The following is a 46,302-nucleotide window of genomic DNA, read 5'->3' as shown; positions in this document are numbered from 1 at the left end:
GCATTGCCGTCCTCGTCACAGTCAAAACGCTTGCAGTGTCCGACCATGTGGAATTCGATATAGGCCGCGGCCGGCTGCTTACACCGAAACCCGTTGTCCAAGAAAGCGATCTGACATTGGGGGCAGAAATCGAGATGCTCGATGCCGCGTCCAACGGCAACCGGGTTATGCACCAGCCGGCCGCGGCCTATATCGAATTCCACATGGTCGGACACTGCAAGCGTTTTGACTGTGACGAGGACGGCAATGCGTGCGGCTTCGTGTGCGCCGGCCATCTCGACGCGTTGGAGCACACCGCCGAGTGCACCGTGCGAGAGCTAAGGCCGGCGCCGCCGGTGCGCTGGCTGTCGCGCCGTATCGGTCGATGCACGACCTGCGACCGGTCGATCCTGTTCGTCTCTGACGTTTTGCAAGTTGTGGTGATGCTCTAGAAGTGCCGACACTCGAGCTGAACCCGAAAAGCTAAGGCCATCAAAACTATTCATGGTGTACTCAAGAATCATACGAAGGAGAATTTTCATGAGGGCGATACGTCTGCACACGGACGGGCTACGACTTGAAGAGATTGCCCAGCCCGAGCCCGGGCCGGATGAGGTGCTTGTGCGAGTCTTTGCCGCTGCGATCACGCGGGATGAGCTGACCTGGTCGACCGATCGGCTGCCGGCGATTCCCTCGTATGAACTGTGCGGTGTCGTCGAATCGACCGGTGAGGAGGTGATCGCGCTGACGCCGTTCGACCACGACGGCGTCGCTGCCGAGTGGGCCGCTGTGCCGAAATCCCTGCTCGCGCCGAAGCCTTCGGCACTGAGCCGCGAGCAAGCGGCGGCGCTTCCGATGCCCGGACTGACCGCGTGGCAGGCGCTGGTCGTCCACGGCAAGGTCACGGCCGGCCAGCGGGTGCTGATCACGGGCGTGCATGGCGGAGTTGGACACATCGCCGCTCAACTCGCGCGGCACCTCGGAGCGGTTCTGGTCGACGAAGGAGAGGACTGCGACCTCCTCTTCGACACCACCGGCGGTGAGCCACTCGCTCGTAGCGCAGAGGGCGCGGGGCGCATCGTGACGATCGCGGCGGAGACGCCGGGCGCGCAGTACTTCGTGGTCGAGCCGAACGGAGCGCAGCTCGCGGCACTTCCGGACCTGCACCCGCAGGTCGACACGGTCTTCCCGCTCGACCAGTTCAAAGAGGCTTTTGCCCGCACCGCACAGCGCGGGAAGAAGGGAAAGGTTGTGCTGCGCGTCGCTGAGTCATAGGCCACCCGGCCGGACGGGCGATTCCCCTCGCCTGCCAGCCGGACGGCTGGCAGGCGAGCGGCCGTCGACGTTCGACGGTTACGACCAGACGCCGCGGTTCGTGTGCGTCGATGTGCCGAGGGCACCGCGAACGGCGCTGGGTTGGGGCAGCTTCCAGTCTCTCCGCACGTAATGGCAGGTGTAGCCGGACGGGTACCGCTGCAGATAGTCCTGATGCTCGGGCTCGGCCTCCCAGAACTCAGCCGCTGGACTCACCTCGGTGACCACCTTGCCCGGCCACAACCCCGATTTCTCGACGTCAGCGATCGTGTCGAGCGCGATCCGCTTCTGCTCGTCGTCCAGATAGAAGATCGCTGAGCGGTAGCTGGTACCGATGTCGTTGCCCTGGCGGTTCAACGTGGTCGGGTCGTGGATCTGGAAGAAAAACTCCAGAAGTGTCCGATAATCGGTCTTGTCGGGGTCATAGGTGATCTCGATCGCCTCCGCGTGACCAGGATGGCTGCGGTAGGTGGGGTGTGTGTTCTGGCCCCCGGTGTAGCCGACCCGAGTGGACACCACCCCGGGCTGCTTGCGGATCAGATCCTGCATGCCCCAAAAGCATCCGCCCGCCAAGACCGCCACCTTCTCGTGGTGCGTCATGAGCCGTACTCGGTCACGGTTCTCCCATCGCGCACCGCCGGATCCGCGCTCATAAACAGACTCAAGTATTTCCCGTAACCCTCGGCTTCGAGGTTGTCGCGGTGAATGAAGCGCAGCGACGCGGAGTTGATGCAGTAGCGCAGGCCGCCAGCCTCGCGTGGGCCGTCGGCGAACACGTGGCCAAGGTGGCTGTCGCCGTGCGCGGACCGTACTTCGACGCGCTCCATGAAGTGGCTCCGGTCCCGCTTTTCGATGACGTTATCGCTGTCGAGGGGTTGGGTGAAACTGGGCCAGCCGGTGCCGCTGTCGAACTTGTCGACTGACGCGAATAGTGGCTCACCGGATACGACGTCGACGTATATGCCCGGTTCCTTGTTCGCCCAGTACTCGCCGGAGAATGGGGACTCGGTTCCGTCCTCCTGGGTGACGTGGTACTGCTCGGGACTCAACGCGTCGACCGCGGCCGGGTTCTTGCTGTATTGGTGTGACATGATCGCTCCTTCTCGAGTGCGCGGCCGATTGTCGCGCGCGCCATAGTGTTTCGGCCGACGTCCTGCCGGGCGGCCCCTCCAGCTAGTTGCGGCCGGCCATGACGCCGCCGTCGACGTTGAGGATCGCGCCGGTGACCCAACTTGCTTGGTCTGAAAGCAGATAAACGATGGCGTTGGCCACGTCGGCAGGGGTGCCGACGCGTCCCAGGGGATGCAGCGGCGCGAATGTCTCCAGGGTGGCGTCGATCTGGTCCTTCGGGATGAACCCTTCATACAGCGGGGTCTTGACGACGGCAGGTGCGACGGCGTTGACGCGGATCTTGTGCTCGGCAAGCTCTATCGCGAGATTGTGGGTGAGCGCATGCAGCCCGGCTTTTTGCATCGAATACACGGACGATGGGGTCAGGCCAATGGCCTGATGTGCCCACATGCTGCCGATGTTGACAATGGCGCCGCCCTCACCGTTGGCGATCATGCCCGCAACAACGGTCTGGGTCAAAAAGAACAGGGCGTAGTTGAGCTCCAAATATGAGTCATAGGTCTGCGCGTCATACTCCAGAAACGGCTTGGGGATGAAGAATCCGGCCGCGTTGACCAAAAGTGTCGCGTCGCTGTGCTGGCCGGAAAGCTCGCGCCTTACCTCGGCGACCGCGGCGCGGTCGGTCAGCTCGGCGGCGATGCCCCAGGCCCGGCCGCCTCGGCTCTTCAGCTCGGCGACGGTGTCATCGACACGGTCTTTCGACAGTCCGACGATCACCGCACTGCCGCCGTGGTCGACGACGTCGAGCGCGACCTGCCGGCCCATGCCGGCGCTGCCGCCAACAACAATGACCTTCTTGTCCTCAAAATGCATGTTCGGGGTTCCTTCCTGGCTCTCCTTGACGGCTCCGGCTGGGCCGCCGGTCTTTTGCATCCGGTACCAGACACGCGATGCTGCGAACCGTGACGCCGCACCAGCGGACGCAATCCCGCTCCGATTTCTCGTATCGAGGCTCCGGCCAGGGCGGGTGAGCTGTCATCACCCCGACGCTGCATTCACCCGGGTGGACGGGCCGCCCTGGCGCCCCTAGAGATTGATGGCCGTCCCGGTCAAGGCATGAAAGCACTCCTGTAGCCCTTCGCCAATTGTGGGATGTGTGTGGACGTTTCGTGCCAGCTCGGTGGCGGTGAGGTCCCACAGCTGCGCCAGCGTCAACTCCGGGAGGAGTTCGCTGACTTCACTGCCCACCAGATGCGCTCCCAGGAGCTCGCCGTGCGCATCGTCGGCAATGATCTTGATGAAGCCGCCGCGTTCGCCCAGCCCGTGGGCTTTGGCGCTGGCCTGCATGGGAAACGTAGCGACCCGAACGCGGTGACCAGCGGCGCGGGCTTGCTGTTCGGTGCATCCGAAGCTGGCGACTTGCGGCTGGCAGAACGTCACTCGCGGCATCATCCGGTAGTCCAGCGGCATGGTCTCGACGCCGGCGATGGTCTCGGCGGCGATCACGCCTTGCGCGGAAGCAACGTGGGCCAGTTGCACTTTCGCGGTGACATCACCGACGGCATAGATATGCGGCGCCGATGTTCGCATGTAGTCGTCGATATCGATAGCACCACCGGCAGTAAGACGCACGCCGGCGGCGTCGAGACCGATTCCCTCGACGTTGGGACGGAATCCAACGCAGATGAAGGCCCGCGTAGCCTGCACGCGGGCGGATTCTCCGTCATCGCCGGTGTAGCTGACGACAACGTGTTCACCGTGGTCGATGACTTTGTCCACCCGGGTGGAGGTGTGAATCGCGATCCCGCGGCGGAGGTAGTGGCGCTGAAGTTCTCGTGAAACATCGGCATCTTCGTTGGGAAGGACACGGTCGGCGAATTCCAAGATCTCGACGCGTACGCCGTAACTGTGCAGGATATAGGCGAATTCCATCCCGATGCCACCGCCGCCGATGATCACGATCGACTCGGGCAGATCGTCGCTGAGAATCTGCTGTTCGTAGGTGACGACGTTGTCGCTCAAGGCAACCCCGGGCAGCATGCGCACGCGCGCTCCGGTGGCGATGACGGCGTGATCGAAGGTCACCGATCTGGTGCCGCCCTCACTTAGGTCTATGTGAAGGCCGTGGCGACCGATGAAACGGCCACGTCCGTCGATCTCGGCGATGTTGTTCTTGCGCATCAGGAAGTGCACACCGCGCACCCGGGCCCCGGCGACTTCCCGGCTGCGTGACACGGCACGGGCGTAGTCGAGACTAACGTCGCCGGAGATGCCGAATGTGGCGGACTGGTGGGTGACGATGGAAGCGATTTCCGCATTGCGCAGCAGCGCCTTCGAGGGAACACAGCCAGTGTTGAGGCACACCCCGCCCCAATAGCGTTCTTCAACTATCCCGACCGTCATGCCCGCCTGGGCGGCGCGGATAGCCGCCACGTATCCGCCGGAACCGGCGCCCAAGACGAGAAGGTCGTAGTGGTCGCCGGCCCGCGGGATCATCTGGGCTCCTGTTCTGCCGCGCGGCCTGATGCTCCGGCGATCAGGGGGCGGCCGTTGACAACGGCAGTCGTCGCGCTGGGCGTTAGCGTAATTTGGGGCCGCCTGCCTGTTCGCGGGTCGCGTCGATGGCGTCGACGAGCAGCCACAGCGCTAAGCCGATGAGCGCGATGTCCTTCATCAAGAATTCCCCGTCGGCTGACAGGACGGGAAAGCCACCAGCAGACGCCTCACCGACACCGGGCGTGGTGACCATGAAGCTCAGCGTGATCACGAAGAACAGCGAGGCGAATATCCCGCCCACCACGGAAGCTTTCGGGGACCAGGGTTTGACGGCCAGCAATGCTGCAGTAATCAGTTCTACCGATCCGTTCAATCGACCAAAGGCGTCGATGGACATGAGTTCGTAGACCCAACTCAGGAAAGGGCTATGGGCCACCCAATGCGAAATACCCTGGGATTCATAGTGAGTGAATTTCATAGCGCCGAACCAGGCAAGGACGACGACCAGACCATAGCGCGCGACGAGTGGCGCGATGACGGTCGTCCGGGACTTTTGCCGCCAAGCACTCACCACGGCAGTGGCCTCATTCTGTGACATGTGATCTCCGTTCGGTGTGTCACGCTTACCGCGTCGTAGCCGCCAGGCACCTATCGCGTTCGTCGGCGACGAAGTTGGCTACTTAATGCTTGGGGCGGCTCGGTTCAGCGACCACTATCTCTGCGCAGGGGGTGAGTTGTCCTCATCCCCGCGGTCAATCCACCCGGGTGAGAGGAGGATAAGCCGATACGCGGACTAAGGTGCTGCTCCCGCAGCCTGCACCCCAATTCGCTTGGCTGAGTGTGTCTCAATGCGGTAATTGCCAGCCGACACGACGGACGCGGACCGCAAGCTGCAACTGGCAAACCGCCGACGCTCGCCACCACGGCCTGATCCATCCATGCTTTGGTTCGCGGTAGCGCATTACTCACCCGGGTGAATACCGGGTTGGGGTGGTGACGGCTCAACCTGGTTGGCTGCAGTATCGGTACGACCAGAACCGGGCGCGATTGTCGGCCCGTTCCGGGGCGCCGCGGGGTCAGGGCGTTACGCACCGCTCGGTGAGAAAGACTACGGTGCGGCTGGAGCCGTCGGGAGAACTAGGAAGGGACCCGCGGATGCATTTTGTGCATAAGAAGGTCGTTGTTCTCAGCGGTAGTGCCGGCATCGGTCGGCGGTCGCGAAGGGCGCCGTGGATCACGGTGATATGTCCGCAGTATGCGTTAATCACGATCCCAGGAGATGACATTGGTCGATCACCGTCACGTCGAATGGGACCCTGACACCCGACGCATCCTAACGGCCCGCCTCCAGCTGCGCCCATGGCAACTCGACGACGATTTTGCCGCCTACCGCATATACGGAGCGCCGGAGGTTTCGCGTTGGCTGTGTCCGGCGCTGCCGTTGATCACCGACCGCGCACACATGCGCCAGCTGTTGCGCGAATGGATCCGGCAGAGCGATAAATCAGGCCTGCCCATGGGCCGGTGGGCGATCACCGATAGAGACTCCGGCGATCTGATCGGGGGAGTGGCACTGCTTCCGCTTCCACCCGGCCGCACCGATCTCGAGATCGGATGGCAGGTTGCACCGAGCCTGTGGGGTCACGGCTACGGTGCGGAAGCCGGTCATGCGGTGGCCCATCAAGCATTCACAAATATCGGTGTCAACGAGGTTTTCGCAGTCGTGCGGCCAGGCAATCATCGCGGAGTGGCTACGGCTCGTCGAGTGGGCATGGAATGGGTCGGTGAGACAGACAAGTACTACAGCCTGACCCTTGAGATCTACCGCCTTAACAAAGCAGACCTCGATCTGCCAGAGCCGGCCTGTGCACCGGCTCCGGAATCGGCCTAGCCCCTAGCATGACAGAGTTGTACCAGCCTGCTAACCGAAACGCTCATGAGGCAGCATCATCGGCGCGTGAGCGTTGTTGCCAGCTCGAGTGCCTCAAGATCGGCCTCGCTTTCCGGCAGCAGCTCGGGACCTGCCGTTCAAGTTTGGCGGCTTAGCCGCTCAGTACCCGGTAGAAGGTGGTCTGGCCCTGGCCGTCCTCGGCGAACTGGGCCAACGCTTCAACGCTGAGCGCGAAATGATCGGTTTGGACGTGAAGGTCGACACCATGTTGGTTGCGGAACCGCTGGTAAAGCGTGAAATGCCCAGGCCGATCGCGGTCTTCGTGGAGCCGAAAAGTGCTAACGGCTCCTTCGGACAGCGACTGAGGGATCAAGTCGACAAATGCGCGCCTCAGGTCATCTCTTCTGCCTGGCAAAGCCGTGGCCTCGGTGATCAGCACTACCTCTTCATCTGGGCCGTACATCGTTGACGCTCCTTCACCGTCTGCTCCAAGGCTTTGTGCATCCACGCTATCGACGTGACTAGCTGGCTTGCACCGTCATTCGTGCACCACGACGGCGCAAGATGGCCGGCGGCCGATGAATGACGTTCGCGGCGAGTTTCCGCACGTCCATTCTGGATATCAGAACTCGCGTCGACAAGCACTTGGCCTGCCGCCGACGCGGCAGCGGAAACCCTTAAACGGGCATTGCACTTTCGCTTTAGTCGTCATCGGCCGATAGCCGCCCGAGCCAGCGCTCATCGGCCGCCGGATGACCGCCTCGGCGCTCAGATTCGGCCGCTTCGCTTGGGGTTTTGTCAATTGTCCTGGCCGCGCCGCTGAGCGGCGAGTCGGACAGCAAGTCGCGCAGCTGTTTTCGTCCGCGTTTGAGCCTCGAACCCACGGTTCCTTGCCGGGTGTCCGTCATGGCGGCGATCTCCTTATAGGAGTAACCGGCAATGTCGGCGAAATACACTGCGACGCGAAACTGCTCAGGCAAGACCATCATTGCCGCCTTGAGACACGGGTCTGCAAGCATCTCGAGCGCCTGGTCTTCGGCCGACCGTAGGTCCGCAGGCGTACGTGGGGCACTGGCCGCCAGCTGTCGGTCGGTGATCTCAGCGGTCAGATGTTGCGCGGGACGGCGCTTCTGCCTCCGATAACTGCTGATATAGGTGTTGATCATGATGCGCCGCAGCCATGCATTGAGATTCGTTCCTGGCTCGAACGCCCGGCGACCGGCATAAGCATTGAGCACAGTTTCCTGCACCAAGTCCTCGGCGTCCGTTCGATTGGAAGTAATCCTGAGCGCTTGCCGATAGAGAGGCTCAAGGAGCCGGATGACAGCGGTTCCAAACTGAGCGCTCAACGGGCCGTCCGGCAACTCTGCACACTCCGTGCGCACGCGATACACGCTACGTCCCGGCCGTAGCGAAAAGCATTGTTGCGCGACGAGGCTGGGTACGGCTTGGCGGAGCTAAGGCGGCCGAATGCGAGAAAGGGCCTCGGCCGTCCACGACCGGCCAGTCTCTCGAGAACCAGAAGGACCAAGGGAGTGAGCGTCTGGATGCAGTGGGGCTCGTCATCGCATCCTCTTTCCGCCGCTGTACGTGTGCGGCCAATTGCGTACTGACGAATCCTGCTCTCGATTCACGGGCCCCGTTCAAGCGCGGTCCTTCAAGGGCCGATCCCGGCGTGATGCAGCCATGACCGCGAGTACGGTACATCGGTCGCCTCCACAGCGCCTCCGCGTGCTAATTCGATGCCAGCATCCACCGCTGCGGGGTGGGTGGTCATCACCCGCTGAGGCATTTCATCCGGATGAGCGCGCGCGCCTCCTGATACCTCAAGTTGGCCGTCAATGCTGTGGCTCGCTGCGGTAGTAGTGCACCTCTTCCACGGCTTCGCTGCGCGAGCTGACTTTGGAAATACCGGAATGGAGACCGGAACGCATCACACGAGTGTTATCACCCGGGTGAATCGTGCTGCGGGGTGGTGACAGATGGATCAGGGTCGGGCGATGCTCGTGCGGAAGATCTCTCACAGCTGGCTACAAGGCCGCGGTCAATGGCGTCGTGGTCGTGAAGGAGCATTACGGCGTCGTGCGATCGATCCCCGACCCTCATGTGGATGAGTACCAAAAGCAGGAGAAAGAGATATGAATGCGGTCCCGCTTTGCCGTCAAGCGGAGAAGGCGGAACCGAACACCTCGGTCGTGATCGTCGGCAGTGGGTTCGCCGCCTTCGAGTGCGCACGCGGACTGGTCCGACGGCTAGCCAGGGCCCGCGCCTCGGAGGTGAGGGTGACCATTGTTTCGCCGGTCGATTACCTGCTGTACTCACCGTTGCTGGCTGATGTGGCCGGTGGGTTGGTCGACCCTCGGTTTGTCTGTATTCCGTTGGCGGGAACACTCAAAGGTGTTCGTGTGGTGCGCGGCCGGGTCGACAGCGTCGATGTCGATCGGCATCTGCTCTCCTTCACCGATCTGGAGGGCCAAGCACGGACCCTGTCGTGGGATCGACTGGTCTTAACACCAGGCTCGGTGACCCGACAGTTCGGTACACCCGGTGTGGCCACTCACGGGCACGGGCTGAAGTCGACAGCCGACGCGCTGTATCTGCGTGATCGTGTGCTCGAACAATTGGAATTGGCTCTCGTCGACGAAGACGTGGCGCGCGCGGCCGCCCGGCGCACCATTGTCGTTGTCGGTGCGTCGTATTCCGGTTCCGAATTGGCAGCTCAGCTGCGCGCCCTCGCCGACGCAGCGGCGAAGCAGATGGGCTTCGATCGGGCGTCGGTCCAGGTTGTGCTGCTGGACTTGGCGGACCGTGTCATGCCCGAGCTTGGCCAGAAGCTCAGTGGCGCGGCGATGCGGGTGCTGCGCTCTCGCGGAATCGATGTGCGGCTGGGGACGACCACCAAGGAGGTTTACGCTGATCACGTTGTGCTCAGCGATGATTCGCGTATTGGCACCTACACGGTAGCGTGGGTGGCAGGCGTGAGTCCGTCGCCGCTGATCGCCACGCTGGGCTTAGCAACCGACCGGGGCCGGCTGAAGGTGCAGACCGACTTGCAGGTACCGGGTCACCCCGACGTGTTTGCGGCGGGCGACGCCGCCGCCGTGCCGGATCTGACCCAGCCGGGCAAGATCGCCGCGGCGAGCGCCCAGCACGCGACCCGACAAGGCAAGACGTTGGCCCGCAACGTCGCCGCGAGTCTAGGGTACGGCCGCCGCAAGGAATACCGCCATAACGACAAGGGTTTGGTCGTTGACTTGGGTCCGCGCTATGCCGTCGCCAATCCGCTAGGTGTGCACCTGTCGGGCTATCCGGCAAAGGTTGTCGCCCGCGCCTACCATCTCTACGCGATTCCCCGGCTCGTTAACCGCTGGGCGGTCGCACTCGCCTATCTTACGGACGTCTTCTTCCCCCGCACGGTGTTGTCAATGGGACTGGTTGGTGGTGCCGAGGACCGATTCGCGGCCAGCGAAGTAATCCAGCTACCAAAAGCCGCAGGCACAGAATGAGATTCGAGGACCGCTCAGGACGCATCAGCCTCGACGTTGCATCGCCTCACTGCAGGCGCAATGAGGACCGTGTCCTGTGTTCGTTGATGGTTGAGCCGCCACGGCGGGGAGGCTGCGGGCAGATCCGCCTCTGCGGCCTGGTTCGGGATGATCGCCACCACGAAACGGAGCACCAATGAGTGTCGTCAACAAAGGCTTTCACGGGCGCCGCGCTGAGCCGGCCCGTGAGCTGCCGCCCGGGCAACATCTGACCGCGGACTTCCCCGTCCTGCAAGCAGGGCCGACTCCGCGGATCGATCTCGATGACTGGCGATTCACGATTCGCAACGAGCTCGGTGCCGAATACTCGTGGACGTGGGCTCAGCTCAAGGTTTTCCCCAGCGAGCGGCTCAGGGTGGACATCCACTGCGTGACCACGTGGTCCAAGCTGGATACCGAGTGGGAAGGCGTCTCTGTGGACACGCTCTTCGAATCAGTCGACACCACTGCCGGATTCGCGCTGGTCGGTTCCTACGGCGGCTACACCACTAATCTCCCATTGGGCGATCTTCTCGGGGGGAAGGCTTGGATTGTCTACGCGTATCAGGGTGCACCGCTGAGCGCGGTGCACGGCGGCCCGGCCCGGCTACTGGTGCCTCACCTGTATTTCTGGAAGTCGGCGAAGTGGGTGAAATCCATTGAACTGCGCGACAGTGACACACCGGGGTTCTGGGAGCGGTTCGGCTACCATAACTACGGGGACCCGTGGCGAGAGCAACGCTACGCCGGGGATTAACGACGTCTGTGGACGTCCACCTGGAATCGAAGTTGCGCTGGCGGGTCGCGCGTGTGGTGCACTCCCAACCCGAGACCGAGTCGGCGCAAACGATCGCGTTGACCGTGCCGGGTTGGGGCGGGCACTTGGCCGGCCAGCACATTGATCTCAAGCTGACCGCTGAAGATGGGTACAGCGCCCAACGCAGCTATTCGCTGAGCAGACCACCCGACGGTGAGCGCATCGAGCTCACTGTGCAGCAGATCCCGGACGGGGAAGTCTCGCCCTACCTCGCCGGACTTCCCGTCGGTGAAGAGGTCGAAATTCGAGGACCCATCGGCGGCTGGTTCGTCTGGAGGCCTGGCGACGAGGCTCGGCTTCTGCTCGTGGGCGGCGGATCGGGAATCGTGCCGTTGATGGCCATGCTGCGACAGCGGGTAGCGGCGGGTGGCGCCGCGTTTCGGCTGGTCTATTCGGTGCGTAGTCCCAACGATGTGTACTACGCCCAGGAGTTGGCCCAGCTCGGGCGCGAATGCGACTGGCTGCAGATTGCGCTCGTCTACACCCGTGTGGCCCCGCCGCAGACGGCCCGGCCGCTTGGCCGGGTCCGTGGCGCTGACCTCGCGCTGATGGCGTGGGCGCCCGCCGACGGTGCACACATCTATGTTTGCGGTCCAACGGGATTCGTGGAATCAGTGACCGCGACGCTGATCGAGCAGGGGCATCAGCCGTCTGCCATTCGGACCGAGCGGTTCGGGCCGAGCCGTCAATCAAGGAACGAGAAGTGATGACCGAACCAACGCACGCCGACGGTAACGCGGTCGCCGGCGCCTTCGCGGAAGTGCTGGGCTTCGATGTGACTACCACGGCGTTGACTTGCGGAAAGTGCGGTTGTGCCAACGCGTTCGCCGAGTGTCACGTCTATCACCGCGCTCCGGGTATCGTGGTGCGCTGCCCGCTCTGCGGAAACGCCCTGGCCCGGCTGGTGCGAACGCCCACCGATGTGTGGCTCGACTTCCGCGGTGCCCAGTCCTGGCGTGTCCCGATCCCGGCGGGTTGATGGAGTCCCTCGACGCACTCGCCGGTCGCATGCGCACCGCCGACATCAATGGCTGCACCGATGCGTCATTGGACGGTGGGACAAAGTCGGCGGGGTGACGTCCCCGAACTCGAACACTACGAGCGCTCATGACGAATCGGCATCGCAGATCGATCTTCTCGACGATTTCCGCCCGGGTGAATTGCCCAGCGGGTTGATGACATCTCACCCCCTGCGCGCCGATAGTGGTCGTTGATCTGAGCTGCGGGCCCCTGGACCGGCCGTGCTGATCGGATAAGCAGATCAATCGCAACAACCCGTTGCCGCAACGATCAATGACGAGAGGAAGCCGTGGCATGGCCAAACCCGAGTTCTTCGACACCCCCGGATACGGCGAGATCGCCCGTACCCGCAACCATTACCGCCAGGCTCTACGCATCGGCGATCGCATCGAGATCTCCGGCCAGGGGGGCTGGGACGCGGATTTCACGTTGTCGGCCACATCGTTGGAGGAGGAGATCGTCACTGCATGCGACAACGTCGAAAACACCCTCGCGCAGGCCGGCGCCAGCTGGCGCGACGTCGTGAACATTCACTCCTACCACGTCCCAACGGCCGATGAATCCATTGGTGATGAACATATGTCGGTGATGGTGGATCAGCTCCGCAAGCGGTTCGGCGAACGTCTGCCGTTGTGGACGGCGGTGGGCGTTGAGGCGCTCGCGCTGCCCAACCAGCGCATCGAGATCGAGGTCGTCGCCATCGCCGGCTCCGGCGGCAAGTAGGCACCATATCGCTAAGCGTCGCTCCCAGGCACCGAAGCCACTGGACGCCGTGAAACGATTCACCTTTGAACGGAGGCGGGCGTGGACCGACTGTTTCATGCCCTGATCGGTGACCCGCTCGGCTCCCTGGATGCCGCAATCAAAGCCTCGGCGTTATTCCTCACGGCCGCGATCCTGTTTCGGTTCATGGAGCGCCGCACCCTCGCCGAATTTGCGCCATTCGATTGGATTGCAGCGGTGGCGGCCGGAGCCATCGTCGGTCGGGGTGCTACCGCCAGCGATAGCTCGTGGCTGACCGCAACCTCGGCGCTTATCAGCCTTCTTGTCGCCCACGCAGTACTCGCGAGATTGCGCTTCATCCCGGTGATTCGGCGGTTAATCGATCCGCCGCTCAAAGTGCTGATCCGCGACGGCCACGTCGACCGACGAAACTTGCGCCGATGCGGACTAACCACTGCCGATCTCCAGGCTGTACTACGACAGCACGGACACGAAAGCTCCGAACGTATCCACCTAGCGATCTTCGAAGCCAAAGGCGCAATCTCGATTTTGTTGACGGACGGGAAGGGGCCGTCGGCTGCGTGCGCACGTTGCGGGCCAGCTCGGCGGCGGCCAGGCCCCAGAGTTGGGCCGCGGTGAGCTTGCCTGGGCCTGCCGCATCGGGTGGGCGGCGCACGCGTTCGTTGTGCAGATGGCCGAGCCGGTCGTCACTGTTGGTGCGCCGCCGGGCGGGGCGCCCCACCACATACCGCCAGCAGTGCGTTCTCGACTAGCTCAGATAGAGCCGGGTGGATCCAATATTGACTACGGGCCACATCTTGGGCGGTTAAGCCGAAGCGCATCGCTTGGATTAGGGGTTGGATTAGTAGTGACGCCTGCTGGCCCATGATATGGGCACCGAGGATCAGCCCGGTGTCACCATCGACGATGATTTTGGCGAAGCCCGTGGTGTCTTCCATCGCCCATCCGTAGGCGACGTCTGCGTAATCGTAAACCGTCGACTTGACGTTGTAACCTTCTGCGTAGGCCTGGATTTCGGTGAGGCCGACCATCGCGATCTGCGGGTCGGTGAACACCGCCGACGGCACATATCGATGGTCGGCGCGCATCAGCGCATCGGTGTCATCCCAATCCGCGAGCAGGTTGTTTTTGACCACGCGGGCCTCGTGGTTGGCGACGTGCTTGAGCTGGTAGGGCGAACTCACATCGCCCAATGCATATATGCCACGCGCGGTTGTCCGTTGATATTCGTCCACCGTCACCCGTCCGTCGATCACCTCGACCCCAGCTAATTCTGCATTGAGCAGGTCCCCATTGGGAATGCGGCCGGTCGATACCAGCAGAGTGTCCGCGCAAAGCCGTGAACCGTCGTCAAGATATAGGGTGATCCCGGCGTCGTCTTGGATGCCGCCGACTACGGTGCGGTGGCTGCGGATGTTCCATTTCTTGCCGGCGAGATCGGTAAAGCGTTCGCACAAGGTGTCATCGCATTGGCTGAGTAGCGTCCCGCCACGGATGACCAGCGTGACTTCAGAGCCCAATCCCGAGAAGATATGGGCAAATTCCGTTGCGGTGAAACCGCCACCCACAATCACTAGATGTTCGGGCAGCTCCGCGCTGCGCATGATGGTGTTGCTGGTGTGATATCGCACCCCGCACCTTGCGATCGCGTCTGGCACGGTGGCACGTGCGCCCGCAGCGATGACCACCTGGTCGGCGGTGAATTCGTCTCCGTCATCGGTGCGCAAGTGATAGCGCCCGGTTTTGGTGGGTGGAGCGAACCTGGTATGGCTCGTGAACATTTTTATGTTGGGCGCGGAACGCCGATATTGCTCGCCGCTGATCGCCAGTGGGTCGATGCGGCTGAATATTCGCGAGACGACGTCGTTCCAGCGGACGGCATCGACATGCGCGTCGACACCGAATCGTGGTGATTCTCTGGCGAATGCGCTATGTCGGCGGCATAGGCGAACATCTTTGTCGGGATGCAGCCGACGTTGATGCAGGTGCCACCGAACGCGCCCCGCTCGCAGATCGCGATGCGCTTGCCAGCGTAGCGCTCATCGAGGATGGTGTTGCCAGATCCGGTGCCGATGATGGCGACGTCGAAATGATCCATAGTCAAAGCCTCGGTAACATCGTTGGGGTGTCGTTTCGATGCGCCGCGTCGTGATCGGCGCGAGGGCAAAATCAGCTATTCTTAGTCTGCCGCAACGTTTTCCAAGACCACCGCTACCGCCTGCCCCGAGCCGATACAAACCCCAATCACACCGTAACGCGCAGCTTTCTCGCTCAATTCGACCGCCAGCGTCAACAAATAGCGAGTACCGGTAGCCCCGAAGGGGTGTCCGATCGCGACCGCGCCGCCATTGGGTGTCAGCTTGTTATCGGGAACCACGAAACCGCCTAGCTGGTTCGGCAACTCGCGCAGCACGCCGAGCGCCTGGGCGCTGAACGCCTCGTGGACCTCCCACACGTCGATCTGCTCAGGAACGAGCCCGGCCCGGCGGATCGCGGCCGGGATCGCCCATGCGGGAGCCACGCCCATAATGAGCGGGTCGATGCCATAGACCGCACTCGATACCACTCGGGCTAACGGTGGGACACCGAGTTCGCTGGCTCGCTTCCCGGAAGCGATGACCACGGCACTGGCACCATCACTTAACGGCGAGGAGTTGCCTGCAGTCATTTGCGTGGTGCCGGGCTGGGCCGGTAACGCCGCGAGCGCCTCAGCGGTGCTGTCATCGCGGATGAACTCATCATGCTCCGCCAGTCGGGCGGGTGTCGTTTTTGTCGCCGGGATCGGCACCGGCATAATCTCTTTGGCCAGCCGGCCTCGATCACGGGCGGCCTTGGCATGTCGCTGGGAGCGCAGTGCGAAGGCGTCGATCTCCTCGCGGTTCAGCGCGTAGCGGTCGGCGACATTTTGCGCGGTCTCGATCATGCTGATGTAGGCGTTGCGGGCCAGCAATACCGCGTTGGGCGGTCCTCCCGCACCGCTCCACATGGTGTCGAGCATGACGACCGGACCTCGGGGACTAAACGCGGCCTCGCCCTTCATCAACGCCCACCCCGATCGAGACATCGACTCGACTCCACAGGCGATACCCAGGCCGAGGTCGCCGGCCTTGATCGCGTGGGTGATGGTCACCGCCGCGCTAAGTGATGACCCGCAAAATCGGTTCACGGTGGACCCGGCGGCGGTGTCAGGAAATCCCGCAGCCAACGCCGCCCACCGGGCGACGTCGCCCATCCCCTCGTGAGCGGGGTTCACACAACCCGCCACAATGTCCTCCACGGCATCGAGCGGCACCCCCAGCCGCTCACAGGCGCCCTTCATCGTCCTTCCCAACAGGTCATCGGCACGAATCCCCGACAGCGTGCCACCATAGCGGGTGAACGGTGTTCGCACGCCCCCCAAAACATAAGCCTCAGTCATCGCCGTCCTTGTTGACTGCATCGGGTCGGAAGGGTCTCGTGTGGCTGAAGTGGGCGATCGCGCCTCCTCACCTGGCCGCACTTTCCCGGAGAGGTTTCGAGGCGATTCTGGCGCGAACCCACCTAAACCGCCTTGAACTGCTGTAGCCGAATGACGTCAAGCATGATGCGGAGTTGCGGCTCCTCTGGGTTGCCTGCGTAGCCATTCAGCCAGCCCGCCAGCTGTGAGAGGATCGATACCGGCAACGCGATCGGGTTTGACAGCAGCGCGGTGAGGATGCGCTTGATCACGAGATAGCCTTCTCCGCACCCCAATTCGACGAAGATAACCGTTCGCTCATAGCCGGTCAGACTCGAGTTCACCGCATCGACCAGTAGCCAGGCCATGTCTTCATCGGACATCATCGACGAGGAAATCGTCGGACGCGATTGCGCGACCGGAACGCAACTCGCCGGGCTAAAAGTCGTCGACGACGCGCACCGCGCCAGGGCGCGTCTCATAGCAGAAACCACCCAGCGCCATGACCTTTGGCCTCCAAGCGTGTATGCATGTCGTGGTTTCCTTCCCGGGCTCCCTGGCGGCGGCTGGGCCACTCGTCTTGGTTTTGCGTTCCGTCTAGTCGGCACGTAGCGCGGGGCTAGGCTGCACCCTGCTTTCTCATGAACCCGGCGACATCTGCTCTTCGATGAGGGTGCCCGCGCGCGGGGTGAATCGTCATCACCCCAACCGTCTGCTCGCCCGGGTGATTAGCGCGCGGCGTTCCGAGATGGTCCTCACGCTGCCCCGATGCCGGTGCGGCAAGCGCCTCGCCACGGACGTAAGGTGGCCACGACGCCACGACCGACGCCCAGGAAAACATGACTTCTGCGGGCGGGAGCTGCCAAGGTCCAGTGGTGTAGCCGGATCTACTCGCCCCGGCGCATCTCAACCTCGATGACACGACGCGCGGCACCTGCAAGGTGCGAGCTGTGGCGGTCGTGTATGGCGGCGATCACGGTGGCGTGGGGCAGCTCCTGTCGTATCAGCCCAAGCATCCGTTGAGCGGTGCATGCGTCGAGACCCTCGGTCGGTTCGTCGAGCAGTAGCAGGCGGGGTCGCGCAACCACGGCGCGTAGGATCGCGAGGCGGCGCGCCTCGCCGCCGGACACGGCACGACCACCCTCGCCTAGCGCGGTGTCGGGCGTAAGCGCGCCGAGACCCGCGTCGTCGAGCAGTCGGCGGATCGCGGCGTCGTCCAGGTCGCTGTCGCCGAGTCTGAGGTTTTCTGCGACGGTTCCGCAGAACAGCGGCTCGTCGGCTGCGACCAGGACGACCGCGCGAACAGGCAGCTCGCATGCTGGCCGACCGTCGAGCAAGACGTCGCCAGTACGGTCCGAGATACGCCGAAGCAGAGTGCTTTTCCCTGAACCGGAACGACCTTGCAAGATAATGGTCTCGCCCGGTTGCGCCGATATGCCGGTGGCCGACATCTCGACGCGCACCCCCGCCGTCACGGCATCAGAAGGTGACGGCCGGTGGTCAACCTTCGCTGGTGCAGCCCGGGCGAGTCTGGTTGCCGCACTGGCCGATCCGGTCAGCTGCCGCAACTGGCGGTGCGTGTCTGCGAACAGATCCACCGTGGCGATGGACATCAACAAAATTAGCGTGGCTCTCGGCAGCGAAATTCCTGGCGTTGTCAGCACAGAAGCCGCGATGCCGAGTGTCGTCACCGCTTGGGCAATCGAGATGGCTGCCGCCGCCCAGCGGTCGAATCGATCAGCCATACAGCGCTTTACGGCCGCAGACGCGATCGAGACTGCGATGGTGCTGCGCACTTCGGCAATGGCGCCGAGGGCGACCAGTTCGTTGGCCGCTGCCGATGCCGCGATCAGCTGCGCTCGGGCCGCGCCGCGACTGCGGACAACCTCGGCGGCGAGGCGGCGTTGCCGCCGACCTGCGTGTGTTTCCGTGGCGACGATCGCCGCGGTTCCCGCCGCGAGGAGGGTACCAGCGAATGGACTGATCGCCGACAGGACGGTCGTGCTGACCGCTACCGTCACCACGTTCGCCGAAAGCGGCAGCACGGCTGCGGGCAATGCGTCGACCACCGCGTCACCGTCGGCCATTACCCGGTCGAGGATCTCACCGGATGCGAACCGCCGCTGCGCGGCGACCGGGAGCGCCGCGAGGTCGACGAAGACTTTGCGGCGCAACCGAATCAGCCACTCCAGACTGATCGAGTGAGCGCTGAGCCGCTCGCCGTAGCGGGCCAGGATCCGGGCAAGCGCGAATGTACGCACACCGCCGCTGGGCGCATAGACCGAGAACGCAGTTGTCGAACCGGCGATTGCACAGCTCGCAATCAATCCTCCCGACAACCCGAGCAAGCCGATTGTCGCGCCGGCGGCGATCAGCGACATTGTCGTCGTGGCTGCGATGCGGGCGAGGGTTTTACCGCCGAGCAGGCCCAGGTAGCCCCACAGCGCCGTCACGGCAGTACCGATTGCCATGCGTGGGTCAGCAGCAGTTGCCCATCGACGATCTCCCATTGCTGGTCGGCGATGGCAGCGAGTGCGGGTGAATGAGTGGCGATCAACACGGTGCGGCCGCGGGCCGCCTCGGCCAGCGTGTCGACCAGTGTGGCTTCACTTTCGGCGTCCAGGTGTGCGGTCGGCTCATCGAGTAACCACAAGCCTGCGTCGCGCAGCAAGGCGCGTGCTATGGCCACCCGCTGCGCCTCGCCGGCCGACACCCCCCAACCGCGTTCACCGATCGGGGCGTCCAACCCGGTAGGTAGCCGCGCGAGTAACGTGCCCAGCCCGGCCCGGGCGGCGGCGTCCCACAACGCTGCCGGGGCGGCATCGGCGTTGCCGAGCCGCAGATTGTCTGCCAGTGTCCCGGGCAGGATCACGGTTTGCTGCCCGATCCAGCTCGCCGTTCCCGGCTGGGGACGCCGGCCGTCGATTCGGACCACTCCGGATGCGGGTTGGATCAGCCCGGCTACCACTGCGAGCAGTGTCGATTTACCCGCACCGGAGCGGCCCCGCACCACCACGATGGTCCCGGCCGGGATGACCGCGTCCACGGAATCCAACACCTGTGCAGTCCCATAGCGCACACAGATGTCGGCCAATGTCACTCTTGGCGCCTGAGAAATCACGTTTGCTCTCGAGGGCAGCTGGGGCGGACTCAATTCGCCTAGTGCTTCGACTGCGGCGACCGCTTGTTCCCGAGCATGGTAGGCGGAACCGAGGTCCCGTAGTGGGGCGAAATAGGCCGGCGCCAGCATCAGCACGAACAGGGCCCGTCCGAAAGTCAAAGTGCCCGAACCGGGAATGTGGACGTATCCGAGCAGGGTGAAGCCGCAATAGATCGCGGTGATGGCGACGCCGAGGGTGATCACCAGGTCGAGCACCGCGCCGGCGACCAGTGCGCGGCGCAGCACCGTCATGGTCGCCTTGTTGAGGTGGCGTCCCGCTTCGGTGATCGACTGTTGCTGCGCGGGTATGGCGCCCAGGGTGCTCAGCGTAGGCAGACCACGAAAACGATCCAATAGTCGCGCGGACAGGACACGGATCGCGGCCAATTGGCGTGCCGCCGCGTCGTGGGTCGCCAGCGCGACCATCCGCACGTTGACGGGAATGATCGGCGTTGCGGCGGCCAGCAGCGCCGCCACCGGCCAATGCGCGACCGCAGTGGCGATCAGGATGACCGCGCAGCACCACGGCGCGGCGCGACGGGCCGGGGCGAAATGGGCGTGGTGCTCACCGATCTGCCGAGCTAGCTCGAGCGCGCGGTGGGCCGGCGCCGCCGGGTCCGAGATGCCGGCGCCGAGATCGCGGTCGAGGACCGCGTTGGCGATCACGGAAGCGACGGCCGCGCCACCGGCCTCGGCGTGACGGCGCGCCCACGTGTCGCATGCGACGCGGGCGATCGCGACGCCGAGAAAAAGCGCCGCTCCGGCCCATAACCCACCTCGCCCGTCGCCACGGTATACCGCAGCGACGACGACGCCAACAAAAGTTGCCCACTGCGACACCAAGAGTGCCGACGTCACGGTTTTGGCGAGGCTGGCCCGGTGAAAGTCGGCGTGGCCCGGCGCACCGAGTTGGTGCAGCCGAATGTGTTGGGCCTGCCGGGTTGCGGCCCCGGAGCCGCTACTCGGCATCGGTGTGCCGCAACTCGTCGCGCAACCACACCACGGCTCCGGCACTGACAATCAACACCAGCGCGACGAGGGTTATGGCTTCGCCGGCTGGGCTTTTGGCGAACACCCCGACGCTGACTGCGGCGATCAGCGTCCCGGCAACGATCCACATTAGGTTCGCGGCCCAGCGCAGCGTCGTCGGCCGCTGCTTGGGGTGCCGTCTGGGCCGAGCGGGGCTGTGGGCCGCGGTCGAGGCGACGCGGCGCGATCCGGCCAGGGCCGCCGTGGCCGACGGTTCGCGGTACTTGCCTCGGAAGACCCGATGCGTATACCAGTTGAAATACAGCAGCACCGGAAGACTGAGGATCGACGCGATCATCAGGAAATTCAGTGTGCCCGCCGGCGCCTTGGCTTGATCCACCGTGAGGCCGGGCGGCAGGGCAGTCGGGTAGTACAGCAATGCCAGTGCCACCAAGCCGAACCCTTCGGCCGCTACGATCCCGATGAGCGGACGTTCGTCAGGGCCGCGGCCGAACGCCGACAGCGATGTGGCGAGACCTGCCAGCGCCGCGACCGCGGCGATAACGGCGAGCCCGGTCGCCGCCGTACCCGCCGCACCGACGCGCACCGGCGTCCATGGCGCCAACAGCGTCGCGCAGGCGAGTGTGAGAAGGCCGGTGGCCAGGGTAAGCAGACGACCTAACGACGCAGCCCGGGCCCGCATGTCACCGGTGGTCTTCAGCTGCACGTACGCCGCGCCGGCGGCGCAGTACAGTACAACCGTCGTGACACCCGTCAGTACTGCGTATTTGGTCATGAAATCGAAAGTGCCACCGGAGAACTGGCCATTGGTGAAAGCTATACCGCTGAGCGCGCCGCCGATCGTTACGCCCTGTGCGAACGCCGCAACCAACGATCCCACGCCGAACGCCAAGCCCCACCCTCGGGGGACGCCGACGGTGTTGGACACCCTCTCGATTGCCGCGCCGCGGAACACCAGCGCCAGTAGCATCACGACGATCGGCACGTACAGCGCGGGCAGTGCGGCGCCGTAGGCGGTCGGCAGGCCCCCGAAAAGCGTTACCGCGAGCAGGATCAGCCATGTCTCGTTGCCGTCCCATGCTGTGGCGACCACCTCGATCAGCTGACGGCGGGTCTTGTCATCCCGTTCGGTGAGGGTCAGCATCCCGATGCCGAGGTCGTATCCGTCCAGCACCACATACATGCCCAGGCAGATCACGACCACCACGCAAAACCAAATCGTCGCGGCCATTACGCCTCCCCGGCGGCAACATCGTTGGCGATGGAGGCGGGAGCTGGTGGCTCGATCTCCAGATCGCGCGGGTCAGGACCCCGCCGCACGGTCCGCACCACATAGGTGATCCAGGTGCCGAACAGCGCCAGATACAGGACCAGGAAGGTGAAAAACGAGGCGAGGACTGCATGTGACGCGATAAGGGAGACGCCCTGATCGGTGCGCAGCAGCCCGTATACGACGTAGGGCTGGCGTCCTGTTTCGGCCGTCACCCAACCACCGATGATGGCAACGACACCCAGTGGTGTCAGCCACAGCATCAACCGGTGAAACCAGCGCGCCGCGAACAGCCGCCCACGCAGTCGCAGTACGACACCGGTGACGGCGGCGAACAGCATGACCGTGGCGGCGTAGAACATCACCCGGAATCCCCAGAACACCAACCAGCTATTGGGCTGTCGATCCCGGGGAACCTGGTGTTGGCCGGGCAACGGTGTGTGGCCAGACAGGTCGCCGCTGATTACGCTGCCCATCTTGGGGACGCTGATCTGCACCCGGTTGCGCTGATGTGGCTGGTCAGGGATCACAAGCAGGTTGTAACCGGTGTTGGTCGAGTCCCAATTACCCTCGAACGCAGCGAACTTCGCTAATTGGTGGTGCTCGTCCATGAAGCTCACTTTGTCGCCGTAGAAGAACTGGACAGGGATGAGCAGAGCGAGAACCCCGAGTGCGATGGAAAACGTGCGCCGAGCGAACTGGTCGTGGCGCCTGCGAGTGAGGTAGTAGGCGCCGATCCCGCCAACAAACAGGGCGGCCGAGATGATTACGGCCAACAGCATGTGGGGGAAGCGCAGTGAGAACGAGGGGTTGAAAATGATGGACGACCAGTTGTTGGGCACAAACCGGCCGTGGTCTGTGCGATAACCGTCCGGCGTTTGCATCCAGGAATTGGCGGCCAGGATCCAAAGGGTCGACAACACCGTGCCTAGTGCAACCATGCAGCACGACACCATCATCGTCCGGGGTTTGACTCGCCCGTCGCCATAAAGCATCACGCCGATGAATGCGGCTTCGACGAAGAACGCGCTCACCACCTCCATGCCGATGATCGGCCCCAGGATGGGTCCGGTGGCACTGGCGAAACGCCCCCAGTTCAAACCCAACTCGAATGTGATCACCGTTCCGCTGACCACCCCCAACCCGAAGCCGACGGCGAATATCCTTTTCCAGAAACGAAAGATTTGGAGATAGATAGCCTGACCCGTGCGAAGGTGCGCACCATAAACGACTGCCAAGAACACCGACAACCCGACGGTGATGGCCGGGAACGTCATGTGGAACACGATCGTGAGAACGAACTGCCATCGGGATACATCTAGCAGGGTTGGCGACACAACTCCCACCACCTTGAATCGAGTCCTCTTACCCGACAACATCTCTCGTCCGCGTGGCCGTTGATCGGATAGCCGGCGACGCAGTACCTGTGCGCGAAGGCCGAGGCCGTGACCGGAAACGGGCCAGCCGACACTTCCCGGCGGTCGACATCGCCCAGGCCTTGGTGAGATGGGTGATGATGCTGGCCCCGCGCGGGGTGAGTCGTCACCACCCGCACCACCGGTCCGCCCAGGTGATTCGCGTGAAGCGTTCTCAGACAGAACGATTCGTGACGGGCGGTGTCTGGTGTGGTGTCGCCTCGCCGAGTGCAACGGGTCATGCGACGACCCCGGCCAGGGTTGCATCGACGGCTAGGATCCCCAACACGGTCGGACCCCGGGCCCAGACTATTCGGATCGGTGACATGCGGCCGCCTAGTATCGATTGGGACGGAATCGACCCAGCGGCAGCTGCCTGGTGGCCACTGGTGATTGTGCGGTGAGGCAGACGTCTCCGAAATCGTGATGAAACGTAAAGGTGCACTGTCGGAATCGGTCTGCGACCTGAAACCGCACGGACACCACAAGATGGGTGCGCTCGACGCTACCGGTGGAGCGGATGACCATCCACGGATCACCGCTGAGCGTGTCCAATCGGACGGGGGTCGTGACCATCTCATAACTCCGTTGACCCGAGCCCGAGCCGGAGCCGGATCCGGAGGAGCTGGCGCCGACGATATCGACGCAACATTTGGCGATCAGAAGATCGATTTCCGACAGTGCCTTCGCGATGACCATGATCGACACGCTGCTCGCCCGACTCGCCCCCTTCGGTGCGGTCCTCACGAGTGCGGATGCACCCGTCAATACGACACCCTCAGCCATATCGGATCACGCCCTAGTACCGGCCTTCACCGATTCGGTTGCCACCACTGACAGGGAGTAGCCGGCGACCACAGCTCGTGAGCCTTCATCGGCATGATGTGTCAGCCCATTTGGCCAGCGCCGTCTGTCGGCGGGTTGGGTGTCCGCGTCCGCGAGCAGCCACAGTGCCAAACCGATGAGCGCAATGTCCAAGGTTCGAAGCCTTCGCCGGCCACCAGTCGGCGTGGCGGTGGCCTCATTTTGCGACATGCGGTCTCCCGTTCTGAATGTCTCGCTTCACCGCATGGCCGGTGTCGAACTGGCACTGCCTACGGTGGCGGCCGCAGTTGGTCGAGATGTTGATCCACGCGGTTGTCAGCGACCACTATGTCTACGCTGTGGGCGAGCTGTCGTCATCCGCGCCTGCAATTCACCCGGGTGAGACGGCGACGCGGAAGCGTGCCGTCGATGGCGGGATCCACGCTCGCGGCGGCGTCGACGGCGGATATCGATTAATGCTGCCTGCTCGGGGGTGAATCATCATCACCCCAACCGTCTGCTCGCCAGGTTGATCGACGAGAGGCATTCCCAGACATGATGGTTCGTCACCGACTGGATCCGGTGAGTGACGGCGCCACCTGAGAACTAACCCCGCGTCGACGAAACGGGTCAAACCGGGGCCGCCGTTGACAGTGGGGCGTCGGTAGGCGGATTAGAGCAGGCCGAGTTCGTGCGCCCGGCTGACCGCCGCGCCGCGGTGCTCGACCCCGAGCTTGCGGTACACGGCCCGCTGATGGGTCTTCACCGTATTGAGCGAGACGAATAGCCGCTCACCGATCTCGCGCCTGGATAACCGGGTGGCGAGCAGGCGGAGAACCTCAAGCTCCTTGGGAGTCAGCTCCTCAACGACGACGCACCCCTGGGTGCGCGAGGTCACCGCGACGCCCGCATGGCGCTTGGTCGGCGCGAGGAGCGACGCGGCGGCCCCAGCCCCCGAGCTGCCGCGCGCCAGGGTGTCGGCCTCTTCAAGGATGGCTTTGGCGGCCTGGTGGTCGCCGAGTTGCTCGGAGATCTTCGCCCTGATCGACAGCGCCTTCGCCACTTCGAGGATCGCTCCGCCTTGGCGCGCCGACATGACCGCCATGTCGGCGGGCGCCACCGCTGCATCCACGTCGCCGCGCATACGCAGGACCTCCGCCGTGGCGAGCGACACCATCACGTCCACAAAGTGTTCCGCATCCGCCAGGCCCCGCAAACTGCCGGAAGCGCGGCGGATCTGACGTTCGGCGTCTGCCAGCTGGCCACGCTCCGCCGAGATCAGCGCCAGATAGCCCAACGCGTAGCTGCGGGAGCGGCGATCGCCCACCTTTTCGGCCAGTTCCACGGCCTGGCGGAAGGCTGCTTGCGCCTCCTGGGTGCTGCCCGAAAGGTACAGTGCGGAGCCATAAATGCCGTATGCGATGGGTCGGCCGAGCGGCGCTTCGCCGAGATCGAGGGTGATCGCCCGGCGAGCCGTCTCGAGCGCGCCGGTGACGTCACCCGTCTTGTACGAGTGAACCGCGCGCAAGACGACGGCTTGAGCGCTGATGGCGAGGCGGTCCGGCATGTCGCCGGCCGATCCCGTCTCGGCTGCCTCGATCCACGCAGCGGCATCATCGAGTCGACCAACGCTTAGGGCAATCCAGGCGCGGGCCACGCTCAGCCGCGGGTCCTGGCGAACCGCCTCCTCGGGAAGCAGATCGAGCATCCCGGTTACCGTCGACGTGCCACCCCCGTTGAACTCGTCGACCCAGTCCGCGGCGATCAGATCGGCACTGCGCGCGATGTCACCACCGGCGGCCAGGTGGCGCACCGCCTCGTCGATGAGGCCTTCGGCCTCGAACCAGGCCGCAGCTCGCCGATGCAGATCAGCGACGAGATCCGGCTCGGTGCGGCGCAACTCGGTGCGCAGTAACTCGCCGAACAGGTGGTGATAGCGATACCAGTGACGCGACATGTCAAGCGGCACCACGAACAGATTTTCGCGCTCGATACGCTCCAAAACCGAGGCTGAGCCAGACGTTTGCAGCACCGCGTCGCACAGTGGACCGCTGAGTCGTCCTAACACCGACGTACGCAACAAAAAGCTCCGCAGGTGCGGTGGCTGACCGTCGAGCACCTCAGCCATCAAGTAGTCGACGATATGTCGGTTGTCGCCTGCAAACGTCGCGATGAACGCCGACGCATCGGTACGGCCGGCAAGCGAGAGGGCGGCAAGGTAAAGGCCGGCCGCCCAGCCCTCGGTGCGCCGGTGCAACAGCTGAACATCTGCCTGAGACAAGTCGAGCCCGAGGACATCGTTCAGCAGATAGTCCGCCTCACCGGCCCCGAAACGTAAATCCTCGGTTCGCACCTCGGCAAGATCGCCGCTGGCCCTCAGCCGAGCCAACGGCAACAACGGATCCGATCGGCTGGCCAACACCAGGTGGAGATTCGCTGGCGTCCGGCTGATAACGAATGTCAGCTGCTCGTGAACCGTTCGATTCACCACCAGGTGGTAGTCATCAAGAATTAGCACGATGGGGCGAGCGATCGTGTCCAGATCATTCAGCAGAGTGGGCAGAACGACCTGCACGGGGTCGGCGCCCATCGCTAGCAGTTCGACCGCGCGAATCCCCACCCCGGGACTGATCTGCTGCAGCGCGGCGACCACGTACATCCAAAACCACACCGGGTCGTTGTCGGAGGAATCAAGCGACAGCCAGCTGAACCGCTCGTCGTCGGCAGCACCGAGGGCCCACTGCGCCAACAATGTCGTCTTGCCCCAGCCCGCCGGCGCACTCAGCAGCGTCAACTTGCGACGACGTCCCGCCGACAAGGCGTCGAGCAAGGCGGTCCGGTGAACGAGCTGGCTCCCGATGGCCGGCACATGCAGCTTGGTGGCGAGCAGAACTGCCCTCGCGGCGGCTTCACCAAAGCCGTTGTCGTTAGGGCCATCTGAGACGATCATCGGCAAACCCCCAGAACTCCGCGAATCAATTGAGCCGAGCGTCCGGACGCCAACACTCGGCGTTGACACCTCCTGGGTGGATGCCGGCCTCCCCGATTCACTTTTCGTCTCTGCGGGATCGGGTGGGCTTGTTCTGCGCTGCGATCGCGGCGAACCTATTGAATCAGAGGCGTTGTCGGTGATTACCTCCGGCGCGCGTCCGCTTGGGTTGGCGGACCCACGGCCCGCCAACGGTTCGAGGATTTGCTCGCGAGCCGCGCTCACGCTGTGCACCCCCACGGCGTTCCTCCGCTCACGCATCGATCGATTGGATTGGCCGGCCCATCACAACGCCCGGCGCAGCAAGGTGGCGTCTCGCCATGAGCGCGCGTTCTCGTGCTCATGGTCGTCGGGACACCAACACGTACCCACTGACACCGAAGACCACGGGCAGCATGATCAACATTCCCAACAGAGTGCTCATCATCGTTCTCTCGATCCTCCCGTGTCGTCGCTCTCGGTTGCCGATTCCTGGCTGGATCGGCGGTGGCCGCGACGACTCCGGGCTCAATGACTACGTTGGCAGCGTGGCGCCCCCGCCACCATCGGCCAGCGGATGATGTTTAGGGCCCGGTCGGTGTAGGCCTAGCGACCTTGATATTTGACGGGTTGGTCAATCCGCGCGACGCATGAACTGCGTGAGTTGAGCGCGCGACGTGATGCCGAGCTTGGCAAAGGCGTTGTGCAGATGCGTTTTCACCGTGTGCGGGGAAAGGTGCAGTTGCTGGGCGACGGAGCGGTTGGTCGCGCCGTCGGCGATCAGGTTGACGACTTTGAGTTCGGAGTCGGTGAGGCTGTCCCAACCCGTTTTTGCCCGTGGGTGCGTGACGATGCGCCGTTCTAGCCCCAACCGGCGCAGCGCGCGGCCGACGCGCCGGGCATCGGCTATCGCTTCACACTCGATGTAGGTATCGAATGCCGCGTTCAGCTGGTCGAGTGCCTCAGCGTTGCGCTGCGCGCGACTCAGTTCGGTCCCGGCGTCCTCGGCGGCGCTGGCGTAGAGAAGTGGCCGCGTCGACGAGCGAAGTGAGTCCGCGGCGACCACCAAAGCCTGGGCGTCACGTTCGAGTATCCCGCGGGCGTACCCCGCCACCGCTGATAACAGCGGAACTGCCGGCTGCTCGCGCTCAAGCACCTCGACTGCCTGCAAGACGCGAGCGCGCAAACCGGCATCACCGGCGGCCGATGCCACTCGCGCACCCAAGACCAGCCGGATCAATGCGTGGGGGAAAAGCGGGGTGCCCAAAAGGATTACGTCGCCGAGCCAGCGCATCGCGTCGTGAACGTCGTCGCGCTGCCACGCCGCCCGCGTGAGCACGTACGCCGAGCCTCGCCGGATGCCGGGGGAGCCAGTGGAGTGCGCATCGCGCGCATCATTGGCCATTCTTTGCAACAAATCCCGGTCGTCGGTGTGAGCCGCCACCTCGGCGAGAACCACCGTGCGAAGCACGTCCTGCTCGGTCGCGCCTGTCGGCTGCGGGGGCGGCAGGGACTCCGTCGCGTCGCGCGCGGCCGACAGCCGGCCCGCAGCGAGGTGGACGAGCCCGCTGAAGACGGCCCAGCTGGCCAGCGCCATCTCGTTGCCCTCGCGGCTGGCCTGCTCGATGCCGTCGGCCACCTGGGCGGTCGCGTCGTCCAACCGGCCGACCACCGCGAGCAGGTTCGCGTTGTACATTCCGGCGTAGGCATGGGCTAACGCCGTGTCGTTCGTGTAAGGAAGCTGGCAGAGCCGTTGAAAGCGGTCCAGTGCGTGGGCCGTGTACCCCTCGCCCGCATCGAGCAACGCGATGGTGACGTCGGCCATGATCGTGGCCTCGAGGTCGCCGGTGGCTGCCGCGGCCGCGGCAGCCTCGTCGGCGGCTGCGCGCCGTTTCCCGCCTTCGTCGAAGACCAGGTTGTACGCCAGCCACGCCTGAAGCCGTGCCCGAGTGACGTCGCTGATGCCGCTCAACTCGAGCGCGCGCCGATTTTCCTCCACCCGCCGCTGGTCGGTGTGCTTGGTCTGCACCGGAAGCCGGAGGCGAATCTCGGCCTCGATTTCGGGCGACCCCGCCTCCGCGAGCGCCACGTCGGCCAATTCTTCGGCCTCGCGGTAGCGACTGGCTCGGTTGAGCCACCCCACCGTCTCGCCGACCAGCGATCCGCGCTCCGCGTCGTCGGCCGGTAACAGCTCCAACGCCCGCTTGGTCAGGTCCGCGGCCGCGCTCGCGTCGCCGCGACCCACCGATTGCGCGGCTTGGCGCAATGCGTCGATCGCCTCCCGGTCTCCCGGTTCGGCGCTGCGAGCCAGTTGGGCGGCCACCTCGGCCGGCGCGGCGCCCATCCCCAGCATGACCGACGCGGACTGGCGCTCCATCGCCCGCCGCAACGACTGTGGCAACGACTGCCGGGTCGCCTCGCGCAGCAAGTCGTGCCGAAACCTCAATCGCTCACCGTCTTCGACGAAAAGATCCGCCCGCACCGCCTCCTCCAACGCTGACAGTAACGACGCCGGCGACCGTTCCAGCATCGCGGCCAACAGCTCCACCGAAAACCGGTCCGGCAGCACCGCGGCCACCCGCACCGCCTCCGACGCAGTATCGGAGAGCAGGTCCAGTCGCTGCTGGATGCCGACGGCCAGACGCCGCGGCAGCCCCTGTCCGGTGGCCACCGCCCGCCCGCCGCTGATGTTCAGTCGGTCCTCCTCGCCCAGCCCTCCGACCAGTTCGCTGACCAGAAACGGATTTCCATGCGCCTTCGCGGCCAGATTCAGCAGCGACACATCGGCTTTGGCGCGCACCGCGTCTTGGACCATGTCGGCGACCGCTTCTGGGGTCATTGCTCCCAATCGCAAGACCGTGGCGTTCGCGCGTTGCAGCACCGACAAAGTCTCTTGTGCCGCGGGCCCGCCGGCGCCGGTGCGGGCAGTCAAGACCCATAACACCGCGGCATCCGGCCGCGCGGTGGCCAGCGACCGCAGCGCCAACAGCGTGCCGTTGTCGGCCCAGTGAATGTCCTCGAGCACAATCGCCAGCGGGGTTTGTGCCGCGGCCGCCTGAATCGCGTCGGCCAGGTCGTGCACAACCCAGTAGCGCAGATCGGCCGAGCCGCCTAGCTGCCGCAACGCCTGCGCGTCGCCTACCGGCGGGTCCGCGTTGAGCGTCGCCATGAACAGCGAGAAAAACGGCACCGTCTGCTGGTACTCGAATGCCTCCCCGAACAAGGTGCGTACTTCACGCTTGTCGGCCAGCACCAACACCTCGGTCAGCAACCGACTCTTTCCGATGCCGGGCGGCCCTTCGATGACCAGCACGCCCCCGCGCCCCTGAGCGACCGCCGCGATCAGGGCGTCAATCAGTTTCAGCTCGTCTTCGCGCCCCCGAATCGGCGGAATGACCATCCGCTGACCGCCGACATCGGAAAGGCCAGCTGGAACCTCCATCGGGTGTCCTGTTCACGCTCTACCTACTGCCACTGAAGTGGAGTCATTCTAGCCCGCCGCCGGCAGCCGTTCGATTTGCTGTCGATCAATCAGCGTCGCGGATGAGCTGCGCCAATTGGCCGCGTGACGTGATGCCCAGTTTGGCGAAGGCGTTGTGGAGGTGTGTTTTCACGGTGTTGGGGGAGAGGTGTAGTCGCTGCGCCACGGCGCGGTTGGTCGCCCCTTCGGCGATGAGACGGACGACCTTGAGCTCGGAATCGGTGAGGCTGCCCCAACCCGTTTTTGCCCGGGCGTGCATAACGATGCGGCGCTCCACTCCTAATCGGCGCAACACCCGGCCGACCCGGCGGGCGTCGGCAATCGCCTCGCACGCGACGTAAGTGTCGAATGCCGCGTTCAGGTGGTCGATGGCCTCGAGGTCGCGCTTTGCGCGACTCAGCTCGTCGCCGGCATTCTCGGCGGCGCCGGCGTAGAGAAGAGGCCGCGCCGACGAGTGAAGCAACTCCGCGGCAGCCACCAATGCTGTGGCGTCACGCCCGAGTATGCCGCGGGCATATCCGGCAACCCCTGAAAACAGCGGGACCGCGGGCTGTTCGCACTCCAGCACCTCGGTGGCCTGCAGGACCCGTGCGCGCAAGCCGGCGTCACCGGCGGCCGAGGCTACCCGCGCACTCAAGATCAGCCGATCGAAGGCATAGACCTGCAGTGGTGTTCCGAGTAAGGCGATGTCGCCGCCGAGCCAGCGCACCGCTTCATGGACATCGTCGTCCCGCCAGGCCGCCAGCGCGAGCACATACGCAGCTCCTCGACGGATCGCAGGTGAGCCGGTGGAGTAGGCCTTGTGTGCGTCATTCGCCATCTGCTGCAACAAATTTCGGTCATCAGTGTGCACAGCCACCGAGGCCAAGACCACGATGCGCAGCAGGTCCGGCTCGCTCACGCCTGTCGGCTGTGGCGCCGGCAGGGACTCAGCCGCATCGCGAGCGGCCGACAGCCGGCCCGCAGCGAGGTGAACAATCGCACCAATGACAGTCCACATGCTTAGGACCATCGCGTTGCCTTCTCGGCGGGCCTCCCCTGTGCCGTCGGCAATCCGGCCCGCCGCGTCGTCCAACCGCCCGAACACTGCTAGCAGGATTGCGTAGTACATCGCGGCATAGTGATGCGCCAAGGCCGCATCATTCGTGTAGCCGAGCGAACAAAGCTGTTCGAGGCGGCCTAGAGCGCGGACCCTGTGCCCCTCACCAATGTCGAGCAAAGCGAGAGTGACCTCGGCCATGATTGTGGCCTCGAGATCACCGGTGGCCGCCGCGGCGGCGGCAGCCTCGTCGGCTGCTGTGCGCTGTTGCCCTCTTTTGTCCTGCAACACAAGGTTGTAGGCCAACCACGCTAGATGCCGTGTGCGGGTGAGCTCGCTGATGTCGCCCAACTCGAGCGCTCTGCGATTTTCCTCCGCCCGCCGTTGGGTGCTGTGTTTGGTGTGTGCCGGGAGCCGGAGGCGGATCTCGGCCTCAACTTCGGGCGAAACCGCCTCCGAGAGCGCTACGACGGCCATTTCTTCGGCCTCGCCATGGCGGCCGGCCCGGTTGAGCCACTCCACCGTTTCCGCGACCAGGGATCCGCGCTCAGCATCGTCGGCTGGTAACAGCTCCAACGCGTGCTTGGTCAAGTCCGCGGCCGCGCTCGCGTCGCCGCGGCCAACCGATTGCGCGGCTTGCCGTAGTGCTTGGATCGCCTCTCGATCCCCGGGTTCGGCGCTGCGGGCCAACTGGGTGGCCACCTCGATTGGGGCGGCACCGATACTCAGCATGACCGACGCCGACTGACGTTCCATCGCCCGCCGCAGCGACTGCGGCAATGACTGGCGAGTGGCCTCACGCAACAAGTCGTGCCGAAACCTCAGCTGCTCACCGTCTTCGACGAATAGATCCGCGCGGACCGCCTCCTCCAGCGCCGAGAGCAATGAGACCGGCTGACGGTCCAGCATCGCTGCTAGCAAGCCTGCCGAAAACCGGTCCGGCAGCACTCCGGCCACCCGCACCACCTCCGAAGCACTGTCGGAAAGGAGGTCGAGTCGCTGCTGCATACCTACGCCCAGCCGTCGCGGCAGCATACTTCCGGTGGCGATGACTCGCCCGCCACTTGCGTCCAGTCGATCTTCCTCGGCCAGGCCCTGCACAAGCTCGCTGACCAGGAACGGATTTCCGTGCGCTTTGGCAGCCAGATTCAATAGGGACCCATCCGGCGGCGCCCGCACCGCGTCGCAGATCATCTCGGCGACCGAGTCCGGCGTCATGGCCCGCAATCGCAAAAATGTGGCATTCGCGCGCTGCAGCACCGACAGCGTTTCTTGCACCGCCGGCCCGCCGGCGCCGGTCCGGACGGTAAGCACCCACAGCACCGGGGCGGAGGGCCGTGTAGCGGCCAGCGACCGCAACGCCAGCAAGGTCGCGTTATCGGCCCAGTGGACGTCCTCGAGAACGATCGCCAACGGTTTTCGGGACGCGGTCGCGTGGATGGCGGCTTGCAGGTCACGCACCACCCAGTAGCTGAGATCGGCCGACGTGCCCAGGCGACGTAACGCCTCCACATCACCGACGGGGGGATCCGCGCGCAGGGTCGCCATGAAGAGCGAGAAAAACGGCACCGTCTGCTGGTACTCGAAGGCCTCACCGAATAGCGCCCGAACACCCGCCTTCTCGGCCAGCGCCAGAATCTCGGTCAGCAATCTGCTTTTCCCGATGCCCGGCGGCCCCTCGATGACCAGCACGCCCCCGCGCCCCTGAGCGACCGCTGCGACCAGCTCGCCGATCTGCTTCAACTCGTCCGCCCGCCCCCGAATCGGCGGTATGCGGACCTTCCCCGACGACCTTGCGGTGCTCACGCGAACCTGCGCCCCCCGACGTGATGTAGGCGGGCGGAAGGCCTCTCAGTCGTGTCGTCCACCAGATTCTCGTAACCGCTAGCGCTGGTAGTTAGTGTAGGCGAGTGCCGGCACACCGATCGGGGCCGTATGTGCCCACCCTCGGTGCTGTGCACCCGCGATGCCGACACCGCGCGAATCAGCGGGAATGTCGATGGCCCCGCCGCGCGAGTTGGGTGCGGCCTAGTTATGTCCTCACCCGGGTGATCTACGCGGCGGGGTGAAGACAGCTCACCCGGCGGACGCCCAATCTGGACTCCGGCAAGACTTGCGCGGCATGGCCGATTGTGCGGATGCCAGACAATTCAGACGCGCGGCACGCCCCAGTAGTAGGTGATTCGGGAAGGGACTGAGCCATGTGCGCTGAGTCGGACGGTAAGAAGATCGTGTTGGGCGGCGGCCCCGGCTCGGCGACTTACACCGCGCCATGAGCCACATCCTGCGGTTTGCCAGCGTTTTCCTGACATCGTGGGGGATCGGACTACTGGTTGCGGCGGGGGTTGTTCCCGGAGTCGTGGTGTCGATACCGGGGTTCGTCGTCGGAGTGCTGGCGTTCGCCATAATGCAAGGGAGCGTGTCGTTTTCGATCATGAAGTTGCCACGCGAGTACGCGTCACTGCTGCTGGGCGGCGCCGGCTTGGCATTGACGGTCGTCGCGTTGACCCTCGCGTCGCTACTGACGCACGGAATCACCATCGATGGCACGCCATCCTGGCTGGCGACGACGGTGGTGGTGTGGCTCGTGACGACCATTGGGGCGATAACGCTGCCCGAGCTGTTCAACCGGGCCGGGGCGGACTCGACCTGACAATTGCGCGCGGACGCACGTCCGGGTGCTCCGCATAGAGTTTGTGCATTCCGTGCGGGTCCGCCATGGATCGACGGCTGGTCACCGGCGAGACGACGAAGGGAGTGACGATGGGGGACACGCACGATGATCCGACGGATCACTGCCGCACCACGCAACCGCACGCGGGAATCGCCGTGAAGGACAACTTCTTCTGGCCGGGTTTGGTTCTGCTGGTCGTAGCCACGTCCGGGTTGATCAGCTCGGCGGCAGAAGCCGCGTATGGGCGTTACGAATGGCTCGGCACCTCGGTGCTCGTCGCCGTTCTCGCCACGGTCGCCGCAACGCTGTGGCTCACCATTGAGCTTCGTCGCGTCACGCGCATCGATGCGCAGTGGGACGCTGCGCACCCCGGTAGGCGGAGGCGTCCGCCGATTCGCTGATCACCGCTTCCGAGCATCCCGTCGACATTGTCGTCCCGGGGCGTCCACAAAAGCGACCTCGTCGTCGTTGTGGCACGTTGCGCGGCAAAACAAATCGGCTTGTCGCTGCCGTGTTGGGCAACCAGTTCGCGTGCACTCGCGATACGAGCAACACTCGTCAAATCGCCCGGGTGAATGGGTCTGCCGGGTGATGACCACTCATCCCGGGTCGATAAATGCTTGCATGAGGAGGTCGCGACCGGACGGTACGTGAGATCGGCCGGGTGCCGGGCCTGCCTCGGGCCGCATCAGCGAGCAGCGAGTCGCGGTGACGGTGGAGGCGCTGGGCCTTGATCGCTGCGGATCGCCATGGCCACGAATTGGAGAAGACCAGATGAAGCGTCGCCCATCCGAACGATCGCCTGCCGAATACGGCTCGGGCGGCGCCGGCCGGACATCGCGGCTGCTGCAACGAATCTGGGACGCCGCCACCCCGGCCCGGCGGTGGGCGTACCGGACTGGGGATGTCGCGGAGGCACCCGACTTCGGGATCGAGCACCAGCTCAACTCGCTGCGGCCCATCTGTACTGCCCGGGGGTTGTCGAGCGACGAAACATGCGGCGCGCCCGCGGTGGCGGTCGCCGAGATACACGCCGTCGACGGTTGCGACCAGATGGGGCTAAACCCGGACGGCGACCTTATTGAGGTGCTTTGTCGAGCCTGCCTTGAAACGGTCCGATGGGCCATGGCGACCTACGTGGACGACAAACGTGAGATGGCGTCTCGACGAGGCGCCAGCCCGGTGTGTGCCACCTGCGGGCGTCCCACTGGATACCTGCGCAGCATCCTCGCTGTGCGCCCGATCGGGGCCGAGTGGCTGGTGTTGTGAATCGCCTACGTAACGCCTTCCTGTTCGTGGCTGTAGTCTCTGGTGACTACGCGGTTCTCACGTTGATCGATGGTCAGCCAATCGATTTCGGTGTCACCGCCGTGAGCTGTGCGGGAGCCGCGGCCACAGCGTGGCTGATCGCCCGTGCCGACAACCGGCGCCGGCCCGTGCCCAATCGCTACCGGTCCCGGCGCTGAGCCTCCGGGCGCTCACCCGGGTGAATTAGCCCGCTGGGTGATGACGACTCACCCCGCGTCAGTGAATCCTGAGTCAGGAGCTGACGAGTGGAGGCTTAAGTGCAGTCGACGATGTATCGGATCTGCATTCGAGGCCGCCTGACGGAGCGGCTCGGGTCAGCATTAGACGGGATGCGCCTCGAGGCCAATGCGAACGAAAGCGTGTTCACAGGCGAAATCCACGACCAATCACAGCTTTACGGACTACTCGACCGGGTTCGTGATCTAGGCCTCGAGCTCGTCAGCGTACAACCGCAGACCGGAGCTTCCCCGACCCGCATCAGGAAGGACTAGTAATGCAAGCCATCACCGTTCAGATCGTGATGCCGGCGTCGCCGTCAGACTTGCCGTCCTGGCCCTTACCGAAGCCGCCGCCGTGTTCGTTCCCGGCAAGCGCGTCCCAAGCAAGACGACCTGCGTGTAACTGAAGTGTCAAGGGAGGCAGCCAAAATGGTTCTCAAAGCAGCACTTGCCGCGCTGACAGTCGCGATGATGCTCGCGCCCGGGGCCCACGCCGAGCCGGCACCGGAAAATCCGGATCAAAAACCCGTTGTCCGGCCAGTTTTCAACCAGCCAACCAATGTTCCGGGCAAATCACTTCAAGCAGTGACCGTCAGTTATCCGCCCGGAGCCAAAAGCAGTGCGCACCACCACGCGAAATCGGCGTTCATCATGGCCTACGTGATCTCCGGAGCGATCCGCAGCCAAGTCGAGGGTGAACCCGCTCGCGTCTATCACGCCGGTGAGACGTGGCGCGAAGCTCCCGGTGCGCACCACACCATCAGTGAAAACGCAAGCGAGACCGAACCCGCCGAATTGCTAGCAGTTTTCCTGTTAGACACCGGAGACGGGCCGCTCACGACGGAAGACAACGCAGAATGAGCTTGCCGGGTCGACGGCGAACAGTCATGACACCGTTCGGAATGATCCGTCGGGAACACCCCAGGTATATGCATGATCCGACCCGCGTTGTCCGGATCGCCCTACGCTTGTCGCTGGCGGCGGCGTTCCTGTCGGCGGTTGCCGATCGATTCGGTTGGTGGAAGCCGTTCGGGCAGGGCAGCTGGGGGAGCATGGGCCCCTTCGCCGACTACACCCACCAGCTTGTTCCGTTTGCTTCCGGTTCTTTACTGGCCGTCATTGTGTGGGCTACCACCGTAACCGAGGCGACGCTGGGAGTCTTGCTCCTCATCGGCTGGCGACCGATACTTGTCGGTACGGCGAGTTTCTTGGTGCTCAACATATTTGGCATCACGATGGCCGTATCACTCGGTGTGGAAGCGCCGCTTAGCTCCAGTGTCTTCTCCGCGGCGAGCGCGGCAGCGGCCTACGCGATACTCGGCATGGCGCCGACACACACTCCATGCGCCTTGCGCAGTCCAGACACCCGAAACCGCAGCCGGCCTAACGAGACTGCGGTTAGTCCATTCAGCCGGTTCGGGAGTGCGTATGCCAGCCCCCCAATGACCCGACACGAGCCGCATCCCTGTGACGGGCGACTCAGCGAAACGCGGCGAACGTACCCACCTTCGGAAATGAGGGCAGATGAAGGCTAGTAAGCAATTTGACGTGATCGTCCTAGGCGGCGGGGTGGGCGGCGTGGCCGCCGTGCGAAAGCTTGCTTCGGTTGGCCTTTCGGTGGCCCTCGTTGAGAATCGTCTCGTCGGTGGCGAGTGTCACTACTGGGGCTGCAACCCGAGCAAAACGCTGCTTCGTCCGATCGAGGTGTTCAACCTCGCGAGGGCTGTTCCTGGTGTGCGAGAGGCTGTTACGGGGAAAGAATTGGATATTGCGGCCGTTTTCGCCAAACGAGACGAGCTCATCGAGCATCTCTCGGACCTAGAGCGGACAGCGTCGTTGCAGCAAGCCGGTGTAGCGGTGTTTCACGGGTTCGGCAGGTTGAGCGGCGAACGGACGGTGCGCGTGGCCTACACCCTCGGAGATACCACCGAAGCCGTCTTGACCGCACGCCACGCGGTCGTGCTGGCCACCGGCACTCGTCCGAACGTGCCGGAGATACCCGGTCTGGCGCAAGCACGACCGTGGACCAATCGGGAGTTGACCACCATGACACGGGTGCCACCACGCGCGCTGGTGGTGGGTGGCGGACCCGTCGCCGTTGAGTTCGCGACCATCCTGAGCGGTTTGGGCTCGGCGGTAACACTTCTGGTGCGTGAGAGCACGCTGGTTTGCAGCTGCGAACCCGAAGCTCGTGATCTCGTCGCGCAGTCACTGCGCAGCAATGGCGTCAACATTTACTTTGAGACACAGTTGTCGGCGGTAGCCCGACCCGTGGCGGACGGGCCCGTCACCGCGACTTTTCTCGGCCGCACCATCGAGATAGACGAAGTCGTCCTGGCCGCCGGACGACGCAACAACACCGACGAAATCGGACTGGAAACCGTCGGCCTGGCGGCCGGCGAAACCGTCTGTGTGAACGACCATCTCCAGGCGGTCGATGTCACAGGCGACTGGCTCTACGCGCTCGGAGATACCACCGGGCGTGCGCGGCTGTCTCATATCTCCACCTACCACGGCCGCCTCGTGGCCGAAATCATCGCCGTGCGGGCCGCCGGACGAGAACTGTCCGACAACGAATTGACTGCGCGAGATGCCGGCAGCCTGGCGCAGGTCATCCACACCGACCCTCAGGTGGCCTGGGTGGGCCGTACCGAAAGTCAGGCCCGAGCGGAAGGGTTCGCGGTGCGGACGCGAACGGCCTGTTACCCCGGGGCGGTGTCATTCCTCGCCCTCTACCGGGATGGGTTTCACGGCTGGGCGAAACTGGTCATCAACGACGAGACCAACACACTGCTCGGAGCGACGTTTGTCGGCCCGCAGTTCTCCGAACTGGTTCAAGCAGCCACGCTGGCTGTCGTCGCAAAAATCCCGGTCAGTCTGCTACGCCATGCGGTCGCACCACATCCGACGGTCAATCAGGTCTGGGATCCGCTACTCGCAGAAGAGTCCGAATTTGCCGCGTTGCTGAACACCGCGAGGCGGAACGCGCAGAAAAGCGCTTAGGCGAAGCAAATCCGTCAACCCTCTGCGCTCGAGAGGAACCACGATGACCTACGACTGGTCGGTCTTCCGGCCGTGACCATGCTGGTAGCGGGGGTCCGCACGGCCGGCGGCAACGTGGAGACGTTCGAAGTGGACGACCCGCGACCTTTGGCGGCTGACGAGGTTCTGATCGATGTTCGTCGCGCCGGGGTCGGGAACTGGGACAACATCATTCGTTACGGCGGATGGGACGTTGGCAGGACGGCCCCGCTGGCGCTCGGCGTCGAGGCTGCCGGAGTCATCGAGGCCGTCGGCGACGATCGCCAGAGCGGATTCAGAGTGGGCGATGCGGTGTTGTGTCACCCGGTGCCGCTGCGCGATCAAGGCACTTGGGCGCCGCTTTTGATCGCGCCGGTGGGCTCGCTCGCCCGCAAACCGCCCGAGATTTCGTGGGAGAGCGCGGCGATCTTTCCGGTGCCGGCGCTGACCGCCGAGCAGGTGGTCGGCGAGGCGTTGGGCCTGCACCGCGGGGAGACGTTGCTCGTTCATGGCGCGGGTGGAATCACCGGCGGCCTCATCGTCCAGCTGGCCGCCATGCGCGGGGCCGACGTGCTCGCCACCGCCGGCCCGAGCAGCGCCGACCGAGTCCGCCGTCATGGCGCCCGCGAAGTACTCGATTACCGCGATCCACTGTGGCCACAGCACGCGAAGGCGTTGGCGAATGACTCGATCGACGCCGTCGCCAACGCGGCCCCAGGGGGTGCCGCTGCGGCGATGACCGCGCTTGCCGGCGGCGGCCGGCTGGCCACCATCACCCCGGACCTACCCGTATCGACCCGCGGAATCGGCGTGACGGCGGTTTATGTCCGCTCCGACGGGCCCCAGCTCGACCGCCTCACCGCCCTGCTCGCGTCAGGCAAGTTGAGCATGCCGACCCCGCGGTCCTGCGGCCTGGATCAGGCCGCCGCCGCCCTCGCGCACGTCGTTGCGGGCCACGAGGCCAGCGGCGTCGTCCTCACGACAGAAAACCCGGGAAGTTAACCGAAAGCGCACAGCAGCAAGGAGTCTCGAGATGACAACCATTACCCCGATCCTCACCGGAGTGGCCGCACACATCGGACACTACGCCGACGCCGTCGCCGTATCCGGCGGCACGCAAATTTTCGTCTCCGGAACGCCCGGGGTGCGCGAAGACGGCACCCTTCCCGAGGACTTCACCGACGAGGCCCGGCAGTGCTGGATCAATGTCGAAAACGCGCTCGGCAAGGCCGGCGCGAAGCTGACCGACATCGTCTACATGCGGCAGTGGGTCACCAGCCGGGAGAATGCGTCCGCCTATCTGGCGGTGAGCAAAGAGATCATCCGCCACCGACCGGCCGCCATGTTCAGCATCATCGACGGGCTGGTGTGGCCCAACATCCGTGTGGAAGTCGAAGTCACCGCCATCCTGCCGGCATGACCGATTACCCGCTCGTCGAGCTGTCCACCGACGACCTACTGACCACGACCCGCTCGGTGCGCAAGCGCCTCGATCTGACCAAACCCGTTCCCATCGGCCTGATCCGGGAATGCCTGGAGATCGCGGTGCAGGCACCGACGTCGGCCAACGTGCAGAACTGGAGCTTCATCGTCGTCACCGACGCAAGCCAGCGACGCGCGATTGCCAAGGTGTACCGGCGCACTTGGGAACTGATCGTCGCTTCGCCGTACGCGGTCGCGGATCGATTCAAGGACGATCCGGTACGCAACCGCGAGCAGCGCAAAGTGTCCGACAGCGCGGCGTATCTCGCCGCGCACATCGGCGAGGTCCCCGTCTTGACGATCCCGTGCGTCGAGGTCATCGACGGTGATGGCACGCTGACGGCCGAAAACGCCAACCAGTATTGGAGTTCGATCATGCCCGCCACCTGGAGCTACATGCTCGCCGCGCGGTCCCGGGGCTTGGGAACGACGTGGACCGGGGTGACCATCATGGCCGACGAGGACATGCGGGCCATTCTCGGATTGCCCGAGAACGTCTATCACGCCACGACCGTCCCGACCGCGTACTACACCGGCACCACCTTCCGGCGTGCCAAACGGATACCGCTCGACGACGTGCTGCATTTCGACCGGTGGTGAGCACACCACCGGAACCGGACTGCGGGACGACCGCCCGTGTGGAAGCGAAGTCCCAAGGAGAACAACATGGAAGGCGATCGCGGCGGTCAAAGCCGCGCCAACCCCCAAGGTTCCAGCCGATCCCTCGATACCGGTGACGTCGGCGACATCGATGCGTTGACGCAGCTGAAGAGTCTGAGAAAGGCGCTCTGAAACCATGCCCCTCGCACGCAAGGGATCTGGCGCAGTGCCATCGTCACCCACCGGACGGCGCCGGCGGTGACCTTGCGCGACGCGGCACCGACCAGCCGCGCGATGGTGGTCGCGGTGACGGTGTCCATGGTCGCGTTCCTGGACTCCACCGTCATCAACCTGGCGTTGCCGGCCACCGAGCATGACCTTGGGGGCGGCTTGGCGTTGCAGCAATGGGTTGTCGACGGCTACCTGCTGGCGATGGCGGCCGTGATTCTTCCCGGCGGGTCCATCTCGGATTTGTTCGGACGCGTTCCGGTTATGCGGTTCGGGCTGTTGGCTTTCGGGGCGGGCTCGGTTCTGGCGGCGGTTGCCACTTCACCGGGAACGCTGATCATTGCGCGCGTCATCCAGGGCCTGGGCGCGGCGTTCCTCGCGCCAGGCTCGCTGGCGCTGATCAATGCGGTGTTCGACAAGGCGCACCAGTCCGCGGCGATCGGTGTTTGGACCGGGTGGACGGGAACCGCGTTCGCGTTGGGCCCCTTGCTGGGCGGATTGTGCGTCGATTTGCTTGGCTGGCGCTGGATTTTCGTGTTGTCGGCGATCCCCATGGCGGTCGGGCTTGCGCTGACATTCTGGCTGTGCCCGATGTCGGGTCGGGTCGCAGGCGCGCGGGTCGACATCGCGGGGGCGGCCCTATCGGCGGTGGGGCTGGCCGGGACCGTGTATGCGTTGATCGGATGGCAACACGACGGCTGGGCCCGACCGCGGGTGGTCGCGCCACTGGTGATCGGGGTTGCAGCGCTGGCGGGCTTCGTGAGCTGGCAGCACCGCAGCAGGAGTCCGATGCTTCCGTTGCCGCTGTTCACCTTTCGCAATTTCGCAGCCGCCAATGTCGTCACCGCATTCGTCTATGGCGCGTTGACGTTGGCATCGCTGGCCATCGCCCTTTACACCCAAGAAATCGGCGGCTACTCGGCAACCGCAGCCGGACTGACCACCCTGCCGATCCCGGCGCTGTCGTTACTGTTCGCCCGCCATGTCGGCCGGATCGCCGCACGGGTGGGACCGCGCACGTTCCTGATCGGCGGCCCCGCCTTGGCGGGGGTCGGGCTGCTGCTGATCCGCCCGAAATCCCATCAATTCCACGCGATCACCGACCTGATTCCGGGGATGACCGTGCTGGCCGTCGGGCTGGTCGCCACTGTCACACCGCTGACCTCGTTGACGCTGGCGTCGGTGCCGTCGGAGCACAGCGGTCTGGCGTCGGCGATCAACAACGCCGTCTCACGGCTGGCCGCGCTGATGTCGATCGGGTCCATGGGGCTGATCAGCGTTGGCGCGGCGAGTGCCACCGGATTCGCCCACCTGTTACAAGTGAGCGCCGCGCTATTCGCCCTCGGCGCGTTGTGCGCCGCGCTGTTGATCACCAATCCGCCTGGCGGGTGCCGGCCCGTGCCGTGCGCCATTGCCGCCCTGTGCCGCGACCGACCCGGAGTGCAACCAGCCTTGGCCGGCGGCGCCTTGGCCGCCATCGATCCATCTTCTCCGCGCTAACGGTGCGCGACCCGGCGAAGGAGGCGGTGAACAACGCCGCAACCGAGTGGTTCGCTCGCCGCGAGATGGATGGTCGCCAGACGGCTTGGGGGGCCTTCGTTTTGATGGCAGGTCTGTTCACCCGGGTGAATGCACGGTTGGGGTGATGACAGCCCCACAAGGCGCTCCGAGGATGCAATGTGAGGCCAAACCCGTCTCGACGACCCTGGCGCCGAGCTGACACCGCATAGAGAAGGAACCCAAAGATGCACCACGCCGAGCAGTCGGCCGAAGATCTGGCGATCCTCGAGCAGCTCAACAACGACTATGTCCACTCCGACCAGTTCAACGATGTCAAGCGCTTCAGTGAGTTCCTCGCCGAAGACTTCATCGTGCAGACCCCCGGTGTGACCCGGAACCGCGAAGAGTTCCTCGACTACATCGCCAAGCCGCGCCCATTCAAGGATCTGGCTGTGCACGACGTGAGCATTCGGATCCTCAGTGACGTTGCTCTGATCCACGCCCGCGCCACCTACACGATGCTCGACGACGGAGCGCACCAGGAAGCTCTGTACACGGACACCTATCAAAAGCGTGATGGCACCTGGGTCTGTGTGGCGGCCTGTGCGATCGCCCCGGGCGCTTAACCCGCCACCAACCAGGAAGGCAACCCGCACATGCATTTTGAGGGCAAGAAGGTCATTGTTATCGGCGGCAGTGCCGGCATGGGCCGGCAGGTCGCGATCGACGTCGTCGATCACGGCGGGAGCGCGGTGATCGTCGGCCTGTCGAAAGACCGTGTCGACGACACCGTCACCGAGCTGAGCCGGCGCGGCCATGCCTGGGGTATCGCCGCCGAGCTGACGGACCGCGCCGCGGTCGCCGACGTGCAGCGGGCGCTTTCTGAGCAACACGGCAAGGCGACACTGTTGGTCAACGCGGCCGGATTCTTCATCCCCAAGCCGTTTCTCGAGTACGACGCTCAGGATTACGACTCGTACATGAAGCTCAACTACGCCCTGTTTTTCCTGACGCAGACCGTCGTCGCGGGCATGATCGCCCGCGGTGAGGGTGGGGCCATTGTCAACATCGGCAGCATGTGGGCCCACCAGGCGGTCGGTGCCACCCCTTCGTGCGGGCATTCGATGCAAAAGGCGGGGCTGCATGCGCTCACCCATAACCTGGCCATCGAGCTTGCCGGACACAACATCCGCGTTAACGCGGTGGCACCGGCCGCGGTGCGGACCCCGGCTCTGGAGAAGTGGGTCCCCAAGGACGAAATCGAGGCAACCCTTGACACTTTCGCGCCGTTTCATCCGTTGGGACGGGTCGGCACCCCGGCCGACGTGGCCAACGCGGTGACGTATCTGCTCTCTGATGAGGCGAGTTGGGTCACCGGCGCGATCCTCAACGTCGACGGCGGCGTCATGGCGGGCCGCAATTAGCCCGATGCAGGTGCTTCCCACCCTTCGAAAACGACAGGAAGCTGAAAGGAAGACGCAATGGCAATCGATATTTTGAGGCCGGGCGGCCCGCGGGCCAAGTCCGTCGGCCGCACCGAAGGCAGGTCCGTGTTCAACGGGACGGTCGGTGTACGCCACATCCTCGACCGGGCTCAGGCGGACGGCCGCTTCTCCGTGCTCGAGCATCCCATGTCTCCTCGGGCGCTGGCCGCACCGCTTCATCGCCACCACAACGAAGACGAGTACAGCTGGATCATCGAGGGACGCGTGGGCGCCTTGCTTGGCGATGAGGTGCTCGAGGGCGGGCCCGGCGATTTCATTTTCAAGCCACGCGGCCAATGGCATACCTTCTGGAACGCGGGCGATGAGCCGGCCCGCATCCTCGAGATCATTTCCCCCGCGGGGTTCGAGCAATTCTTCGACGAGCTTGCCGATCTCGGCGGTATAGCCACGATATCGCCCGAAGTTCTCGATGAGCTCTGTGCGCGTTACGAACTGGAGATGGACGTCGACAGCGTCCCCGAACTCTGCAAACGCTTCGACTTGAAGTTCCCTGGCGAGCCTCTTTGAGGGTGAGCGCTGGGATTCGAGCCGCATGGAGGTGAAAAACATGATCATCGACGGCGACTACGACGACGCCAGGCCCGACGGAACGTTAGGGCCCAGCGAATCTTTGGACTCCGACGAAGTACGCAATGACGACGGTGACGTCGTGGTCGATGCGCCGCTGCGCTGGATCCCTCCCGACGAGCACCTGACGCTCGATGAGCGTCTGGCCGCAGAGGAGCCGGAACTCGGCTACACGGAGGGCCCGCCGCCGCGGGCCGGGCGGCACCACGGCCAGATCAGTGGCAGCCCAAACGACGGCCCTTCGTTCTACACGGTGGCGCGCGAAGAGTTTGATGTGGACGCCGATTGACCGGGCGCCCCGGGTCCTCACCCGGGTGAAGAGCTGGTCGGGGTGATGACAGATCACCCCGTCCGGCCGCAGCCTCAAATGCGACCGAGACGGGGTCGATGGCCGTGTGCTCGCAGCGCCGCGGCGACCGAACTTCTTCCGGCGGGACTCGGACTACAACGCTGAAAGGTTCATCATGAAGATCGTAGTCATCGGCGGTCGTGGCCTTATTGGGTCGAAAGTAGCGGCCAAGCTTGACGCGCAGGGACACGACGTGATCGTCGGATCACGTCGATCCGGTGTCGATTCACTCACCGGCGAAGGCCTGGCAAACGCCGTCACCGGCGCGGATGTCCTTGTCGACGTTGCTGATTCACCAGTGTTCGACGATGAACCTGTGATGCACTTCTTCACCACCACGACCAAGAATCTTCTTACTGCCGAGCGGGAAGCGGGAGTCAAACACCATGTCGCGCTGTCCGTCGTGGGTTCGCAGAACATGCCGGACAGCGGCTACAACACCGCGAAAGCAGCTCAAGAGGAGCTGATCAAGGAATCGGGCCGGCCTTATTCGATTGTGCGCGCAACGCCGTTCTACGAGTTCGCGATCGGCTTGGCCGATTCCGCGACAGACGGAGAGATTGTCAGGTTGCCACACGCGTTGTTCCGCCCTATCGCCGCCGACGATGTCGCCACCGCCGTGGCTCACGCAGCGGTTGGGCCGCCCATCAACGGCGTCATGGAGATCGCGGGGCCCGAAGCAATGGGAATGGACGACTTCGTTCGCACGGGCCTTGCCGTCAACGGTGACCGACGCCGGGTCGTGACCGACCCCCAGGCTCCCTACTTCGGAGCGGTGATCGACGATCACACCCTCGCACCCGACGCGAACGCCACCATCTTCACCACCCGATACTCCGACTGGATCGAAGCACGTTCCACCAGGATGGGATGACGAATGTCGTTCAAAGCCAGCGACTCCGAAGGCGAGTCCACGGTCAAGGTGCTTCAGGAAGTGCGATCACCATCCATTCCCGACGATGCCCACGTGATGACCGTTCTCATCAACCATCCGCCGGGCTCCCCCGGGTACCCGCCACACCGTCTTCCCGGAGGCCCGGGGTTCGGTTACATGGTCGGCGGTGAGATGTTGTTCGAGCTCGAGGATCAAGCGCCACGCGTCCTCCGCGCTGGAGACGCCTTCTGGGGGCCCGGCGGCGACGTGATCCACTACCGGGACGCCAACAACCGCACAGACATTCCCTGCAGCTTTGTGCTCACGCTGCTGTGCGCGCCCGGCCGACCGATGCGCGAATGGGTCACCGAGGCGGAGCTCGCGGAGCGAAAAGACCGACGTGTCACGGGCTGATTTGTCGAGAACCAGGCATTCGGCCGGGCCGGTGGCGTGGGTGCTTGGCCCCGACCTACGAATCGAAGTGCCATCGAGACATCTCCGATCGCGCGCATAGCCGTCACGTCCGCACGCCCAGGCGGGCGCGGTGGTGATAACCG

Annotated in this window: 42 protein-coding genes and 2 pseudogenes; 26 read left to right on the top strand and 18 right to left on the bottom strand. The window is 64.5% G+C overall.

Features of this window, described 5'->3' with window-relative positions; genetic code table 11:
- On the top strand, nucleotides 1–431 hold a 431-nt coding region (locus tag A5709_RS28970; RefSeq protein ID WP_369827390.1), incomplete at its 5' end, for a hypothetical protein.
- Nucleotides 432–519: 88 nt separating this feature from the next.
- Nucleotides 520–1,254, top strand: a complete 735-nt coding sequence (locus A5709_RS21770) for an NADP-dependent oxidoreductase (RefSeq protein WP_068122396.1) — start codon at nucleotides 520–522, stop codon at nucleotides 1,252–1,254.
- 78 nt (nucleotides 1,255–1,332) lie between these two features.
- Here the strand turns inward: A5709_RS21770 and msrA are convergent, their stop codons facing one another.
- From msrA to A5709_RS21745, 5 genes are all read right to left on the bottom strand, one after another.
- Nucleotides 1,333–1,893 carry a peptide-methionine (S)-S-oxide reductase MsrA gene (msrA, locus tag A5709_RS21765; RefSeq protein ID WP_068122393.1) on the bottom strand — a complete coding sequence of 187 codons (561 nt, stop codon included), beginning with the start codon at nucleotides 1,891–1,893 and terminating at the stop codon, nucleotides 1,333–1,335.
- Nucleotides 1,890–2,384: a peptide-methionine (R)-S-oxide reductase MsrB gene (gene msrB, locus A5709_RS21760; protein WP_068122391.1), complete on the bottom strand. Its 495-nt coding sequence runs from the start codon at nucleotides 2,382–2,384 to the stop codon at nucleotides 1,890–1,892. The genes msrA and msrB overlap by 4 nt, the downstream gene beginning before the upstream one ends.
- 82 nt (nucleotides 2,385–2,466) lie before the next feature.
- Complete coding sequence (locus A5709_RS21755; RefSeq protein WP_068122408.1) at nucleotides 2,467–3,237, bottom strand: SDR family NAD(P)-dependent oxidoreductase; 771 nt, start codon at nucleotides 3,235–3,237, stop codon at nucleotides 2,467–2,469.
- Nucleotides 3,238–3,450: 213 nt separating this feature from the next.
- Nucleotides 3,451–4,860 (bottom strand): dihydrolipoyl dehydrogenase, encoded by a 1,410-nt coding sequence (gene lpdA / locus A5709_RS21750; protein ID WP_068122388.1) that lies wholly within the window; start codon nucleotides 4,858–4,860, stop codon nucleotides 3,451–3,453.
- Between the two features lie 82 nt (nucleotides 4,861–4,942).
- The gene (locus A5709_RS21745) at nucleotides 4,943–5,458 is read right to left on the bottom strand and encodes a YkgB family protein (protein ID WP_068122385.1); all 516 of its coding nucleotides are present in this window, start codon (nucleotides 5,456–5,458) and stop codon (nucleotides 4,943–4,945) included.
- 681 nt (nucleotides 5,459–6,139) lie between these two features.
- Here A5709_RS21745 and A5709_RS21740 point away from each other — a divergent pair.
- Nucleotides 6,140–6,751, top strand: a complete 612-nt coding sequence (locus A5709_RS21740) for a GNAT family N-acetyltransferase (RefSeq protein ID WP_068122382.1) — start codon at nucleotides 6,140–6,142, stop codon at nucleotides 6,749–6,751.
- Nucleotides 6,752–6,902: 151 nt separating this feature from the next.
- Here the strand turns inward: A5709_RS21740 and A5709_RS21735 are convergent, their stop codons facing one another.
- The gene (locus tag A5709_RS21735) at nucleotides 6,903–7,214 is read right to left on the bottom strand and encodes a putative quinol monooxygenase (protein WP_082974335.1); all 312 of its coding nucleotides are present in this window, start codon (nucleotides 7,212–7,214) and stop codon (nucleotides 6,903–6,905) included.
- A gap of 238 nt (nucleotides 7,215–7,452) precedes the next feature.
- Nucleotides 7,453–8,136 carry a sigma-70 family RNA polymerase sigma factor gene (locus tag A5709_RS21730; protein ID WP_231987034.1) on the bottom strand — a complete coding sequence of 228 codons (684 nt, stop codon included), beginning with the start codon at nucleotides 8,134–8,136 and terminating at the stop codon, nucleotides 7,453–7,455.
- 753 nt (nucleotides 8,137–8,889) lie between these two features.
- On the opposite strand from A5709_RS21730, the gene A5709_RS21725 reads away from it, so the two are divergent.
- The 6 genes from A5709_RS21725 (at nucleotide 8,890) to A5709_RS27740 (ending at nucleotide 13,474) form a co-directional block, all read left to right on the top strand.
- Nucleotides 8,890–10,257 (top strand): NAD(P)/FAD-dependent oxidoreductase, encoded by a 1,368-nt coding sequence (locus A5709_RS21725; protein WP_068122376.1) that lies wholly within the window; start codon nucleotides 8,890–8,892, stop codon nucleotides 10,255–10,257.
- 175 nt (nucleotides 10,258–10,432) lie between these two features.
- A complete protein-coding gene (locus A5709_RS21720; RefSeq protein WP_068122373.1) occupies nucleotides 10,433–11,032 on the top strand; it encodes a sulfite oxidase-like oxidoreductase in 600 nt (199 codons plus the stop codon).
- Nucleotides 11,033–11,040: 8 nt separating this feature from the next.
- Entirely contained in the window at nucleotides 11,041–11,799 is a 759-nt protein-coding gene (locus A5709_RS21715) for a ferredoxin reductase (protein WP_068122370.1), read from the top strand.
- Nucleotides 11,799–12,071, top strand: a complete 273-nt coding sequence (locus A5709_RS21710) for a DUF6510 family protein (RefSeq protein ID WP_197520214.1) — start codon at nucleotides 11,799–11,801, stop codon at nucleotides 12,069–12,071. Before A5709_RS21715 ends, A5709_RS21710 begins: the two co-directional genes overlap by 1 nt.
- 335 nt (nucleotides 12,072–12,406) lie before the next feature.
- On the top strand, nucleotides 12,407–12,835 hold the full coding sequence (locus A5709_RS21705) for a Rid family hydrolase (protein ID WP_082974333.1): 429 nt from the start codon (nucleotides 12,407–12,409) through the stop codon (nucleotides 12,833–12,835).
- A gap of 81 nt (nucleotides 12,836–12,916) precedes the next feature.
- Nucleotides 12,917–13,474 (top strand): DUF421 domain-containing protein, encoded by a 558-nt coding sequence (locus A5709_RS27740; RefSeq protein WP_082974332.1) that lies wholly within the window; start codon nucleotides 12,917–12,919, stop codon nucleotides 13,472–13,474.
- A gap of 68 nt (nucleotides 13,475–13,542) precedes the next feature.
- Here the strand turns inward: A5709_RS27740 and mtr are convergent.
- The 11 genes and pseudogenes from mtr to A5709_RS21650 all read right to left on the bottom strand — a co-directional run bounded on the left by mtr (nucleotide 13,543) and on the right by A5709_RS21650 (nucleotide 33,225).
- Nucleotides 13,543–14,954: pseudogene (gene mtr, locus A5709_RS21700) on the bottom strand (mycothione reductase).
- Nucleotides 14,955–15,035: 81 nt separating this feature from the next.
- The gene (locus A5709_RS21695; RefSeq protein ID WP_068122362.1) at nucleotides 15,036–16,274 is read right to left on the bottom strand and encodes a thiolase family protein; all 1,239 of its coding nucleotides are present in this window, start codon (nucleotides 16,272–16,274) and stop codon (nucleotides 15,036–15,038) included.
- Between the two features lie 122 nt (nucleotides 16,275–16,396).
- Nucleotides 16,397–16,675 carry a tryptophanase gene (locus A5709_RS21690; RefSeq protein WP_231987033.1) on the bottom strand — a complete coding sequence of 93 codons (279 nt, stop codon included), beginning with the start codon at nucleotides 16,673–16,675 and terminating at the stop codon, nucleotides 16,397–16,399.
- Nucleotides 16,676–17,179: 504 nt separating this feature from the next.
- Nucleotides 17,180–18,745 (bottom strand): ATP-binding cassette domain-containing protein, encoded by a 1,566-nt coding sequence (locus A5709_RS21685; protein WP_068122356.1) that lies wholly within the window; start codon nucleotides 18,743–18,745, stop codon nucleotides 17,180–17,182.
- Complete coding sequence (locus A5709_RS21680; RefSeq protein ID WP_068122352.1) at nucleotides 18,742–20,421, bottom strand: ABC transporter ATP-binding protein/permease; 1,680 nt, start codon at nucleotides 20,419–20,421, stop codon at nucleotides 18,742–18,744. The genes A5709_RS21685 and A5709_RS21680 overlap by 4 nt, the downstream gene beginning before the upstream one ends.
- Complete coding sequence (cydB, locus tag A5709_RS21675; RefSeq protein WP_068122350.1) at nucleotides 20,411–21,673, bottom strand: cytochrome d ubiquinol oxidase subunit II; 1,263 nt, start codon at nucleotides 21,671–21,673, stop codon at nucleotides 20,411–20,413. Before cydB ends, A5709_RS21680 begins: the two co-directional genes overlap by 11 nt.
- The gene (locus A5709_RS21670) at nucleotides 21,673–23,091 is read right to left on the bottom strand and encodes a cytochrome ubiquinol oxidase subunit I (RefSeq protein ID WP_082974330.1); all 1,419 of its coding nucleotides are present in this window, start codon (nucleotides 23,089–23,091) and stop codon (nucleotides 21,673–21,675) included. The genes cydB and A5709_RS21670 overlap by 1 nt, the downstream gene beginning before the upstream one ends.
- Before the next feature lie 372 nt (nucleotides 23,092–23,463).
- A complete protein-coding gene (locus tag A5709_RS21665; RefSeq protein WP_068122345.1) occupies nucleotides 23,464–23,826 on the bottom strand; it encodes a hypothetical protein in 363 nt (120 codons plus the stop codon).
- Nucleotides 23,827–24,604: 778 nt separating this feature from the next.
- Complete coding sequence (locus tag A5709_RS21660) at nucleotides 24,605–26,881, bottom strand: LuxR C-terminal-related transcriptional regulator (RefSeq protein WP_068122341.1); 2,277 nt, start codon at nucleotides 26,879–26,881, stop codon at nucleotides 24,605–24,607.
- 652 nt (nucleotides 26,882–27,533) lie between these two features.
- Nucleotides 27,534–30,299 carry a LuxR family transcriptional regulator gene (locus tag A5709_RS21655; protein ID WP_231987037.1) on the bottom strand — a complete coding sequence of 922 codons (2,766 nt, stop codon included), beginning with the start codon at nucleotides 30,297–30,299 and terminating at the stop codon, nucleotides 27,534–27,536.
- Nucleotides 30,300–30,426: 127 nt separating this feature from the next.
- A complete protein-coding gene (locus tag A5709_RS21650; protein ID WP_068122334.1) occupies nucleotides 30,427–33,225 on the bottom strand; it encodes a LuxR family transcriptional regulator in 2,799 nt (932 codons plus the stop codon).
- A 466-nt stretch (nucleotides 33,226–33,691) separates the two neighbouring features.
- Here A5709_RS21650 and A5709_RS21645 point away from each other — a divergent pair, with 466 nt between their 5' ends.
- The 17 genes and pseudogenes from A5709_RS21645 to A5709_RS21560 all read left to right on the top strand — a co-directional run bounded on the left by A5709_RS21645 (nucleotide 33,692) and on the right by A5709_RS21560 (nucleotide 46,159).
- Nucleotides 33,692–34,072, top strand: a complete 381-nt coding sequence (locus A5709_RS21645; protein WP_068122332.1) for a hypothetical protein — start codon at nucleotides 33,692–33,694, stop codon at nucleotides 34,070–34,072.
- A gap of 65 nt (nucleotides 34,073–34,137) precedes the next feature.
- The gene (gene usfY / locus A5709_RS21640) at nucleotides 34,138–34,494 is read left to right on the top strand and encodes a protein UsfY (protein WP_231987032.1); all 357 of its coding nucleotides are present in this window, start codon (nucleotides 34,138–34,140) and stop codon (nucleotides 34,492–34,494) included.
- A gap of 373 nt (nucleotides 34,495–34,867) precedes the next feature.
- Nucleotides 34,868–35,362, top strand: coding sequence for a phosphoenolpyruvate carboxylase (locus A5709_RS21635; RefSeq protein ID WP_068122329.1), 495 nt, complete (start codon nucleotides 34,868–34,870; stop codon nucleotides 35,360–35,362).
- 686 nt (nucleotides 35,363–36,048) lie between these two features.
- Nucleotides 36,049–36,480 (top strand): cupin domain-containing protein, encoded by a 432-nt coding sequence (locus tag A5709_RS21620; protein ID WP_068122322.1) that lies wholly within the window; start codon nucleotides 36,049–36,051, stop codon nucleotides 36,478–36,480.
- Nucleotides 36,481–36,548: 68 nt separating this feature from the next.
- Nucleotides 36,549–36,959 (top strand): annotated as a pseudogene (locus A5709_RS29300) (hypothetical protein); the annotation flags it as partial.
- Between the two features lie 184 nt (nucleotides 36,960–37,143).
- Nucleotides 37,144–38,622 (top strand): NAD(P)/FAD-dependent oxidoreductase, encoded by a 1,479-nt coding sequence (locus tag A5709_RS21615; RefSeq protein ID WP_068122319.1) that lies wholly within the window; start codon nucleotides 37,144–37,146, stop codon nucleotides 38,620–38,622.
- A gap of 78 nt (nucleotides 38,623–38,700) precedes the next feature.
- Nucleotides 38,701–39,642: an NADP-dependent oxidoreductase gene (locus A5709_RS21610; RefSeq protein WP_231987036.1), complete on the top strand. Its 942-nt coding sequence runs from the start codon at nucleotides 38,701–38,703 to the stop codon at nucleotides 39,640–39,642.
- A 31-nt stretch (nucleotides 39,643–39,673) separates the two neighbouring features.
- Nucleotides 39,674–40,060 (top strand): Rid family hydrolase, encoded by a 387-nt coding sequence (locus A5709_RS21605; RefSeq protein WP_068122314.1) that lies wholly within the window; start codon nucleotides 39,674–39,676, stop codon nucleotides 40,058–40,060.
- Complete coding sequence (locus tag A5709_RS21600) at nucleotides 40,057–40,722, top strand: nitroreductase family protein (protein ID WP_068122310.1); 666 nt, start codon at nucleotides 40,057–40,059, stop codon at nucleotides 40,720–40,722. Before A5709_RS21605 ends, A5709_RS21600 begins: the two co-directional genes overlap by 4 nt.
- Nucleotides 40,723–40,788: 66 nt before the next feature.
- The gene (locus A5709_RS29120) at nucleotides 40,789–40,914 is read left to right on the top strand and encodes a hypothetical protein (protein ID WP_255403449.1); all 126 of its coding nucleotides are present in this window, start codon (nucleotides 40,789–40,791) and stop codon (nucleotides 40,912–40,914) included.
- A 66-nt stretch (nucleotides 40,915–40,980) separates the two neighbouring features.
- Nucleotides 40,981–42,450, top strand: a complete 1,470-nt coding sequence (locus A5709_RS21590) for an MFS transporter (protein WP_231987031.1) — start codon at nucleotides 40,981–40,983, stop codon at nucleotides 42,448–42,450.
- 245 nt (nucleotides 42,451–42,695) lie between these two features.
- Entirely contained in the window at nucleotides 42,696–43,076 is a 381-nt protein-coding gene (locus tag A5709_RS21585; protein ID WP_068122301.1) for a nuclear transport factor 2 family protein, read from the top strand.
- 30 nt (nucleotides 43,077–43,106) lie between these two features.
- A complete protein-coding gene (locus A5709_RS21580) occupies nucleotides 43,107–43,874 on the top strand; it encodes an SDR family NAD(P)-dependent oxidoreductase (protein ID WP_068122297.1) in 768 nt (255 codons plus the stop codon).
- 57 nt (nucleotides 43,875–43,931) lie between these two features.
- Nucleotides 43,932–44,462, top strand: coding sequence for a cupin domain-containing protein (locus tag A5709_RS21575; RefSeq protein ID WP_231987030.1), 531 nt, complete (start codon nucleotides 43,932–43,934; stop codon nucleotides 44,460–44,462).
- A gap of 40 nt (nucleotides 44,463–44,502) precedes the next feature.
- Nucleotides 44,503–44,811, top strand: a complete 309-nt coding sequence (locus A5709_RS21570; protein WP_068122400.1) for a hypothetical protein — start codon at nucleotides 44,503–44,505, stop codon at nucleotides 44,809–44,811.
- 175 nt (nucleotides 44,812–44,986) lie between these two features.
- Nucleotides 44,987–45,745: an SDR family oxidoreductase gene (locus A5709_RS21565; RefSeq protein WP_068122398.1), complete on the top strand. Its 759-nt coding sequence runs from the start codon at nucleotides 44,987–44,989 to the stop codon at nucleotides 45,743–45,745.
- A gap of 3 nt (nucleotides 45,746–45,748) precedes the next feature.
- Nucleotides 45,749–46,159 (top strand): cupin, encoded by a 411-nt coding sequence (locus A5709_RS21560; protein ID WP_068122294.1) that lies wholly within the window; start codon nucleotides 45,749–45,751, stop codon nucleotides 46,157–46,159.
- Nucleotides 46,160–46,302 lie beyond the last annotated feature (143 nt).

Source organism: Mycobacterium sp. E1386 (assembly GCF_001672745.1).
Classification (GTDB): Bacteria; Actinomycetota; Actinomycetes; order Mycobacteriales; family Mycobacteriaceae; genus Mycobacterium.
Note: the sequence above shows the minus strand (reverse complement) of the source record. Positions and strands in the feature narration are given on the sequence as shown.

What these genes read in the sequence shown, in the direction of transcription:
- usfY (WP_231987032.1), top strand. Translation starts at nt 34,138, where the DNA reads ATGGATCGACGGCTGGTCACCGGCGAGACGACGAAGGGAGTGACGATG.
- A5709_RS21695 (WP_068122362.1), bottom strand. Translation starts at nt 16,274, where the DNA reads ATGACTGAGGCTTATGTTTTGGGGGGCGTGCGAACACCGTTCACCCGC.
- A5709_RS21670 (WP_082974330.1), bottom strand. Translation starts at nt 23,091, where the DNA reads ATGTTGTCGGGTAAGAGGACTCGATTCAAGGTGGTGGGAGTTGTGTCG.
- A5709_RS21580 (WP_068122297.1), top strand. Translation starts at nt 43,107, where the DNA reads ATGCATTTTGAGGGCAAGAAGGTCATTGTTATCGGCGGCAGTGCCGGC.
- A5709_RS21635 (WP_068122329.1), top strand. Translation starts at nt 34,868, where the DNA reads ATGAAGCGTCGCCCATCCGAACGATCGCCTGCCGAATACGGCTCGGGC.
- A5709_RS21575 (WP_231987030.1), top strand. Translation starts at nt 43,932, where the DNA reads ATGGCAATCGATATTTTGAGGCCGGGCGGCCCGCGGGCCAAGTCCGTC.
- msrB (WP_068122391.1), bottom strand. Translation starts at nt 2,384, where the DNA reads ATGTCACACCAATACAGCAAGAACCCGGCCGCGGTCGACGCGTTGAGT.
- A5709_RS21770 (WP_068122396.1), top strand. Translation starts at nt 520, where the DNA reads ATGAGGGCGATACGTCTGCACACGGACGGGCTACGACTTGAAGAGATT.
- msrA (WP_068122393.1), bottom strand. Translation starts at nt 1,893, where the DNA reads ATGACGCACCACGAGAAGGTGGCGGTCTTGGCGGGCGGATGCTTTTGG.
- A5709_RS21755 (WP_068122408.1), bottom strand. Translation starts at nt 3,237, where the DNA reads ATGCATTTTGAGGACAAGAAGGTCATTGTTGTTGGCGGCAGCGCCGGC.
- A5709_RS21570 (WP_068122400.1), top strand. Translation starts at nt 44,503, where the DNA reads ATGATCATCGACGGCGACTACGACGACGCCAGGCCCGACGGAACGTTA.
- A5709_RS21680 (WP_068122352.1), bottom strand. Translation starts at nt 20,421, where the DNA reads ATGCCGAGTAGCGGCTCCGGGGCCGCAACCCGGCAGGCCCAACACATT.
- A5709_RS21560 (WP_068122294.1), top strand. Translation starts at nt 45,749, where the DNA reads ATGTCGTTCAAAGCCAGCGACTCCGAAGGCGAGTCCACGGTCAAGGTG.
- cydB (WP_068122350.1), bottom strand. Translation starts at nt 21,673, where the DNA reads ATGGCCGCGACGATTTGGTTTTGCGTGGTGGTCGTGATCTGCCTGGGC.
- A5709_RS21725 (WP_068122376.1), top strand. Translation starts at nt 8,890, where the DNA reads ATGAATGCGGTCCCGCTTTGCCGTCAAGCGGAGAAGGCGGAACCGAAC.
- A5709_RS21610 (WP_231987036.1), top strand. Translation starts at nt 38,701, where the DNA reads ATGCTGGTAGCGGGGGTCCGCACGGCCGGCGGCAACGTGGAGACGTTC.
- A5709_RS21720 (WP_068122373.1), top strand. Translation starts at nt 10,433, where the DNA reads ATGAGTGTCGTCAACAAAGGCTTTCACGGGCGCCGCGCTGAGCCGGCC.
- A5709_RS21600 (WP_068122310.1), top strand. Translation starts at nt 40,057, where the DNA reads ATGACCGATTACCCGCTCGTCGAGCTGTCCACCGACGACCTACTGACC.
- A5709_RS21690 (WP_231987033.1), bottom strand. Translation starts at nt 16,675, where the DNA reads ATGTCCGATGAAGACATGGCCTGGCTACTGGTCGATGCGGTGAACTCG.
- A5709_RS21645 (WP_068122332.1), top strand. Translation starts at nt 33,692, where the DNA reads ATGAGCCACATCCTGCGGTTTGCCAGCGTTTTCCTGACATCGTGGGGG.
- A5709_RS21620 (WP_068122322.1), top strand. Translation starts at nt 36,049, where the DNA reads ATGGTTCTCAAAGCAGCACTTGCCGCGCTGACAGTCGCGATGATGCTC.
- A5709_RS21585 (WP_068122301.1), top strand. Translation starts at nt 42,696, where the DNA reads ATGCACCACGCCGAGCAGTCGGCCGAAGATCTGGCGATCCTCGAGCAG.
- lpdA (WP_068122388.1), bottom strand. Translation starts at nt 4,860, where the DNA reads ATGATCCCGCGGGCCGGCGACCACTACGACCTTCTCGTCTTGGGCGCC.
- A5709_RS21665 (WP_068122345.1), bottom strand. Translation starts at nt 23,826, where the DNA reads ATGGTCATCGCGAAGGCACTGTCGGAAATCGATCTTCTGATCGCCAAA.
- A5709_RS21660 (WP_068122341.1), bottom strand. Translation starts at nt 26,881, where the DNA reads ATGATCGTCTCAGATGGCCCTAACGACAACGGCTTTGGTGAAGCCGCC.
- A5709_RS21705 (WP_082974333.1), top strand. Translation starts at nt 12,407, where the DNA reads ATGGCCAAACCCGAGTTCTTCGACACCCCCGGATACGGCGAGATCGCC.
- A5709_RS21615 (WP_068122319.1), top strand. Translation starts at nt 37,144, where the DNA reads ATGAAGGCTAGTAAGCAATTTGACGTGATCGTCCTAGGCGGCGGGGTG.
- A5709_RS21655 (WP_231987037.1), bottom strand. Translation starts at nt 30,299, where the DNA reads ATGGTCATTCCGCCGATTCGGGGGCGCGAAGACGAGCTGAAACTGATT.
- A5709_RS21605 (WP_068122314.1), top strand. Translation starts at nt 39,674, where the DNA reads ATGACAACCATTACCCCGATCCTCACCGGAGTGGCCGCACACATCGGA.
- A5709_RS21745 (WP_068122385.1), bottom strand. Translation starts at nt 5,458, where the DNA reads ATGTCACAGAATGAGGCCACTGCCGTGGTGAGTGCTTGGCGGCAAAAG.
- A5709_RS29120 (WP_255403449.1), top strand. Translation starts at nt 40,789, where the DNA reads ATGGAAGGCGATCGCGGCGGTCAAAGCCGCGCCAACCCCCAAGGTTCC.
- A5709_RS21710 (WP_197520214.1), top strand. Translation starts at nt 11,799, where the DNA reads ATGACCGAACCAACGCACGCCGACGGTAACGCGGTCGCCGGCGCCTTC.
- A5709_RS21565 (WP_068122398.1), top strand. Translation starts at nt 44,987, where the DNA reads ATGAAGATCGTAGTCATCGGCGGTCGTGGCCTTATTGGGTCGAAAGTA.
- A5709_RS21735 (WP_082974335.1), bottom strand. Translation starts at nt 7,214, where the DNA reads ATGTACGGCCCAGATGAAGAGGTAGTGCTGATCACCGAGGCCACGGCT.
- A5709_RS21740 (WP_068122382.1), top strand. Translation starts at nt 6,140, where the DNA reads ATGACATTGGTCGATCACCGTCACGTCGAATGGGACCCTGACACCCGA.